This is a genomic window from Gilliamella sp. wkB72 (assembly GCF_001693745.1).
Lineage (GTDB): Bacteria > Pseudomonadota > Gammaproteobacteria > Enterobacterales > Orbaceae > Gilliamella > Gilliamella apicola_E.
This window is the reverse complement of record NZ_LZEI01000006.1, coordinates 346,029-403,699: the sequence shown is the minus strand read 5'-3', so window position 1 is coordinate 403,699 and position 57,671 is coordinate 346,029. Positions and strand designations below refer to the sequence as shown.

The window sequence follows — 57,671 nt, the reverse complement described above, 5'->3', positions numbered from 1 at the left end:
TACGAAAACATACCATGGCTGGTTGAACAATTCGGGGATAAATGGCCGTTTCAGCAGGTAATAGCTGACGAGAGTACAAAATTAAAATCGTTCCGGTTACGTGGCGGTGGCGTTCGGGCGTCGGCGTTACGTGGTGTCGCGTTTAAACATGTGCGCTGTTGGCAAAATCTGACAGGCACACCCGCCCCTAACGGTTTACTGGATCTGTGGGGGCAAAACTGGTTTATAGATGGAGGACAGCGTTTAGGGCGAACCCTGGGCGCGTTTACCGATAGGTGGTTTAACAAAATCCCAATCGGTGATTATTTTAAAATAACGCCAACCGAATTTGCGCAGGAACAAATACAAGAAAAGCTCAAAGATGTTTGCATTACGTTAGAAGCCAAGGATTGGTTTGACATTAATGACCCTATCGTCACGCCCATATATGTTGATCTGCCGGATAAATTACAGCGCCAGTACAAACAGCTTGAACGAGAAATGTTTCTAGAAATCGGCGATAGCGAAATCGAAGCGCTAAATGCTGCATCGAAAACCATTAAATGCCTGCAGTTCGCAAACGGCGCGATTTATACCGACAGCCACAATAATTTTACTGAAGTGCATGACCTAAAAATCCAAGCATTAGAAAGCATAGTAAGTGAAGCTAACGGAATGCCGGTGCTGGTCGCGTACCATTTCGAACACGATAAAGTTAGGTTGTTAAAATCATTTAAGCAAGCCCGTTTACTTGATAACGATCCGAAAACGATAAGGGATTGGAATGCAGGCAAAATACCGATATTACTAGCCCACCCTGACAGTGCAGGGCACGGTTTGAACCTACAAGACGGCGGTAATATTCTTGTCTACTTTGCCCACTGGTGGAATCTAGAAAGCTCAGATCAGATACTTGAACGAATAGGCCCAACCCGCCAAGCGCAATCAGGCTACGACCGCCCCGTATTTGTTTATGAAATTATCACCCGCGGGACTGTCGATGAGGATGTTATCGACCGTAAAAAAACTAAACGTAGTATGCAAGAAATACTACTCGAATCAATGAAAAAGAAGGGGTACTAACGGCCCTATTCAACTTACGAGCGTTAGGGCTCAAGGATTAATTATGGGAAATCGTAAAGCAGTAACAATCAGCGTAACCCCAGACGAATATGACTCTATCTGTACAGCATTCGAAGATTATCTTAGTAAATGTGAAAGCACTGACGATTGTGATTTTATAGAAAACGCTAACAGAGATGGGGATAATTTTGAAACATTTCAAACAAAATATAAAAGAGCTCATCAAAGACAATTGGTAAAAAGCGCTGTTAAAAAAGCACTTGAATATGCAAAAGGAACCGAACATGACTAAATATAGCGAACTATATAAAAATGATATTGAGTTAGGAGAATAATAATGACAAATAAACTAATAGTAGAAAACCCACTATACAATAAGGCGCAAGTTTGTGCGTACATCAGTATAGATGATAGAACATTGGATCGGTGGGTTGCATCGGATAAATTCCCGAAACCAGATCTATATTTGGGGCGACACCCTCGATGGAAACTGTCCACAGTAAACACCTACCTTGAACAGATAAAACAGGAGTTTCAGGAAAAACAGTTATGCGGTTAAACTATCAATGTAATCCGCATACCATTGCATCATCTGACGCCTACCCTCCAAATATTGTGCGTGATTGTAAATACCGCGCACACCCTCCTCCTCGTGATTTAGTTGTTTCTCTATCCAATCACGATTAAAGTTATGCTCATTTAAAACACTCGAAAACTGATGCCTAAATCCGTGCCCTGTTGCACGTTTGGCAAATCCCAACCTTTTTATCAACCCCAAAATAGCACCATTTGACATAGGCGATTGTATGTTATTTCGCCCCGGAAAAACAAAATCACAATTCCCAGTAATTGGGTGTAAAAATCTTAGTATATTTATAGCCTGCTTTGATAACGGGACTATGTGCACCCTGTCTTTTTTTATTAATGTCTCGGGTAGTAAAATGTAACGTTTCTCAAAATTAACATACTCCCATTTACACCGCAACAATTCTACCGTCCGCACCGCAGTTAATATTAATAACTCGGTAGCGTACCTTACAAGGATATTACCCGAATAAGTTTGTAAAGCTTTCATAAACTCCCGCATATCATCTTCAATTAAAAATGCATAATTTTTAGGTGTACGTGTCACCATCGCTGTTGCCAGTTCTCGGGCTGGGTTATTCTCTGCTCGCTCTGTAATAATTGCATATTGAAAAACTTCAGTACACCGCTGCCTCATCTTTTTAGCGATTTCTAAAGCCCCTCGATTTTCAATTTGTTTTAAACAATTTAACATTTCAATTGGTTTTATCTGCGAAATGTCCATCTCTCCAACATAAGGAAATATGTCTTTTTCAAAATAAGTAAGTATGGTTTTCCGAGTGTTTAGTGACCAACTTCGTTTTTTGTTTTCGTACCATTCCATAGCTATTTTGCTGAATGTATTACCCTGTGCCATGTTTGAGAGCAACGCTTTCTTTTTGCGTTCTACTGATGGATCTCGACCGTGCGCTAATAATTGTCTGGCAATATCCTTCTCATTACGGGCATCAGATAAACTGATATACGGATATTTACCGATTGTTAGTGTTTTCCGTTTACCGTTGAAACTATAATCGTACCGCCATGATTTAGTTCCACTAGGTGTAATGTACAAATACAGGCTTTCAAAATCTGGTAACTTATAGGGCTTATCTTTGGGTTTTGCTGAATCAATGGCTTTTATAGTTAGCATAATTACGGTATTTTTTGTTGCGGTATTAAAATATACCGTAAATATACCGTAGAAAGGTTTGCGTTGTCAAACGTAAAAGAGAGTGTAGCTGAGTGAGAAAAACTACCAAAATCCAGTTTTATAAAGGCTTTTGGCGTAAAGGAGAGTAATAATAAGTTTAAGGGAATTTGACCCCAGCAGGAATCGAACCTGCAACTAGCCCTTAGGAGGGGCTCGTTATATCCATTTAACTATGAGGTCATCTCGGGCGGTTATTCTAATAAATTTATCAAGATATTACTATTTAAATAATGAAAAATTTTCTATTTTGAACAAACATGATACAATCTTAACATTCGTCAATTATGATTTATAACATTATGAAAAAAAGAATAATAGGTATGATGTTCTCGGTTTTAGCACTGACAAGTTGTGCCACTTATCAAGCTGAAACCAACAGTTATAGTGACCCATTATCGGGTTTTAACAAAACCATGTTTGATGTTAACTATTATGCCCTTGATCCTTATATTTTACGCCCTGCAGCTGTGGTATGGAAAGATTATGTACCAACACCTGTGCGTAAAGGCGTTGTTAATTTTTCATCTAACCTTTCTGAGCCAGCTTCAGTAGTTAATAGTGCACTACAAGGCGAAGGCCGTGAATCTGGTAAACATTTAGCTCGATTCTTTATCAATACCGTTTTTGGTGTGGCGGGTATATTTGATGTTGCTGGAATGGCGGATCCTCAATTGCAAAAAGGCTCTAAACGTAGTTTTGGTCAAACATTAGGTCACTATGATGTACCTTATGGTCCTTATGTTGTATTACCTTTCTATGGTTCTGCGACACTTCGTCAGGAAGGTGGTGACATCGTTGACACCTTATACCCACCACTTGTTTGGTTAGATTGGGAATGGGCACTAGTTCGTGGCGTTGTTGATGGCGTTGAAGCTCGTGCCGTAGCTATTGAGTATGAAGATCTGCTTAAAAATAGTGATGACCCTTATAACTTTATGCGTAATGCTTACTTCCAACGTAATGACTTTAATGCGTCAGGCGGTAAAGTTGATGAGAAAAAAGAGAAACAACGCCAAGAAAGCATCAACGGTATTATTAGCGATATCGACGCCCAATAGAATTTTCCCTACATTAATAAAAAACGCCGGCTTGTTCGGCGTTTTTTATTTTTGCTGCATTTCAGGTAAGTGTTGCCAAAATCGTCTTGGCATATTTTGTCGTTGTAATTTTGGGTTAATTCTTTCTTTTATCGTTAGTGCATTACAATAACGGTACCACATGGTCTGAAAAAGTTTTTCATCATCAGTTAAATAATCTTGGTTAATTTTGTTATTGACAATCAGATCATCGTTTAACGATATTTTCTCCAATTTTTCTAAATCATAAAAATAACCATACTGGCGTTTTTCATCATAAATAGCCCATTTTTGGTCGGCATAACGATCTTTAAAGAATCGTGTCGTTAATGGTAAAGCATTATAAATGGGACCAATAACCGCAAAATAGATCTTTTCATCACTTGTTGGATTTTTGATAGCATTAAATCGAACAAATTGTTGGATATGGTGTTTTTCTTTATTCACTTTTTTAGCGATATCATGAATGGCTAATACATCTGGATCGCCAAAATCAGTTTCAATTGAATAGTTAGATTTAAATACTTTGCAAATATAACGAAAAATGATTAAATCACTTTCAGGCAGCTCTGATAACCAAGTAAATAAGATCTGATTTAGTGCAATCTTGGATAACTTTTTTTGTAGCGCCGAGTATACCCTTTCATACTTGCTATTACGAAATTCAACATGGTGAGAATCAGATACCAAAAGCGGTACAACATCATCATCCGACAACAAGCATTCCGGCATTTTTTTAAGTTTAAACGCATCAAAAACCGCGCATAACAATCCTTCGAAAGATTTGTCATAATAAAAAGCTAGCATAACTTACCATCCCATCACAAGCTGCTGAGGAATAGGATCTTTTTTAGCTTCAAGTAATGGCGGATCTTGCAGGTTCAGTCGAATATATTCAGCAGATGACTCGAGCAATTTATAGGTACTCATTTCGTGACATACAATAAAAAATTGCGCACGTTTAAGCACAACGCCTATGCGTTTTAACGCTTCAATATTAAGTTTTCGATGTCGCCTTGCCATCACTATTAATTTTGCTGATTTAACACCAATGCCAGGAACTCGCAAAATTTTTCGATAACTATCGCGATTGATATCTACAGGAAAAAACTGCGGATTACGAATTGCCCAAGATAATTTTGGATCGACAGTTAAATCAAGATCGGGATGTTCATCATTAACAATCTCATCGACACTAAAATCATAAAAACGAAGTAACCAATCAGCTTGGTATAAACGATTTTCGCGAACGCGTGGAACTTCTTGCAACACCGGCAATCGCTTGTCATAACTATTGACTGGAATAAACCCCGAATAGTAAACCCGCTTCATACTTGGGCGTTTATAAAGTTTGGCGGTGAGTTGTAATATTTGATTATCGGTTTCATCTGTCGCCCCAATAATAACCTGGGTGCTCTGCCCTGCTGGTACGAATTTTGGAGTAGACTTAATTTTTTTGCGATCTTCAATATTTTCCATCAAATTTTGTTGGATATGACGCATTGGTTGATAGATCGTTTGATGATCTTTATCCGGTGCAAGTAATTTTAAATTACGTTCAGTAGGAATCTCTAGATTGACACTCATTCTATCTACTAATAAACCGGCTTCTTTGATAAGCTCATTACTTGCGCCAGGAATAGCTTTCATATGGATATAACCATTAAAATTGTATTCTTGACGTAGAATTTTGACTACCCGAATCATTTTTTCCATTGTGTGATCAGCACTACGCATAATACCAGAGCTTAAAAAAAGTCCTTCGATATAATTGCGACGGTAAAACTCAATGGTTAAATCGGCTAATTCTTTTGGAGTAAATCCAGCTCGTGGGATATCATTACTTTGGCGATTAATACAGTAAGCACAATCAAACATGCAGTAATTGGTTAGCATAATCTTTAATAACGAGACACATCGACCATCGGCGGTAAAAGAATGACAGATACCACAACGAGAGGCATTACCAATACCTTTATTTTTATTATTGCGCGAGGTACCGCTTGATGCGCACGAAATATCATATTTTGCTGATTCTGCCAATATCTCAAGCTTTGACATCATTTTGTCTTGAATCATAATCACCACCAATGACTGTATATATTTACAGTATTATAGCTATTTTACTTGCATCTGCAAGTAAATTATCAGATCAAAAATAGGAAATATTTGCTCAATAAAACTGCATATAAACTCTACTTTATTAAGAGACTATAAATAAAATGTAAAAAGCGGGAGTATTATTGATTACTTATTCCACTAACCCTATCTTATTTAAAAATTGTGAAATAAAATCAATCATAGGGTATTGTTCAGCTTACAAGTGTACGCTATAATCACACCAATTTTTCATACGAAGCTGGTTAATTTAGGAGTAAAGCATTAGATGAAACGTGTAGTAATCACAGGATTAGGTATTCTTTCAAGTATTGGGAATAATACCAAAGAAGTTTTAGAATCATTGAAAGTGGGCCGAAGTGGTATTACTTTCTCTCAAGAAATGAAAGATAGTGGAATGCGCAGCCATGTATGTGGTAATGTAAAATTAGATACAACTGGGCTTATTGATCGCAAAGTTGTCCGTTTTATGAACGATGCATCTATTTATGGTTATCTGGCTCTACAGCAAGCAATCGAAGATGCAAAATTAACCCCAGAACAAGTATCTAATCCTCGTACAGGTCTAATCGCTGGTTATGGTGGCTCAACCAAAACTCAATATAATGTCGTTGCCGGCATGAAAGAAAAAGGTTTAAGAGGTGTTGGTCCTTACGCAGTAACTAAATCAATGTCATCTGCAATATCTGCATGTTTAGCCACACCATTTAAAATTAAAGGTGTTAGCTACTCAATGACATCTGCTTGTGCAACATCAGTTCACTGTATTGGTCATGCAGCAGAACTTATCCAACTTGGCAAACAAGACATTGTATTTGCTGGTGGAGGAGAAGAACTTTGCTGGGAAATGTCATGTGAATTTGACGCAATGGGCGCATTATCAACCAAATACAACGACACCCCAGAAAAAGCATCACGCGCTTATGATAAAAACCGTGACGGTTTCGTTATCGCTGGCGGTGCTGGAATGGTAGTTGTTGAAGAACTTGAACACGCCCTTGCACGTGGTGCACATATCTATGGTGAACTAGTTGGTTACGGTGCAACATCTGATGGTTATGACATGGTTGCACCATCTGGTGAAGGTGCAATGCGTTGTATGCAACTTGCTATTCAAGATCTTGACGCACCAGTTGATTATATCAACACTCACGGAACTTCAACACCAGTTGGTGACGTAAAAGAATTATGGGCAATCAAACAAGTATTTGGAGATAACATTCCAGCTATCTCTTCGACTAAATCAATGACTGGCCACTCATTGAGTGCAACCGGTGCTCAAGAATTAATCTATTCATTACTTATGCTTGAACACGGCTTTATCACACCTAGTATCAACATCGACGAACTCGCTGATGAAGCAGTTGGAATGAACATTATTACCGAGCCAACTGAACGTGAATTAACAACAGTAATGTCAAATAGCTTTGGTTTTGGTGGCACTAACGCTTCAATTGTCATGAAAAAATATAAAGCTTGAGTCTGATAGTTAATGTTTAATAAAAAACCGCCCTCATTAGTGCGGTTTTTTTATAGCTTAATCAATCAAGTAGATCAATTATAATACTTTACTTAAAAACAGCTGTGTTCTTTCATTTTGAGGATGATTAAAAATTTGCTCAGGTGAACCTTGTTCTTGAATGATGCCCTGATCGATAAAAATAACACGAGTTGACATCTCTCTAGCAAAACCCATCTCATGCGTGACAACCACCATGGTCATCCCCTCTTGAGCAAGTGCCTTCATCACGGCTAAAACTTCACCGACTAACTCAGGATCTAACGCCGAAGTAGGTTCATCAAAAAGCATAACTTTCGGGTCCATCATCAATGATCTAGCAATCGCGACACGTTGTTGTTGACCACCGGATAATTGATTTGGATAAGCATCAATCTTATCAATCAAACCAACCTTAACTAATAAACCTTCAGCCTTATTAATTGCATCATTTTTTGGCATCTTCTTGACATCCATTGGTGCCAAAATTAAATTTTCCAATACCGTCATATGTGGAAAAAGATTAAAACGCTGAAAAACCATGCCAACTGATTCACGGAGTTGATTGATATTGGTTTTAGCATCTGGCAATTTAAACCCATTAACTTCAATCTCGCCTGAAGTAATATCTTCTAATCCATTAATGCAACGTAAAAAGGTGCTTTTACCTGAGCCCGAAGGGCCAATAATAGAAATCACCTCTTTTTCCTGAATATCACAAGAAATACCTCGTAGCACATGAATATCGCCAAATTGTTTTTGTAGATTTTTAATGTGAATCACTTTTGCCTAACCTTTTTTCTAAATATTTTACTAATAATGAAAGCAAGAATGTCATTACCCAATACACAATAGAAATCACAATATAAGGTTCAGTATAAGACCCATATGCAGCTCCAGATGTTCTTGCAGCAAAAGCTAAATCAGCCAGACCGATCGCTGCACCGAGTGACGAATCTTTCAAAATAGCTATTGCATTATTACCCAAAGGTGGAAGCATACGTTTAAAAGCCTGTGGTAAAATTACTTTACGCATGGTACTACCATAGCTCATTCCAAGTGACCTTGCAGCTTCCATTTGTCCTTTATCGATTGATTCAATCCCTGCTCTAAAGATTTCGGAAATATAGGCACCGGCATTTAACGTAATTGCCGTAACACAGGAAATAAACGCCCCATACTCAGTACGCCAATAACGAGCGGTGGACATTGAAATAAGATTATCGGAAACCAATAATCCATCACGAGGGTTTAGAAAATATGGCATTAATACATAATGCACTACCATGATTTGAACAAATAGTGGTGTACCACGAAAAGCACTAACATAAATTTTAACAGGCCATTGTACACCATAGTGAAGCACCCATCTCCAAAAACCAAATTTAGCTGATGCGGTTCGCCCAATACCTAACGTCAATCCCCATAATGTCCCTAAAATGACACAAATAATAGTACATTGAACGGTTAATTTTGCCCCCTCGATAAAGAGGGGCGTATATTCTTCAATAATTTGCCAATTAAATGCCATGACTATTCCACTTTACTCTTTAGAATCTAATGGTAAAGATGGAACATTATTATCGAACCATTTTTTATAAATTGAAGCATAAGTACCGTCTGCAACAATTTTTTTCAGGCCTTCATTGATGCTATTGCGTAATTCAGTATTACCTTTAGCAACGGCAATACCAAAATATTGCGATTCAAAACTATTATCATAAACTAAATTGAAATCTTTACCGGGATGCATTTTAATATAAAACTTAACCACACCAACATCAGCAACAGCTGCACTTATGCCTTCTTCATAAAGCTCTTGTAGCAATAACGGCGTATTATCAAAACGTTTGATTGCAGTGCTATTCTTACCGAGTACTTTAGAAACAACCACATCAGCCGTACTACCATTAACCACTCCAACAGTATGATTGCTTAAATCAGCAATTGACTTAATTTCAGTTGTTTTTTGAGAAACAATAACTTGCTCAGCCGGAAAATACGGTAATGAAAAATCAACAGAGTTTTTACGCTTTTCAGTTATAGTGATACCTGAAATGATAATATCGCGCTCACCATTATCTAAAGTAGCAAAAATGCCTTCCCATGGCGTATTAATTAATTTGATTTTAAAATTTTGAGCTTCAGCAATCGCTTTAATAAGATCAATATCAAAGCCTTCTAACTGCTTATCGCTATTTTCATACTCAAAAGGACGATATGTTCCCCCTGCTCCAACCACATAAGTCTGCTCACTGGCAAAACTAAATGAAGATGTGAATAATAAAAGAGAAGACAAAATTACAGAAAAAAAAGAATTACGCATACAGATTCCTATCTATAAATAAATATTCGAAACATAATAACTTTTAAGCAAAATATTTCAACAGAATATTTAACTTAATTGGTGATTAATTAATGCTTTTATAGAGGCTAAAAACCCCGCTCCTCAACTTTTTTTGCATTTAAAAAATACACTGATTAATAATTAAATTACTCTTAGAATAAACCATTCATCAAAGAAAAAAATACTCAAACCAAGTTTGAGTATTTTCCCAATATATCTCATCATGTAGATTAACTAAATATTCATTTTTTTAATGAAAAAGGTCAATACCGCTGAGCTTATTAACGCGATCACCATAAATAAGAAGGCGTGGTTGTAGCCTCCGTTGGCGTTGTCGATAAGGAAGCCGATAATGAATGGTGATAATACGCCTGCAACTTGTCCACCAAAGTTGACGATACTTGAGGCTTTGCCCATGATTACCGGCGGAATCATATGCATTAGCATTCCCCAAAAGATAGCAAATGCGATAAACATAAAGAGTGCTGATACGCATTGGAAGACTATAGCCGCCTCAAGATTATCGACTTGGAACATTAAGAAAAGAAATATCCCAGAGATAAAAGCGGTTAAACCATATACATATTTTAATTTTTGTTCGAACTTATCAGCAAAATAGCCACCAACTAAAGTTCCTAACGCACCAAATAAGAATGGGATTGCAGCTAAGATACCGGTTTTGGAGAGCGATAATCCTCTTGCCTCAAGTAAATAACTTGGTAACCAAGTGGTGAATCCCCAAAATGTGATATCAAATAAGAACCAAATTAGCGATAACTTCCAGAGTATTGGCATTTTCAATACATCTATTAACGAAGACGAGCTCTCTTCGACTGAGACATTATCGTTGATTATTTCTAATTCTTGCAGTTCATCAGCACCAATCAGACTATTTTCAGATGGATTATTGCGAATAAACTTATAGATAAAAAAGCCTAATATAAAACCAGGAATACTTAAGATGATAAATACATCGCGCCAACCTAACCATTCAATAATGGCAACTGCCACAATTACAGATATTGCTGGTCCTAATGTATTGACGGAAGATTGAATTGCCGTTGCTCGTCCTCGTTCTTTGGCAGGAAAATAAGTAGCGATAGTTTTCCAAGACGAAGCTGGGAAACAACCTTCACCGGCACCAAACATGAAGCGAGTCAGTAACATTAATGGTAATACATAAATTAGACCGGTAAAAAGCGTAAACATCGACCACCAAATAATGGCAAAAGCCATCACTTTACGCGGACCAAATTTATCTGATAAATAACCACCGGGAATTTGGAACAGTGCATAACCAATAAAAAATGCACTAATAATTGAACCTTGTACAGTTTTATCGATACCAAGATCATGGCCAATAAACGGCAATGAGACATTCATTACCATACGATCAAGAAACGAAAGTAACCAACCTGACCATAATAGTAATAAAATGGTATAACGCCCTTTCCATTTTTTTTGATTATACCCAGAGGTAGGAATTTTAGTATTCAATTTATTCATAAAATTTCCTTAAATAATATCATCCCAATTAACTTAAAGTTAACATTTTTGCTACTATTTTAAATTTACTCTATTTTTAGAGTAATTTGTTGACATTTTGACCAACAAATTACTTCGTTCTAAATTAAAAGCTCAAAAATCCAATGGGTATAATTCCGCTCACTTCAGTGAACTTTTATTATTATTTAATTATTAGCTGTTATAAACGTTCCAGGCAGCTTGTAAACCAGCCCCTTGTACTGTTTTAAAACCAACTCGATTTAACACAGCTTCAAACGCGGTTAATGTTTGCATGACACAAGATTTTCTAGCATTATAGCCCATAGTACCAATACGCCATACATTACCTTTAAGCGGACCGAATGAAGCACCGATTTCAATACCAAAATCATTTAACATTAAATTACGAACTTCAAGGTCATTAATATGTTCCGGACGAACCACACCAACGACATTATTCATTTTATGATCGAGATCGCCAAACAACTCAAGTCCCATAGCTTGTAAACCAGCAACCATTGCAGCCCCATTAACGCGATGACGCTCAATCACGTTATCTAAACCTTCTTGTAACACAATTCGAGCACATTCGCGTGCAGCATAAAGCATTGAGGTCGCTTCAGTGTGGTGGTTGATACGTTCAGAACTCCAGTAACGGATAATCATATCGATATCAAAATAGTTAGAATAGATCATCTCATCTCGGCCACCCGCATCATTTTCAGCACGAATACCCAGTTCAACACATTTACGAGCTTGAATAATTTCGACCATTTTTGGACTTAAAGTAAGAGGAGCAACACCTGGAGGTCCACTTAAACATTTTTGTAAACTCACTGAAACGCCATCAAGTTGCCATTTATCAACTTCAAGTGGGTTACCCACAATCGAAGCAGTTGCATCGACATAAGACAACACACCATGGCGACGACAAATTTCACCAATTTTATCCAATGGTTGCAATAATGTGGTTGAAGTGTCACCTTGCACGCAAAGTAATAGTTTGGGTTTGACTTTTTTGATAGCATCTTCAATAACATTAGGATCAAAAACTTCACCCCATGGCACTTCAATAGTATGCACATCAGCACGACAACGGTGGGCAATTTCACAAAGTAATAAACCAAAACGACCAAATACGGGTACTAATACTTTGTCACCCGGTTTAATTGTTGACACAAGAACGGCTTCAATACCGGCTCTTGCAGTACCATCAATAACAAAAGTTTGCTCATTTTTGGTTTTAAAAATATCTCGATAAAGTGACATAGTCTGATTCATATAATCAGTCATAACTGGGTCAAACTGGCCAATTAAAGGTGCCGCCATCGCTCTAGTGACACGAGGATCAGCATTGATTGGACCTGGTCCCATTAATAGTCGCGTAGGCGGATTAATTTGGTCATATTTATCTAGGTCTAACATTATTTTTTCCTTTATTAATATCGAGTTAATTGTTTGAAGATTACACTAACTCATCTTCTCTTATCTATATTTTTCAAAAAATTATTGGCAATGGGATGATGAAACTTAAACAGATTAACAATTTCATTCATCACTTTGCCCATATGCGATTTTTTCCATGCTAATGACAATGGCGATGGCTTACGTTCATTAACCACTTTACAGGCAATCAATTCACCTGAATCTAAATAAGATTGGCAGATTGATTTGGGTAAAAAACCAATACCTAATCCTCTTAAATGGCAAGCCAACTTAGTGGTAATATTTGGCACAATAATCTCAGATTGGCTAGGTAATAACCAAGCCACTCGTTTATTCATATGCACAGAGGTATCTTCAACATTAATTGCCGGATACTTACGTAAAGTATCATTAGATAACGCCCCATCAATTTGGGTGATCGGATGATTTTTGGCTGCCACAAACACCCAACTTACTTCACCAAGAGGTAGTATATTAATCATCGTATCAAGCGATTCAGTGCCTGTTGCGCCAATCGCTAAATGGCACTCACCATGCAATAACGAATCCCACACTCCCATATAAACTTGTCGATTTATATTGAAAGTAGTAAAAGGGAATTTCTCTTTTAAAAACGTCAACAAATCGGCTACCGCCTCAACATCATAGAGCAGATTATTGATGGTAATATTAATTTTTCGCTCAACACCATCACGAATCTGTTGTAACTCATCAGGCATGGTTGATAACCAAAGCAACCATTGGCTACATTGCTCATAAAGATGTTGCCCTGCCAGCGTTAGTGTCACAGTCCGTGTGGTTCGTTCAAAAAGTTGAGTATTAAGATCGGCTTCCAATGATTTAATACGATAACTAATCGCTGCTGGTGTTTTGTAAAGTAGCTTAGCCGCTTTTGAAAAGCTATTGCTCTCAACTACTTTAATAAAGGTCCGCATGGTTTCTGTATCTAGCACGATTTAATCCCTTAAAACAAAACGATCAATACCTAACCATATACCAAGTAAGAGATCGGATCCAGAGGTGTGACCATAATTCGATAAATTTTTTATTGATGAATGGTGATATTTATGTTGTGCAAATGAATTAATCACTTGTAGCACCAACAACGAAAATTTACCTTGCAGTGCATAAGTCAAAAAACTAGCACTAACAGTTGTGGTTAACAAATGTAATGACAAACGCTCAAAGGCGAATTTAAGCTGTCGAATTTGATTGTCAAAACGGCAATCGCTTGAGATAACCGCCAACATCCCCACGATAATATCATCAAAACTTGGCGTTAAACCCGGTCCTAAGCCAATAAACGGCGTAATATCATCTGCTTTACCATTCATCAAATTAGTCATGGTATTACATAATAATTCGAGTTGATATTGACCCGATAAATTGTCACTTAATTTACCAAATAACCCCGTCGGATTTTCTATCTCTTTCAATAGATTAGCAATTTGTGATTTATTAACTAATGAATGTTTTTTTATATTTAACTGACAAACATGCGTATCAAGTGAAATTAAAAAAATCCCGACTTGCAAATCACCCGTTGCCGATTGATAAATGGATAAATCACTACCTAACGACAAAATATAATCAAAATCAGACGATTTAAGTACAATACCCATGGGCGACAAACCGCTATTATAACGATGTATAGTAATTAATTGCTGATCAGCATTGATTAAATTAATCGTTTGCTGATGAGTACTAAAGTGCGACAACTCACCTGCTTTTATCGGAATATCCGCACTAACTAAAAGTGGTTTGATAATATGAGATGCTTGCGACAAACCACGCTCTTGCAAATAATCAAAAGCGGGGATAGTAAGTCGCTGATTATTTAGCGACTTATTTAAGCATTCATCATCTACATACATCAAACTCATAGCCTATATTTCTAATTTTTTTGCTAATGCCTCGAGTGCTTTTTCAAAACAAGCTAACGGTGCTCTAACTGTACCTGCACCAATTTGGCCCACTCCTGCTTGTTTATGGGCAATACCAGTATTAATTAGTGGCGTGATCCCAGTTTCGACAACTAAACGAAGATCTAACCCTAAACAGCATCCTTGGAAATTCCATGTAGGAATTTGGAATAACATATTATGTTCTAGATAGATTTCACTCATCTCTTCAGATACTTCATATGCAACATCCGTGCCACCGGCACCAACAAAGCGAGTTACCCCTGGCGCTGCAACCATAGCCGCCCCGCCTATACCAAAGGTTTCAGTAATAGCACTATCACCTATATCTGGGTTTGCATCTTTTTGAGAATAGCCAGTAAAGAATAGACCTTGCGGAGTATTAACTGGCGCGGTAAACCACTGATCGCCAAGTCCACTGACTTTAATACCAAATTCTTTACCATTACGTGTCATTGCTGTAACGATAGATCCTTCTTTAATTTGCGCTGCGCTATCCATAATTGATTTACAAAATGCCATAGCAACATTTAAGAAGAACTGATCTGTCACGCTTAAAAAGCTAAAGATTTTCTCCATTTCCGCTTTACTACGATCAAGTAAAATTAATTTTGGTGAAAGCGTTCTTAATAATAGTGCTGAAGCGGCAATATTACGTTGATGGAATTCATCACCCATTGTAATAGCTTGTGCCATCAAAGCGGTTAAATCGATACCATTATCAAACAGTTTTAATGCATCATTCAAGGCGGGCCCTAACGACTCTTTCATCCAACGATGACGGTCTAAAACCTCCTTGCCATAAGCACCAAAACGCATCACTTTACCAATACCTTCATTTAAATTGCAGTAAGCACGATTACCATGGGTAATGTTTTCAACCACAATCATTGGCATATTGGCTGACGTAATCCCCCCCATTGGACCAACGGCATTAACAGAATGACAAGGGATAAATTCTACTTGGCCTGACTCTAACAAATGCAAAGCTTGCTTCTCATCTTGAGCCCAGCCTTCAAACAAGCAAGCACCAATACAAGCACCTTGCATTGGCCCAGTCATATCATGCCAAACAATCGGCGGTCCAGCATGAAGTAATTTTTTACCTTGCGCCAAGGTTGGTACAGCTTCTTTAGCGGATATAACGCCTACCCAATGAGGTCTAGCAGCTTTAATTCGTTCAATAATTTTTTGGTTTGCTTCATTTATTGCAGTACGTAACATATCAAAACCTCTTAATTTAATTTTTGCAAAATAGCCGCTAATTTTTTATTACCGCCGGCTATTGGCGCCCATTGATAATGCACAACAGGAATATTCGATGATTGAAGATCTTCAGCAAAACTTCTTAAACCAGCATTAATCACACTAATATGGCTTAATAAAGGATATGGTTTAATGAAATTATTTGATTTAACCGGTGTAATCAGTTTTTTAGCTAACAAAATAGCTTCCGGTAAATTATTCATTACAACAATATTCGCTGATTCTAACGCTTCAATTTGCTTACTACGACATTGCGGATCTTGCTCTGAACCAGTCACGGTTGCGATAGCTATCAATGGATGATTATCACCTCGTTTAGCACAGGCTTTTTGATAACCTGAAATAACTGACTCAGCCGGATTGGCATTTGCGCCATAGCCAATAACCAAATCAACAAGTAATACACCTACGTCGTGATTTTCACCAAGCTGAGCGATTTTATCTTCGCGAATAGAAGGATCAATCATAGGATGAGGTTTACCTACAGTGTAAAAATCATCACCTAAATCAATAATTTTATGCCCCTGTTGATCTAACATAATCCCTTTATCGTGATGATGACTGGTAGTGAGATTTAATTCCTGAGCAAGCAACATCGCCGCTTCTGAAGCTAAGGTACCGCCAGTATATAACCCTGTAATCGTTTTATTGGCTAAATTAGGCAACTTATTCGCTATCGCTTCAACTGGACTTAATAAACAGGCTAATCGAGCTGCTTCATCTAATGTGCGTGCAAAATAGATATTATCGTCTTGAGGTTTATCGATTTTCGAGCCCAAAAATAAAGCCACCACCGGTTTAGGGATTAACTTCATGGCTGAAATCACTTTTTCCCGCACACTGTCTGCTGGCGGTTTAGAAATAAAGGTAATCACTTGTGTATCAGCATCGGCAGCGAGCATATTTAAGGCAGTAAGCGCACTAATCCCCCCGACTTCAAGCGACAAATCACGCCCACCCAAACCGATAGCTTGCGTAATACCTTGATTCAATAGAGCGATTTGTGAAACCACTTCTTGAATACCCGTACCAGACGCCCCAATTACCCCAATATTCCCTTTAGGAATAACATTAGAAAACGCTAAGGGTGCCCCCGCGATAAAGGCCGTCCCACAATCGGGGCCCATCACAATTAAATCTTTTTTAGACGCTTTAGTTTTTAAACGGATTTCATCTTCGATTGACACATTATCAGAAAAAATCATCACGTTTTTATTATCGTCTAAAGCTTGATCGGCTAGCTCAGCAGCGTACTCCCCAGCAATCGAAATTAACACTAAATTAGCATCAGGTAATTTTTTCGTTGCGCTAGCTAAACGCCTTGCTTTAAGTAGTTTTGCACCACCTTGCTGAGCTTGAGCGATATTTTTTAGTGCATCCTCAAGTTGTTGACTAATCAACTCGACAACATCATTAGAGTCATCTTTGGTTTTAATCGCGACACAAATATCATTTGGCGTTGCATCATTAAAACTATCACTCCAAAAACCTGTTGCGGTTAATAAAGATTTATTGGCAGGAGTACCCATCATGACAGATACTTCATCAACCTCATCAAGATTACTCAGTTTTTTTGATATCAACATCAAACTAACAGAATCTTGAAAGCTTCCCTTTTTTATAAAAGATTGAATCATGAGAATAGGCCCCTCAAATATGATAAGTGCTGTTAACTTTGAACCTCATTAAGCTCATTAAAAAAATCTAATAGTTAGATTATATTTATATATTACGGAAAAAATAAACAATAAGCAGGTTATACATCACAAAACATTAACGATATCAAAAATATAATATTATTTAAAATCAGTATCATAAAAGATTGTTAAAAAATTTTTTATAATAATAACTACTTAATTTAATTAAATTTCACAAATATAAAAAAGCTAGTTTGATCACATTATTATTTGATATTAATAGTATGGTAAACAAAAAAAACATTTAAAATGATCCGTAGTATCGACACGATATGTGCGGTTAACATTAAAAGCAAAATGTTAACGATGATGGAGTTTTAAATAGCAGGTAAATATTTATGAATATTTTATATGATGATGTTGCTAATGCAGTTAAATGGATATCGAGCTTTGGTGGTTTAGAACAAGGCGGAACAACTCGATTACTTTATACTGAACAATGGCTTACTGCCCAAAATGCAATTAAAGAAAAACTCTCACAAATTGGCATGAACACCTATTTTGATGATATTGGTAACTTATATGGTCGATTTGAAGGCAGTAAATATAAAGAACAAGTCATCATGTCTGGCTCGCATGTTGATACCGTTGTTAATGGTGGCAAACTTGACGGCCAGCTTGGCATCATTGCAGCTATGCTTGCCATGAAATACCTAAAAGAGAACTACGGCCAACCATTACGCACCTTAGAACTTATCTCCATGGCAGAAGAAGAAGGCAGTCGCTTTCCTTATGTCTTTTGGGGAAGCAAAAACGTATTTGCCATCGCCAACAATGATGATGTTGCCGATATCGAAGACAACAATGGCATTAAATTTGTCGATGCAATGAACAACTGCGGATTTAAATTTAACACCCAAAAAGCACGCACCGATATCAAAGCCTTTTTAGAGTTACACATTGAACAAGGAGGCGTACTTGAGCGGGAAGAAAAAAGCATAGGGGTTGTAACCAGCATCGTTGGACAACGTCGTTACAACATCCGCTTAATAGGTGAAGCAAATCATGCGGGCACCACACCAATGAGTTACCGTAAAGATGCTATCTACGCTTTTAGCCGAATTTGCAACGAATCCATTAACAAAGCAATTAAAGTGGGTGATCCATTAGTATTAACCTTCGGTCATGTTGAACCAAAACCCAATGTGGTTAACGTCGTTCCGGGGGAAGTGATGTTCACAATAGACTGTCGTCACACTAACCAAGAAGAACTTAAAAGCTTTACCGAAGAGATTGAAGCTGACATGATCCGCATCGCCAAAGAACTGGGCCTTGAGATCGAAATAAATCGTTGGATGGATGAAGCCCCAATTCCAATGGATGACAAACTTATAAAAATGCTCGAAAACATCTGCAACCAAGAAAAACTAAGTTATCGCGTAATGCATAGTGGTGCCGGTCACGACTCACAAATTTTTGCACCACGAGTACCGACCGCCATGTTATTTGTACCAAGCATCAAAGGCATCAGCCACAACCCTGCTGAAGATACTAAAACCGAAGACTTAGTTGAAGGAATAAAAGCATTAACTTATGCCCTTTATCAATTGGCTTATCAAGAATAATAAGGAATTAAAATGACAGAAAAAAAAGGTGGCATACAGTACTGGCATAAAATCGTCGCTTTATTATTCCTCGGTTGGTTAGTGATGTGGATTTATCGCCCCGTATTAGCAGCGATTTTTCCTGAAATTCAACAAACTGTAGGACCACAATCAAATACTGAACTGGGCTTAATTGCTAGCTGTTACTTTTTTTCCTACACCTTAATGCAAATTCCAGCTGGGATCTTAGTTGACAAATATGGTAAAAAAGCCGTCGTGATTCCTGGCTTCATACTCTTTACCATTGCCGCTATCATGATTGGTAATGCACACTCAATGATGATGATCTATATTGGTAGCTTACTGGCGGGTCTTGGCTGTGGCTCTTACTATGGTTCGGCTTGGTCACTATCAGCCGAAAACATTCCAGCTGAAAATCGTAGCTTCGCCTCTGCCATTATCAACACTGGCGCGGCGTTAGGTATGGGTGTTTGCTTATTATCCACTAGCTTCCTAGTTAAAGCGTTGGATATGCCATGGCAATATATGCTCTATATTATTGCGGCTCTAACACTCTGCTTAATTGCTGGATTTGCAATTATCATTAAAGAGCCATCGATTAAAAGCGTCATCACCCAAAAACAGAAAACGGAAACGGCGCCGAAAGAAAAACATAACTTTTTTAGTAGCCCAATGGTTGCTTGTTACATTATGTACTTTGCAACATGCTATGGCTATTACATGGTGGTAAGCTGGTTACCCAACTTTCTTGAAACTGAACGAGGCTTTACTGGCGGAAGCATTGGCTCTGCATCATCTTTAGTCGCATTCGCCGCTATTCCTGGCGCACTTGTCATCAGTAAAATCTCGGATAAATTTCGTGCTAAACGACTATTTTTTATTATCGTATTAGAACTGCTTTCAGCCGGAACACTATTCATGGCTGTCCAATCATCCACCATCACCTTATTACTGATGGGATTAATCCTCTATGGATTATTTGGCAAGTTTGTTGTTGAACCGATTCTAATATCTCACGTGGCTGAAATTGCCCCAAAAAGCAGTTACGGCACAGCATTTGGTGTATTTAACTTCTTTGGCATGAGCTCATCAGTGATAGCACCACCATTAACTGGATTATTAGCGGACATAACAGGAACCAAAATTACGGGGTTCTATGTAGCTATTGCAATCTTAGTTATTGCAACAGCATTATTCTTTTTAATTAATTTGCGTAAACACATAACCAACTGATTCACGCAAAAGCATCGACTATTTATCGATATTTGATAAATAGTCGAAAAAAGTAGTACTCACGGCAAACCTTGCCTAAATCTAAAGCATATGTTCCAAGGAGATCATTATGGGATATATCAATAACAACATCGGCTACCCAAAAGACCTATTAGCGTCCCGTGCGATAATCAAACGTCATAATTTTGCCTTAATACCGCCTGATGGCTTAGTTAAAAATATCATTCCCGGTTTTGAAAATTGTGACATCACCATCTTAGCCACACCTAAACTAGGGGCATCGTTTGTCGATTACCTTGTTACCATGCACCAAGGTGGTCAAAACTTACAAGGATTTGGGGATGATGATATTGAAGTATTTGCCTATGTGATAGAGGGTGACGTCAACGCAAAAGCCAATGACCAATCACACCGTTTACAAACTGGTGGCTACATCTACTGCCCCGCTGGGGTTAAACTCTATTTACAAAATATGACCACTTCATCACGTTTATTCCTGTACAAACGTCGCTACAACCCTATTTCAGGTTATCAAACACGTGTGATTGCCAATCATATTCAACAACTAGAGCGCATGAATTATGAAAATATGGATAACGTATTTATACAAGACCTTCTACCCAAAGAACTCGGTTTTGATATGAACTTCCATATTCTTACCTTCCTACCGGGTGCAAGTCATGGCTATATCGAAACCCATGTACAAGAACATGGCGCCTACTTACTTAGTGGTGAAGGTATGTACCTACTTGATAACCACTGGATACCGGTTAAAAAAGACGACTACATCTTTATGGGAGCCTATGCCCTACAAGCGTGTTACGCTGTTGGCCAACAACCACTGAGTTATATCTACTCAAAAGATTGTCATCGGGATGTGGACATCTAAACAAAAATAAAGGACACCGTATGGAACTAATAGTTATTGCATTAGGTGGTAATGCGATTTCAAAACGAAATGAATTACTCTCTATTGACAACCAATACCAAAACATCAACAGCACGACCCAATTTATTGCCAAATTAGCCAATAAATATCGACTTGTTATTGTTCACGGCAATGGACCACAAGTTGGATTACTTGCCCTACAAAATGCCAGCTACCCAAGCGTACCCGCCTACCCGCTCGATGTCCTTGTTGCTCAAACACAAGGCATGTTAGGGTATATGATACAGCGAAGCTTACAGCAATATGTCAACCAAGTTACCTGCGTATTAACACAAGTCGAAGTAGACAGCAACGACCCATCATTCAAAGATCCAACCAAATTTATAGGTCCGGTATATCAACCTGAAGAACAACAAAAACTACAAGCCCAATATGGTTGGCAATTTAAACAAGATGGCAAATACCTAAGACGCGTTGTTGCATCCCCAAAACCGAAAAAAATTATCGAACTTAATACCATCAAAGAGCTAATTAACCAAGATACCATCGTCATCTGCAATGGTGGGGGCGGAATTCCCGTAATAAAAGATAAATCGGGTTATCAAGGTATCGAGGCGGTTATCGACAAAGATCATAGCGCTGCCCAACTGGCAATCGAACTAAAGGCTGACCACTTGATGATATTAACCGATACTGACGCCGTATATGAAAACTGGGGCACACCTGAGCAAACCGCTCTAGGCAAAGTTGATACCAAACGAATACAACCAATGGCAATCGATGATGGTGCTATGGGACCAAAAATCAAATCCGTTATTGAATTTGTCGAACAAACTGGCAATACCGCCTATATTGGCAACTTAACAGATATCGAATCGCTATTAGCACAAACAAAAGGCACTATCATCACCAAATAGCGACTATAGATAGGAGTGATAAAATGAGACTAGACAGACAAACACTACACAACTTAATTGCCAAAAAACTACATAAAGCTGGATTAACTCAAGAGCACGCCGATATTGCTGCCGATACGCTTTCATTTGCCGATGCACGAGGCATCCACTCGCATGGCGCCGTACGAGTTGAATATTATGCTGAACGCATTGCAAAAGGAGGCATGACTCACTCCCCCAATGTCACCTATAAAGAAACCGGTCCATCATCAGCAATATTAGATTTTGATAACGGATGCGGATTAGTTGCCGCTAAAGTTGGTATGGACAAAGCCATAGAAATGGCGAAGAAAAATGGCGTTGCCGTAGTCGGAATTCGTCGAATGTCACATAGTGGCTCGCTTTGTTACTTTACCGAAATGGCAGCTAAACAAAACTTAGTCGCCATATCCATGTGCCAATCTGACCCAATGGCGGTTCCATATGGTGGCGCGGAAGAATTTTTTGGAACCAACCCAATCGCATTTGCAGCACCAACGAACGACGAACGGATTGTCTCATTTGACATGGCAACCACTGTCCAAGCTTGGGGAAAAGTCTTATACGCCAGATCAAAAGGCGCCTCCATTCCACCAACATGGGCGGTTGATGAACATGGTGAACCAACAACCGATCCCCACAAAGTAAATGCCCTACTACCAATAGCCGATGCCAAAGGTTATGGTCTAATGATGATGGTCGATGTACTTTCAGGCATATTACTTGGCTTACCATTTGGTAAAAACGTTTCATCAATGTATGCGGATCTATCCCAAGGTCGCAACCTTGGTCATCTGCATATTGTAATCAACCCACAATACTTTGTTGGACTCGATATCTTTAAACAAACCATGTCAGCTATGCTTGACCAACTAAAACAAACCAAACCAGCCAAAGGCAATAGTGAAATCTTCTTTCCAGGCGAAAGAAGCAAAAAACGTGAAGCCGATTACTTAAAAAATGGCATAGAGATAGTTGATGATATCTATAATTATTTAATTAGTGATGATATTCATTACAATCGTTATGATCATAAAAATAAATTTGCCGAATAATATCAAGGTTTCAAAAACCCCGCTCCTCAACTTTTTTAAACATCTTAAAAAATCCGCCTCAAATGAGGCGGATGTCTTATCGCTTTAAAATAACAATATTTCTTTTATAGCCACAGTAATAATTTGAACCCAAAATTTTTAGGGAATAAATGCTATTTTTCTATATATATTCTCAAAATAAGAACAAAAAGCTAAGGTTTTGAAGAGCAAAGCCCATAGCGTCTTTTGTCGTTGTTTGAACTCACACTCCCAAAGTCCGATGACACGATAAACGGATAGCTACCATTTAAGTCGCCAGTCCAGTACCAGTAGTTTATAAAGCCAACGTTTAAGTACTTGTCCATATAGCCCCATTCCGTAAAAAAACCTGCCCCAATTTGACGCTGGTAACTATTATTAGATGATGAAGGGGTAGCACCGACTGAACCTTGACAGGCTGTGCCAGAACTACTACCTTGGCAAGATGCATTGGTTAAATCTTTTACCTTAGGCATATCATAACCAATATTATTACACCAAGATAATGTATTAGGATAAGTTGCAAACACATCACCACGGTTGACGAACCACTGTTTTAAAACGAATCCATATTTAACAACGACGTTACCATTATTGCCTCTACCTACTAATTCAAAGGTTTGAGGTAAATTAGGTTTAGAAATACGGCCAGGATTGTCAGAACTATGCTGAGATAAACTTGCGGCTGGACCAGTTAATGTAACACGAACGCCTTTCCTTGATGAGTTTGTCATTGTCGCAGTTATACCACCATGAGAAACTGTCGCCCATGACAATACCTCTTGAATACCTCTAACATCTAAATCAAAGTACAAACCATGAGCACCTGTAGTCGGAAAATTTAAATGGTAAGATGATGAAACAAATGACTGAGGAATAAATCCCCCTGATAATGTGTTTTTATCCCATATAGAATCTGGACCAGCAAAAGTTGTACTTCCGCTCAGGTTAGGTCTAGCAAAACAAACCACAGAAAATGAAGCCTTAGGCTTAACGAAATACTCGACATAACTCTTTTGAAAAGTACGACGATTAGGAACCCCATAGCGTGTTGCTAATTGACCACCAGTACTGCTTAATTTAATTCGATAAGGCGCCTTACAAATATCAAGCACAGTATCACGTGATACTTGTTTATCATTTTTATCATAAATAGATAACATTAAATAACCATGAGCAGAAATATCACCATCACCATCATCATCGCCCCAATAATTATAAGGCGGAGAAATAAGTTCCTTGAAGGCAATTGAACTACTACCAGTTGGCACTAGCATGTTAATATCAGCAAAACTTTGACCTGCAATAGGTAGCTCTATTGACGTAGTCGATGAAGTATTGGTTAAAGGGGTAAATTGAGTCCCATCAGATAAAGATATCCCAAACAGACCTTCACTATCAATAATACGAGTGAGACCACCGTCGAAAGAAAAATACGGCGCACTACCATTGATAGCATTAGACGTTTTAGATGTTAATGCATGGCTAGAGAAAGAAATAGGAAATAAAAGAACCACTGTTAACTCTAAAAAGATCTGCTGGGATAAATTGGATCGAAATAAGGATCGAAAAAAAGATTGCGTGAAAATTCGCAGAATTCTGGATAATTGTGTGAAAAAATAAGACCTACTGTAAGATAAATGCTGGAAACTAAACTTAGGCGAATTTAAATTATAGGTTGGCCAAGTTGCCTGTTGCCTGTTGCCTGTTGGAAATTATAATACATATTCGACAATCCTGTCAAGTAATTTTTTGATTTATTTACATTTTTACACTTATTGCCAAATTTTAGCCTTATAGCTAAAACCTTTTAAAAGTATAGTGATTGGAAAAACACGATGCAACACTTTTTTTCGCTCATTTACGTTAACTTTTGTAAATAGGATCTAAAAAGGATCTAAATTATAACTGATTAACTATTGTTTTAATTAAATATATTATAATTACAAATCTTTAAAATTAGAGCAATTGATCCTGAAAATTTTATTTTAGGGCTTAAAACAAGAATTTTGATCATTTAATAATTTTTAAGTGAAATTTAGAACCCCAAAAACCCCGCTCCTCAACTTTTTTTGCGATAGAAACTGCAAAAATAAACCCGCGGGTAATTCAAGCGTCGCTTAGCCACAAAATCGCTTTTTTTATGGCTAAACGACATTGACTCTTAGCTTACTTTTAATCACTTAATACTATTTTTCCTCACCCCCAACCCCGACCTAAGGATTAAGGACGAAGAAATAAATACTAAGGATAAACACAAAGCCCAGGTTCGTTGCCGCCTTCGTAGTTATTATTTATATCACCGCCTTCTGCGCGCACGACAAACCTGCGACTATAATAATCATACAGATTACTAGTCCAGTACCAATAGCGGCTGTTGAAGCCAGCGCCTGAGTAATCGGTCATACGACCCCACTCAGTTAAAAAGCCAGAACCTATATGACGCCTATAATGATTACGAAGTGAGGCAGGTTCGGCGCCGATTGAACCACGACAGTTATTATAGTTGGCGTCTGACGGACAAGATGCATTGGTTAAATCCTTTATCTTAGGAAGACGATAACCAATACTATTACACCAAGATAATGTATTAGAATAAGTGTAATAGTTAGTACCTCGGTGGACGAACCACTGCTTCAAAGTAAAACCATATTTAACAACTGGATTACCATTATTATCACGGCCGACCAACTCGAAAGTCTGAGGCAAAGTAGGTTTAGAAATAGGACTAGGACTGTCTGAATTATGCTGGGATTCGGCAGCATAAGGACCAGTTAAAGTAACGCGTACGCTTGTAGCAGTAGAATTAGACATTGTGACTGTGATACCACCCAGAGAAACTGGAGACCAAAACAATGGCTGACTACTACCACTAATATCTAAATCAAAGTACAATCCATTAGCGCCAGTTGTAGGAAAGTTTCTACCGTAAAGTGACGGATCAGTTGACTGAGGGATAAAACCCTTAGCAGGGTCCCACATCGAAGGCCAACCAGCATAATCACCTCCACCAAGATTTAAAGCCGGTCTAGTAAATTTGACACAAACTGAGGAACCAGGCTTTGGATTGACGTAATAAGTCACATTACGGGCACTGAAAGTACTACGATTAGGAAAACCGTAACGAGTTGCTAATGTGCCATTGGTACTGGATAATGTTACACGATAGGGTGCAGAATCATTACATGTTGTTAACACAGTATCACGTGACACTGGTTGTCCTCTTCTATTGACGATAGATAAACTTAAAGAACCAGTAGCAGTAACGTCAGCATCACCATCATCATCTCCCCAATAATTATTAGGAGGACCGATAAGAGAACTCAAAGCGACTGAATTTGTATTAGTTGGGACGAACATACGAATATCAGCAAAACTCTGACCCTCAACCGGCAAGGTGATAGGTCTTGAAGAAGATGAAGTATTGGTTGAAGGTGTATATGTAGTTCCGTTAGATAGCGTAATCCCAAGCAGACCGTTAGCATCGACCGCACGTGTACGACCACCGTCGAAAGTCAGATAAGGCGGAGTACCCTGTATCTGATTTGCTGTTGTCTGTGATGTCAATGCGTGACCAGAAAAAGGAAGGAAAAAGGCCACGAAAAAAACAATCTGCCGGGATAATTTGGGAAATGATCGAAAACAGGATCTGAAAGAGGATCCGGAAAACGACCGGAAAAAGGATCGGAAAAAAGATCGAGAAGAGGATCGCGGAAGCGATCGCGCGAAAATTCGCAGAATTTCACTTGATTGCGTGAAAAAATAAGTTTTAGTGAAAAATTTAAACTGAGTGCTGGACTTAGACGAATTTAAAAGATAGGTTGGCCAGGTTGCCTGTTGCCTGTTGCCTGTTGAAAATTATAATGCATTTTGGACTACCCTGTCAAGTAATTTTTTGATTTATTTGTAATTTTATACTTTTATATCAAATTTTAGCCTTGTAACTAAAACCGTGTAAAAAGTATAGTGATTGGAAAAACACGATGCAACACTTTTTTTCACTCATTTACGTTAGCTTTTGTAAATAGGATCTAAAAATGATCTAACCGACATTTGATTAACTTATGTTTTAATTAAAGATATTGCAATTACAAATCTTTGAAATTATAGCGATTGATCCTCAAAAATTTTATTTTAGGGCTTTGAATTAGAAATTTAGTGATTTGGATCATTTAATAATTTTTAAGTGAAATTTAGAACTTCAAAAACCCCGCTCCTCAACTTTTTTTGCGATAAAATCGCCTCAAAAATAAACCCGCCGAGGCGGGTAATTCAAACATCGCTTAGCCGCAAAATCGCTTTTTATGGCTAAACGACGTTGACTCGTTGAGTCAGCTTACTTTTAATCACTTAATACTATTTTTTATCACTCCAACCCCCGCCCTAAGGATTAAGGACGAAGGAATAAAAACTAAGAGGAGCAAAGTGTGGAGTTTTCGTAGAAGTTCCAACGCACGTAACCGTCTTTTATGCCCACGGAAAAGTGTTCATCACCACGCAGGTCACTAGTCCAGTACCAAACGTAGTAGTTGTTGAAGCCAGCGCCTGAATAATCAGGCATACGACCCCACTCAGCTAAAAAACCAGAACCTATATGACGCATAAAATAATTACCCCGTGAGGAAGGGGTGGCACTAGGTACGACTGCATCTGTACGAACTGCATTGGTTAAATCCTCTACGCGAGGCAGACGATGACCAATACTATTACACCAAGATAAAGCAGAAGAATAATTTCTCCTCGCAGGACTGTTGAAGAACCACTGCTTCAAAGTAAAACCATATTTGACGACAGGAGCACCATTAGTATCACGACCGACCAACTCGAAAGTCTGAGGCAAAGAAAGACTAGCGCTAGGACCAGTTAAAGTAACACGAACGTTTGTAGCTGTAGGATTAGACATTGTGACTGTGATACCACCCAGAGAAACAGGAGACCAAGACAATGGCTGACTTACACCTCTAATGAGTAAATCAAAGTACAGCCCATTAGCGCCAGTTGTAGGAAAGTTTTGACCGTAATAGCGAGGGTCTGTTTTTTGTGTGAGAAAACCATTAACATGGTGCCACATTGAAGACGAACTCGAAGTCGACCTGGCCAAACTACCTGGTTTTGCAAAACAAACAGCAGGACCAGTCGGATTTACGTAATAAGTCACACTACTTTCACGGAAAGTACTACGATTAGGAAATCCGTAACGAGTAGATAATGTACCGTCAGTACTGGATAACGTAACCTTATAAGGTGCCTTACAAATCTCTGGCACGGTACTACGTGATACCGTTTGACCGCTTTTATCGACGATAGATAAACTTAAAGAACCAGTAACAGTAACGTCACTATCACCATCATCATCCCCCCAATAATTATTAGGAGGACCAATAAGAGAACTCAAAGCGACTGAATTAGTATTAGTTGGGACGAACATACGAATATCAGCAAAACTCTGACCCTCAACCGGCAAGACGATTGGGGTTGTAGATGAAGTATTATTAGAAGGCGTGTAATTAGCTCCGTTAGATAGCGTAATCCCAAGCAGACCGTTAGCATCGACCGCACGTGTACGACCACCGTCGAAAGTCAGATAAGGTGCACTACCCTGTATCGCATTCCTAGTTGTCTGTGAAGTTAATGCATGACTGGAAAAAGGAAGGAAAAGAGCCACAAAAAAAACAATCTGCCGGGATAATTTGGGAAAGGATCGAAAACAGGATCCGAAAAAGGATCGCGGAAGCGATCGCGCGAAATTTCGCAGAATTTCACTTGATTGCGTGGAAAAATAAGTTTTAGTGAAAAATTTAAACTGGGTGCTGGACTTAGACGAATTTAAAAGATAGGTTTGGCAGGTTGGCTGTTGGCTGTTGGCTGTTGAAAATTATAATGCATTTTAGACTATCCTGTCAAGTAATTTTTTGATTAATTTACAATTTTATACTTTTCTGTCAAATTTTAGCCTATTAGCTAAAACCGTGTAAAAAGTATAGTGATTGGAAAAACACGATGCAACACTTTTTTTCGCTCATTTACGTTAACTTTTGTAAATAAGATCTAAAAATGATCTAAGCTATAACTGATTAACTATTGTTTTAATTGAATATATCGCAGTTACAAATCTTTGAAATTAGAGCAATTGATCCTCAAAAATTTTATTTTAGGGCTTTGGATTAGAAATTTAGTGATTTTGATATTTTAATAATTTTTTAAGTGAAATTGAGAACCTCAAAAACTCCGTTCCTCAACTTTTTTGATGGAAAAACACGATAACTAAAGAGTGCCATATTTAGAGCGGAATTATTTATTTGAGGCAACATTGCAAAACAAAATTTTGAATCCCAAAAACCCCGCTCCTCAACTTTTTTTGCGATAAAATCGCCTCAAAAATAAACCCGCCGAGGCGGGTAATTCAAACATCGCTTAGCCGCAAAATCGCTTTTTATGGCTAAACGACGTTGACTCCTTGAGTCAGCTTACTTTTAATCACCTAATACTATTTTTTATCACTCCCACCCCCGGCCTAAGGATTAAGGACGAAGAAATAAAAACTAAGGATGGGAGCAAAGGCAGTAGTAGCCGTAGTTGCGCTGGGGAAAACTCACGTCACCGTTGTATGTTCTCACGAGAGCCGAGCCTCTAACATCCGTGCGACTAGCCCAGTACCAACCGAAGATATTGCTTCCAGACATTCTACCCCACTCAGTGAAAAAGCCTGAACCAATTCTACGCTGGTAATAATTACCACGTGAGAACGGGGTAGCGCCTAAACGACGATAATTTGAATTTGTTAAATCGTTTACGCGAGGCATTCGATAACCAATACTATTACACCAAGATAAAATATCAGAAGGATCGTTAGTGAAATAACTATTTCGGTTGACGAACCACTGCTTCAAAGTAAAACCATATTTAACAATTGGATTACCATTATTGTCACGACCGACCAACTCGAATGTCTGAGGCAAAGTAGGTTTAGAAATAGGACCAGGACTGTCTGAACTATGCTGGGATAGGGTAGCGTAAGGACCACTTAAAGTAACGCGTACGCTTGTAGCAGTAGGATTAGACATAGTAGCAGTGATACCTCCATGGGAAACAGGAGACCAAGACAATGGCTGACTAACACCTCTAATATCTAAGTCAAAGTACAATCCATTAGCACCAGTTGTAGGGAAGTTTCTACCGTAAGATGATGGGGCAGTTGACTGAGGAATAAAACCATTATCCGGGTCCCACATCGAAGCTGGGCCAGCATATTGACCTGAAGCGTAAGTCAAATCAGGTCTGGCAAAACAAACCACAGGCGAAGCCTTAGGATTGACGTAATAAGTCACATTACTAGCATTGAAAGTACTACGATTAGGAACGCCATAACGAGTAGATAATGTACCGTTAGTACTAGATAACTTAATCCTATAAGGTGCCTTACAAATCTCTGGCACGGTACTACGTGATACCGTTTGACCGCTTTTATCGACGATAGATAAACTTAAAGAACCTGTAGCAGTAACGTCACTATCACCATCATCATCCCCCCAATAATTATTAGGAGGACCGATAAGTGTACTTAAAGAAACTGAATTAGTAACAGTAGGAACGAACATACTTATATCAACAAAACTCTGACCCTCAACGGGCAAGGAGATTGGGGTTGTAGATGAAGTATTATTAGAAGGCGTGTAATTAGCTCCGTTAGATAGTGTAATCCCAAGCAGACCATTAGTATCAACTGCACGTGTACGACCACCGTCGAAAGTCAGATAAGGTGGAGTACCCTGTATCTGATTTGCTGTTGTCTGTGATGTCAATGCGTGACCAGAAAAAGGAAGGAAAAAGACCACGAAAAAAACAATCTGCCGGGATAATTCGGAAAAGGATCGAAAACTGGATCCGGAAAACGATCGAAAAAAAGATCGAGAAGAGGATCGCGGAAGCGATCGCGCGAAAATTCGCAGAATTTCACTTGATTGCGTGGAAAAATAAGTTTCAGTGAAAAATTTAAACTGGGTGCTGGACTTAGACGAATTTAAAAGATAGGTTGGCCAGGTTGCCTGTTGCCTGTTGCCTGTTGAAAATTATAATGCATTTTGGACTACCTTGTCAAGTAATTTTTTGATTTATTTGTAATTTTATACTTTTATATCAAATTTTAGCCTCGTAGCTAAAACCGTGTAAAAAGTATAGTGATTGGAAAAACACGATGCAACACTTTTTTTCGCTCATTTGTGTTAACTTTTGTAAATTGGATCTAAAAATAATCTAAGTTGCAATTGGTTATCTATTGTTTTAATTAAGTATATCATCATTACAAATCTTTATAATCAGAGCGATTGATCCTGAAAATTTTATTTTAGGGCTTAAAACAGGAATTTTAATCATTTAATAATTTTTAAGTGACATTTAAAACCTCAAAAACCCCGCTCCTCAACTTTTTTGACGGAAAGAAGAGTTTCTAAAAATCACCATAGTTAGAGCGGAATTATTTATCTGAGGCAACATTGCAAAGCAGAATTTAGAACCCCAAAAACCCCGCTCCTCAACTTTTTTTGCGATAGAAACCTCAAAAATAAACCCGCGGGTAATTCAAACGTCGCTAAGCCGCTTAATCGCTTATTATGATTTCTTCGACTATTTAATTTTTAAATACATATCCTCTCCCTTTACGAAAGGATTTTATGCAATAACTTATTTGATCATATTTCATCCATTCGTAAGTCTGAATTTTTTCTATATGATAGTTATGATCTCTTACTACATTTCTATTTTAATTAGTTTTTAATAGTTTTATAATCAATCCCCTCAACTTCTTACAATCTTCGATTTTTTAATAAAAACAATGTTTTAATTAAGAGTAAATTTTCAACGCTAGGGAGTATTAACATGAATGATGGGTTAAAACTAGAAAAAATAAAAGCCTTATTTGAAAAACTTGAATTACCCGATTTTAATAGCTCATCAATAATTTATGGTTCTATCCACCCAAAACTTTGGAGATTTGCACTTTTTCAGGGCGCAGCCGCTTTTGATATTAAACACTACCTTATTTATTTTAATTCCGATGAAATTATTTTAATTGGCTTAACTCTCGGTGCAGATTTAACGAATGATGTTATTCGAATACCAATGACGTCAATTTCAAATTTCAAGTTCAAAAAAGGCTGGATTACCAGTAAATTTGAATTTACTATGGCTGGAAACAAAAGATATCCATTTATAGTACCTAATTTTGTGTTCATCGCAAAATGGCAAAAGCCAAATTTAACCCATATTGTTTCCACCTATTTTAATCAATAATTAACTCAATTATCTTTTACCTATATGATGAAACATAATTACCTAATATATTGTATTATTGGGTAATTTAATTTCATTTTTTACGTTTAATGTGTGATGCAGTCCTTGCCCGCATCGGAAATCCGTGAATTTGATTATAGTGCTTAGCGTTTTATAAAAAGTCCGTATATGTTCTAACTTGCATATTTCTGTTTTCTAGTTTAATTTATCGTCACTAACCCATTCACTTTTTGAGATGAGACATGACGATATCATTTAAAGAGCAGCAACAACGGATCAATTTTGTTAAACAATTTTTTGCTGAGCAATTAGCTAATAATTTATCACTAATTGAAGTTCAAGCCCCACTTTTAAGTCAAATTGGTGATGGTGTTCAGGATAATTTATCTGGGACTGAGAAGGCGGTACAGGTTAATATTAAGAGTATTCCTGATGCACAATTTGAAGTGGTTCATTCACTCGCTAAATGGAAACGCAAAATCTTGAGCCAACATAATTTTCCAGTTGGTGAAGGTATTTATACCAATATGAAAGCGCTTCGCCCTGATGAAGATAAGCTCTCCCCTATTCACTCTGTTTATGTCGATCAATGGGATTGGGAAAAAGTGATTCGTCCTGAAGATCGCAATCTTGCTTATTTAAAACAGACGGTAGAGAAGATTTATAGTGCTATTAAGGCTACAGAAAAAGTGGTTTCAGAAAAATATCATCTTTCTTGTTTTTTACCAGAGTCGATCACTTTTATGGATAGTGAGCAGTTATTGAAACGTTATCCTAATTTGTCACCAAAAGAGCGCGAAAACGCGATTACTAAGGAGTTAGGCGCAGTATTTTTAATCGGTATTGGTGGTGATTTGTCAAATAAAGAAAAACACGATGTGCGCGCCCCTGATTATGATGATTGGAGTAGCGATAATGAGATGGGTTCTAAAGGATTAAATGGTGATATTTTAGTTTGGAATCCAGTTTTAAATAGTGGTTTTGAAATTTCGTCAATGGGTATTCGCGTCGATCCTGAGACGTTAAAGCGTCAATTAAAATTAACCAATAATGAAGATCGTCTGCAATATGCTTGGCATAAGGCATTAGCTAATGGTGATTTTTTACAGACAATTGGTGGCGGGATTGGACAATCTCGACTAACTATGTTGCTTTTACAACAACATCATATTGGGCAAGTCCAAGCAAGTGTTTGGGATGATGTAACCAAGCAAAACTATCAACAACTTTTATAATTCATGCTCAGCATGTTTTATCTAAACTGGTAAAACATGCTGTTTACTAGTCACTTTTATCCAATGCCATTTGCCAAAAATTTATTTCCAATTGCGTCGCTTGCTTAAATATTTGGCTTAATTGTTTAAATCGGTTTTCACTAATATTAAGTAATTGTTGTTCTATCCAAGCAATTTCTTTTTGTACTGCTTGTTGGAACTCCTTACTGGCATACATCTCAATCCAAGAGCGATATGGGTTGTTTTCGTCCCAACCTTGAATCCAATTGGCAATCATGCCATACCCAATTAAACAGGGTGCCATTGCTATGTGTATATCTAATATATCGCCGTGTAATCCTATATCAAGCACATAACGTGTATAATCGCTATTGGCTTTGGCTTCCTTTAATGTGCTTAGTTCATATTCAGATATGTGCCATTTTTTGCAATATTCAATATGCAGATCGAGTTCAACTTCAACAATGGTTTTTAAACTCTCTAATGATTGCCGAATTTGAGCAATGTCGTGACTTTTATATACTGCAAGTCCCCAAGCTCGGGAAAAGTTGATTAAAAAAAGATAATCTTGTTTAAGGTAGTTTTGAAAGCAGGTTAAGTCTAATGTGCCTTTTCCTAATTGTTGAACAAAATCATGTTGAATATAGTGTTTCCACTCGCTTGATTCAATCAGTGAGTTAAATGATGGCATAATGACTCCTTTTTTGACAAATTCGCTATAAGGAGTTAAACAGATTTCTATAATAGACGTGTTTTAAACTCCCTTCGTCGGTATTAACCGAATCAGGTTCAACGGGTATAATCTCAGCCTATAGCACCCCGGTTAAACAAATTATAAAATTTATAAAATGGTTACTTAAATTTCTCTTTATTCTGCTTTTTGTTCAGTTTCCTGAGATTCTGTAGAAGTCGGCTCTGGAGTTTGAACTTTTTCTACTGGTGCCGAAGCTGGCGTTTGAACTGGAGCGTTACTAGGGCTGTCGCTCTCGACAGGTTGTGGTGTGATTTCAACAGGTGTTTCAGGCTCATCTTTAACTGATTTTGATGATGGTGTACGAATATAAACAATGCTTTGTTTACCTCGATCACATGATCCAACGATTTTACCTTCAATATTTTGTTCATCTTGAGGAACAAGTTTTAATTGGAAGCTATTTTCATTAACACCGTTATTTTTAATTTTTTCGGCGATATTTGCACTAATTTCGTCACAATTGGACGCAGATGCAATAACTGGGAGACCTAATAATAAAACTACTGCTAACTTTTTCATGATCTTTCCTTAAGATTATCGAGTAACTGATGCATTATAAAACGATTGTTTAAACTGTCCATATCGTTTTGAATAACGCTGCAAATAAATTTTATCAATAGATTTGAAAAAGCTAGCTTAGTATAGATTTTTTAGTTAATTCTGCTCTTGGTGTTGGTTTTCGAGTAATTTTAATTTATCTAGAACCCATGAGCGAATATCGGATAATTCGGCTTCAGATAATTGATTTACAAAGTCTCTTTTTGCGTGGAGTTGTTTGCGATCTTCTTCAGTCAAAACCACACCTTTTAAATTTAATAATACCTCTTTACGGTACATTGAGTAGATAAAATCTTTTATCAAATCATCGGAAAGATTAATATCAGCCATGGTGATTTCCTTATTTTATAAAACTCATTTGTTAATCATCAAATTTAGTTAATCTTTATATAAATAACATTCTGATAGATTTTAAAGATGAATCCAGCCTAAAAAATAGGCTGACTTTTACTATAGTCTAATCACTATTAGATAACAATAGTAAATCGATAAATTAGATTAATCGATTAAATTATTCACTTTATTATTTGATAAGTATTTAACAAACCTGTTGATAACTCAATAACAATATAATAATTAATAAGTTATATGCAAGGTTAATTTTTAATCTTCTCTGATTTCTCAATTTTTGAGTAACCATTATCTAGCCTATTTCACAAAAATTGTGATTATAAAAAAATACAGCATATATTATGCTGTATAAAGAAAATATAAGGGAGTTAAAACAAGAATTTATAAAGCAGTAATAAACGCGGTTAAACCAAATAATACCCCTGGAAAATTAGCTATTGCAATTGGCCAATCCTTTTTTTGTCGTAATAAGCCATAACAGACCCATAATGAGCAGTTAATTGCTGCCGCTAAAGGTTGAGTTGGATTAGCTTTAAATCCATGAAGATTGTCGATAATTTGTGGGATATACGATACGTACATTCCTAATGATGCAAGTGTTGCGATAACACCCAAATAGTGAAAAGCTTTTGGAGAAAGATTCAAAATCAGCCTACCTGCTTATATATGAAAGGAGCAAATAATCTAACATATATAACAAGTGAGTTAAATATTGGTGTACCGTGGTTTCAGATAATATTTTGTAAATAAAATGATAAGATTTTTTATGTGAATCTATTTTAAGTAATCGGATATGGTTTTTAATAATAAATGTTATTGCTACGAATGCCTTATATCAAACGCAAATTGTTATATCATATAATGTAGCTAATAAGGCGTAAAAACCGTGATTTTTTGATAGTTTTGTGATTATTTAGCTGAGATTCAATCCAATAATGAGATTTGAAGTTTACCGATTAACCCTGCCTTGTTTGTCTAGCAGTTATGATCTATTTATTAACGCCAAATACCTGTTAGAACAATCAATAAAAAGTTAGTTCGCTTTATCTCATCAAATCTTTTGCAAAATGACCATAACTTAAACGTATAGCGCCAACTCGATCCCCAAAGTCAGTGCCTTGTGACACTATTATATGCTTTGCTAGTAATTGATTTAAAATAGCCAACTCCTGCGCCTGACTGCTAACGGGCAAATGGGCATATAGATGAAAACCGCCTGTGGGTATCTGGTAATTGATGTCACCTTTAAAATAGTCATCAAGCCAATCTATTAGTTGGTTAGCCTTCTGTTCTAATTGCTGGCGTAACCATTCTTGATGGGATTGGTAGTGATGAGTCAAATATTCTTCAGCTAAAAGTTGCGGTAATATACTTAATCCTGAGTCAATGTGATGCCTTATATTGGCTAGTTTTTCGATAATTTCTTTCGGTGCAATCATCCAACCAATACGTATGTTGCGACCAATATATTTGGATAATGATCCTAAATAGATAACTTGATTACTAGTATCATATTTTTTTATCGGGTCGATATGACTCTTTTGATCAAAAGCTAACCCACTATAAGCATCATCCTCAACAATACCAATACACTGCTTTCGACAAAATGCCAATATCTGTTTTTTTCGATGATTACTCATCACACATCCCGTTGGATTTTGAAATATTGGATTTAGAAATAACCATTTAATTTGCCGTTCTAAACTGACTTTTTGTAAACTCTCTAAGGTTATCCCTTCGGCATCACACTCAATACCATATAACCGCAAACCTGCTGCTTGAAATAGTGGTAATGAATAGAAATATGAAGGTGATTCAATACCTATTGCATCGCCAGGTTTTAATAATCCTTGAGTAATTAAAAAGAGGGATTGCTGCGTTCCTGAGGTTATTAAAATTTGATCGGTATCAACCATCATGCCAAATTGGTTCAACATATAATTGGCGATCTGCACTTTGAGTGTAGGTAGACCCAATTGCAACGTGTCGCTTTGCTTTTCATAAGCAACCATTTCATGAGAGGTGATATTGGGTAACATTAATTTGGGCATCATATGAGTTGGTAAATCGCCATTAGCCAAATCACAGATGTTCGCCATTTGCTGACGAGTCTGAAATACTTTTTGTTGATATACACTTTTGCGATTTTGATAGAAATGGGCTGGTAGTCGCCAGTTAATGGTGGAGTAAGCTTGAAGCCCCCATTTTTGATCATTAATAAAGGTTCCACTACCCTGCTTACGAACCAATATATTTCGTTCAGTTAAGATATCTAGCGCATGGACAATAGTTGAGCGGTTAACGTGCAGATTTTTAGCTAACTCTCGCTCTGATGGCAATCTCTCACCCGCTATTAATACCCCTTGTTCAATGTAGTTTTCAATCAACTGGACCACTTTTTTAAATAGTGCTCCGTCAAAAGCCGCTAATTTTTGTTTATTCCACATCGTCTATCAGTTTTTTGATTTATGCATAATTGGATGGGTTAATTATAGTCCAATTGGCTGTTTATTGAAGCAATTTTATTTTGAATAATACTTTATTTAATTAGGAGCAATCATGAAAACAGGTACACAAACAGTAAAACGTGGCATGGCACAGATGCAAAAAGGCGGTGTGATTATGGATGTAGTTAATGCCGAACAAGCAAAAATTGCTGAGCAAGCAGGTGCAGTGGCTGTAATGGCTTTAGAACGTGTTCCCTCTGATATACGCGCTGCTGGAGGCGTAGCACGAATGGCTGATCCAACAATCGTTGAAGAAGTGATGAAAGCAGTTACCATACCTGTTATGGCAAAAGCGCGAATCGGTCATATCGTTGAGGCACGCATTTTGGAGTCCATGGGCGTCGATTATATTGATGAAAGCGAAGTGCTGACACCAGCGGATGAACAATATCATTTATTGAAAGATGAATTTACCGTACCTTTTGTTTGTGGTTGTCGTGACTTAGGCGAAGCACTGCGTCGAATTGGTGAAGGTGCTTCGATGCTACGCACCAAAGGTGAACCAGGAACAGGTAATATTGTAGAAGCAGTAAGGCATATGCGCCGAGTAAATGAACAAATTCGTTTAGTTGTTGGTAAATCAAAAGATGAGTTGATGACATTTGCTAAAGAGATTGGTGCACCTTATGAGTTGATATTACAAATCAAACAACTGGGTAAACTACCGGTTGTTAATTTTGCTGCTGGTGGCATTGCTACGCCTGCTGATGCTGCATTGATGATGCAACTTGGCGCCGATGGTGTGTTTGTTGGTTCAGGTATTTTTAAATCGCAAAATCCGGAAAAATTCGCTAAAGCAATCGTTCAAGCAACAACTTATTTTGACGATTATCCAAGATTAGCTGAACTTTCAAAAGGATTAGGTGAAGCGATGAAAGGTATCGAAATCAGTAAATTAAGCGAATCTGAAAGAATGCAGGAGCGAGGTTGGTAATGAGCTCAAAAGCAAGTAAAACCATTGGTGTGCTTAATTTACAAGGCGCAGTGACTGAACATTTAAATATGCTTGCAACTATTGATTTAGTCATCCCAATTACAGTAAAAAAGCCCGAGCAATTGCGTCAAGTTGATGGTTTAATTATTCCGGGTGGTGAATCAACAGCAATAAGTCGTTTAATTCGGCAAAATGGCTTATTTGAACCAATCCAAGAGTTTGCCAAGCAAGGTAAAGGGATTTTGGGTACCTGCGCGGGTTTGGTGCTTTGCGGTAATGAAACAAGCCATAGCGAAGTTGAACAACTGGGGTTGATGGATATTGTGGTTGAACGTAATGGATTTGGTCGGCAAATTGCTAGCTTTGAGACGATGTTAGATATTGCACCTATTGGCCAGCAAGTTCCAGCTGTTTTTATCCGAGCGCCCTATATTGCTAGGGCGGGCAAGCAAGTCACACAACTTGCTTTTATTGATAATCATTGCGTAATGGCAGAGCAAGATAATATTTTAGTCTGCTCATTCCATCCCGAACTAACGACCGATAATCGCATAATGCGCTATTTTATTGAAAAATGCTGACTGTTTTTCTCTTATATAAAAAGATATTCGATTATAGGCACTAATTATTGGTGCCTTTTTCTCCTCAAAAACCCCGTTCCTCAACTTTTTTCTATTTTTTAAATTGCTTGCAACTTATTTTTATCTGTCTTTATAATGTGTTAACAAATGATAAATAAAAAAGGTAAATAAATTATGATGACAGGAAGTTGTTTATGTGGCGAAGTTGTCTATCAACTAAATAATGAGATTAAAACAATTGTGTATTGTCATTGCTCGCGTTGTCGCAAACAAACAGGTTCGGCTTTTAATGCTGCAACAGCCATTAACAAGGAAGATTTAACTTTTATTAAGGGCGAAGAAAAGATAAAAATTTTTTCATGCTCAGGCGTTAATCGCCATTTTTGTGGTCAATGTGGTTCACACCTTTTTTCTAGTCGTGATAATGATAATAATAGTTATCGATTACGTATTGGCCTAATTAATGAATCAATTAATGCGGAAAAACGTATTCATATTTATACGGGTTCAAAAGCGAATTGGGATATTATTTGTGATGGTTATCCTGAATTCGAAGAAGGAATCCCCCCAAAACCCTAATAATTTGGTACTAATTTCATTAGCTGGATAAAGTTTATTTTCAAACGCTAAGTCTGCTTTTAAAGGTCTTCATTACGTTGCCAATGGGTTTTATGCGCAAAACCCATTAGGTTATTTGTCATCTTGATTTGTTGCAATTGAATAGACCAAATCGGTGCTTTCATCACTCTAGCAAAAGGAAAGGCATGATAATAAAGTTTATAAGCATGACTTGCTTGATTTTCAGCAAGCAATTGAGCGTTGCCCGTAAATTGTATCCCCTGAATTTTGGCAATCGATTTTGGACTGATGCTAATCGTGCCAGCAACATTAGGATTTTTTAGCATTGCTTGTGCGTGTTGGGTTTTCAATTCTGATAAGAAATATAAACACCAATTGACTTCATCAAATACATAAAATGCGTTGCATGACCATGGTTGGTTTTCTGCTAATATTAGGCTCAAACTTAACACATGTTGCTGTTTAATAAATTGCACGATTTTATGGTCAGATGATTTCATTATTTTATTCAGATTTTTGATTAAGACTCATATCCTCACCCCAGCGCGGTAAACTAGGTACATCAATATCAAACAGATCAAGCGCTCTGGCAACACTATGAGTGATAATATCATCGACACTTTCAATATGTTGATATAACGCAGGAACAGGTGGAAAAATAATTCCTCCCATCAATGTCACCGCTTCCATATTTTTAATGTGTCCTAGATGTAATGGGGCTTCTCGTGTCATTAACACTAAGCGACGACGCTCTTTTAAAACGACATCAGCAGCGCGTGTTAATAAATTATCAGATAGACCATGAGCTATTGCTGCCAGTGTTCGCATCGAGCAAGGTGCAACTAACATGCCCATTGTTTTATATGACCCACTAGCAATTGCAGCGCCAATATTGTCAATCGAATAGACCATATCGGCTAAAGATTCTAATTGTGCTAACTGGGATTTAGAATGTTCGTAATTACCGGTTATTTTGGCCGCTTTTGATATGACAAGATGGGTTTGAATGTCCATTGGTTTTAGGAGTTCTAAAGCTTTTATACCATAAGCAAAGCCTGTTGCGCCACTTATACCAACTATCATTCTTCTCATATTGATTCCTACAGTCAAATTTCTGAATTTATTTTAACTTAGATTAGTGCGTTAAGGTATGGGAATTTGTTTAATCGTGGAGTGAAAGTCACCGCTAACCTTTTTGTTAGCGGTGGAATTTGATATAACTTATTCTTTAGCCATTGGTTGTTCAACGACTTTTGTAGTTTGTTTACCTTGGATGGTTTTAATTTTGTCACCATAAGTTTTTACGGCTTCTTTATTTGATAATAAGCTATATGTTAGCTTAAAGTCAGCGCTTTTACCTGGTTCTAATTGAGGAACACGTTTTTGTTCACGTTCAATAGTAACAGGATAGGCAAAGCTTGTACCTGGCTCAATACCAGTCACGTAACCTTGTTTAAGCGTATCGGTGTTTTTCCATAATGTAAGCACTGGTAACTGTTTAGTATTAAATGAAATACCAACCCCTTTATCACCTGCTTTGTTAGCCAACATCACTTGAGTTTGATTTTTTGAATCCGCATAAGGGAAGATGTTATAAACCATTTCGTCAAAGTTTTTTGTTGGTCCTAAATAGGTTTGCCAATTTTTAAGGCCGGTAGCCGCATAATCATTGAATGGTGAAACTTCTTTAACAGGTGCAACAAATTTTGCCCCTTCTTCAAGGATTGGTGTACCAAAATTGCTGTGATAGATAATTTGATAATCACGCGGGTAATCACCTTGGTTAGTCACAGTATCGTGAACAGTAAATTCTTTAGTTCCTGGTACATGAGAAATTCTAACCCAAGTTTCTAAATTGCTCTTTTTGAAAGCTTTTTCTTTGATAAGACCACTAACGGTAATGGTGTATGGTGCTTCGTCTTCAATATCAACAAACAGTTTTGAAACAGGTGTATTTTGCGCGCGCCCATGAAGGGTGTACATCATTCCATCAGCTTGTACCGCATGACCTGTCCATTCAAAGCCACAACGAACCATCATTTCATTAAAACCATCTAACCAACCATTACCACCACGGCTTTCTAAGTTGATATTATTAGGATGAACGATTTCTTCAACCGGGGAATCCCAACCTAAGCGCACTCCATCACCTTCAACTGAAAGGATACCTAGACCACGAGTTGGGCTTAATTTAATAGTCAGTCCATCACTTATAAGAGTTAAGACTTCAACATCTTCTTGAAGCCCACCTCTAAGTACACTATTTTGCATACTAAAAGTTGGTGCACCCTTTGCATGTTCGACATTTGTTAGATACCAGCCACCTTTTCTAACTTGAATATCGGTGTCAGTAATAATGTAATGTGTAGCATTGGCAGAATAGGAGATTACTCCAAGCGCGACAGCTAACGTAAGATTTCTAATTTTCATGAGATTAATTCCTTATAATTATAATTAAAATATATATCCATCATGAGCAAGGATATGCGTTAATTGGGTCTAACCTGCCCTGCTTTCCAGTGTTTTCGACAAACTGAATGGTATTCACTATCACCAAGATGAATTGAATTACCAAATTTAACGATTTGTCCGTTTTCACCTTCTAACAGAATCATTGTCGCTTTTTTACCGCACCAGCATACGGTTTTAAGTTCTCTATAATTATCAGCAATTTCTAATAATGTTTTCGAACCTTCAAACAAATGTCCCATATAATCGGTCTTTAATCCAAAAAACATCATCGGAACGCCAAACTCATCACATACGTCTGACAACTTCCATATGGTATTGGACGATAAAAATTGACTTTCATCAATCAAAATACACGCATAGTTATTTTGTTTGATCTGTTCAATAATACCATCAACAGTATTATCATCAAGTTGTAATGCTTTTTTACGTAATCCAAGTCGAGATACAATCTCAACTGCGGAGTCGCGAGTATCGACCGATGATTTAAGTAATAATGTCTGCATATTATTACTTAAATAGTTATGATCTATTTGTAGTAATTCTGTGGATTTTCCGGCGTTCATTACGCCATAAATATAGTAAATTTTAGACAAAATTTGCGTCTCAAAAAGTTAGATAGTAATTATCAGTAACACTAAAAGTAAAAGGTAAGTCTCTCGACTTACCTTTTTGATGAATAAATTATTTGGCTTTACCTTGGTTTGCTACCGCTGCTTGTTTAGCTGCGATTTCATCAGCATTACCTAAGTAGTAATGTTTAACAACTTTCATGTTGTCATCAAATTCATAAACTAATGGTACGCCAGTTGGAATGTTAACATCAATAATGTCATCATCACTGATATTGTCTAAATGCTTAACTAGAGCACGAAGAGAGTTACCGTGAGCTGCAATAATAACACGTTCACCTTTTGCAACACGTGGTGCAATAGTTGATTCCCAGTAAGGAAGTACACGTTTAATTGTTAATGCTAAGCTTTCAGTTAATGGTAATTCTGATTCTGGTAATTTGCTGTATCGTGAATCGTGACCAGGGAAGCGCTCATCTGATTTTTCAAGTGCAGGAGGAGTGATAGCAAAACCACGACGCCATAATTTAACTTGATCATCACCATATTTAGCAGCAGTTTCTGCTTTATTTAAACCTTGTAACGCACCATAATGACGTTCGTTTAATTTCCAGTTCTTTTCAACCGGTAACCATGCTTGATCAACTTCATCAAGGATGTGCCATAATGTATGAATAGCACGTTTTAAAACTGAAGTATATGCATAGTCAAATGTAAAGCCTTCTTGTTTTAGTAATTTACCTGCTTCAGCAGCTTCTTTGTTACCTTTGTCAGATAAATCAACATCAGTCCAACCACAAAAACGGTTTTCTTGATTCCAAACGCTTTCTCCGTGACGAATAAGAACTAATTTTTTTACTGCCATGAATATAACTCCTTAGTTACGTAAAATAAAATGGTTAAATGAATTGGACTTTCGTTAAAAATGCACGTTTGATTCAGTGCATTTTTAACGTTTTAATCTTTTTAAACACTTATTATTTAGATAAGTATTTTAATGGATCGACTGATTGCGCTTTATAACGAATTTCAAAGTGTAGTCGTACTGATGAAGTTCCCGTTGCGCCCATTGTCGCAATTTGTTCACCAGCTCGAACATTTTGTTGTTCTTTAACCAAAATAGTTTGGTTATGCGCATACGCCGTTAAATAGTCATCATTGTGTTTTACAATGATTAAGTTACCATAACCTGGTAATGCATTACCAGAATAAACCACTCGACCATCCGCTGCTGCAACGACTTTAGCGCCTAATGAACCAGCAATATCTATACCTTTAGTGGCATTAGAGAATTTTTCAATGATCTTACCTTGTGCCGGCCATTGCCATGTAATATTGGCAACATTCGATGTTGAGCTAGATGGCGATGTGGTTGAAGCCGGTTCAGTTACAGTTTCAGTAGTTTCAACTGTATTGGTTGGTTTATTAGTACCAGATGTAGTAGTTGTTGTAGTAGTTACTGTTGTTACAACTGGTTTTGTTGAACTAGTCTGAGCAGGAGTATTCGTTGATGTGGTTTTTTTAGTTTCAACGATCGTTGTGCCACCGCTAACATCAAGCACTTGACCTACACTTACAGCAAAAGGTTCTTTGATATTATTTTTAGCAGCTAATGCTCGATAATCATTACCGGTTACCCAAGCGATATAAAACAGTGTATCGCCTCGTTTGACGGTGTAAGTATCACCTTGATAGCCACCTTTTGGAATATCATTATAATCACGATTATAGACAATACGTTCATTTGATGTCACAACACCTTGACTAGTTGAACCGCTAGTCGAATTACGAGATGCTGGCGCCGATGGTGTATAAGTTGATGTAGATGATGGCGCTCGATTACCTTTGGAAATAATTTCAGGCGGTTTTGTGTAAACCGAGGAGGTAGAAGATCTCGAAGAATCAGATATATCTTCGATATCAGCTGGATTTGTCTGCGTACAAGCAGAAATCATCAAACTTAAACAACTTAATGTGAGAATTTTTTTCACAATAACACCTTTCATTTATATATAGTTTTAATACGAACATTTTATCGTTTTTATAACAAAAAGCTATTATATTAATTACCAGCAAGCTAAATCAATAAAATCACAGCTAAAATAGCATTTTTATTGCTTAAAAACTGTAAATTCGGCAAATTTTACAGTTTATATTGCTTATTGTAAGTTATTTAGGCGATTTTTAGATGAAATCTGTCACCAGTATAAAATGATTGCTAAAATTTGGTTTAATAAATGCCCTATTATCCGTCTATGTTTTATTGATTAAGACTTTTTTCGGCACTAGGAGTATGTACATTAAATTTGATATAGTATATTTAAGACTTAAAAATTTACAGTGATCCCAAAATAATGACTTTATATATTGTAGCAACACCTATTGGTAATTTAGATGATATTACCCTTCGCGCGATTAATACACTTAAGCAAGTTGACTTAATTGCGGCTGAAGATACCCGTCATAGTGGACTGCTTTTGCAACATTTGGGGATTAAAGCCAAATTGTTCGCCTTACATGATCATAATGAGCAAGATAAATCACAACTATTAATTGAAAAACTTAAATCAGGATTATCAATAGCGTTAATATCTGATGCAGGCACACCATTAATTAATGACCCCGGTTATCATTTAGTGAAAGCTTGCCGTGAAAATAATATTAATGTAGTACCCATCCCTGGTGCATGTGCGGCCATTGCGGCACTCTCAGTGGCTGGATTACCTTCGGATAGATTTAGTTATGAGGGATTTTTACCGGCTAAAACAAAAGCACGACAAGATTATCTTACTACGTTAATTGATGAACCACGAACTATGATTTTTTACGAATCAACGCATCGACTTTTAGATACCTTGCATGATATGCAAACCATTTGGGGAAGCGATAGACAGATTGTGTTAGCTAAAGAGCTGACCAAAACATGGGAAACCATCGTCCATTTTTCCATAAAAGATCTTATTGAATGGTTAGAAGAAGATAGTAACCGACAAAAAGGCGAATTCGTTTTGATTGCCGAAGGTATGAATAAAACGGATGATGTGATTGATGCAAAAGCAATTAATACACTAAAACTGTTATTAAATGAGCTACCTTTAAAAAAAGCCGCAGCGATAACTGCTGAAATTTATGGGCTGAAAAAAAATCAATTATATCAACTCGGATTAACCTTTCAAAATTAGCTAACAATTATATTGTTAATAAAACTATGTTGAGATTAAGCAGAGTATCGTTTTAAGTGTTGATTTCGATGATCTTATATCATCAGCATTAGCACAATTAGTGCAATTTAGTATATAATCAACGTTTAAGATTTTTATAACACAAGGTAATAAACAATATGGGATTTAAATGTGGAATTGTCGGTCTACCAAATGTGGGCAAGTCAACGCTTTTTAATGCACTAACTAAAGCTGGGATTGAAGCGGCTAACTTTCCGTTTTGTACTATCGAACCTAATACAGGCGTAGTGCCAATGCCCGATCCGCGTTTAGATCAATTAGCGGAAATTGTTAAGCCGCAACGAACATTACCAACGACCATGGAATTTGTTGATATCGCAGGTTTAGTAAAAGGTGCATCTAAAGGTGAAGGACTTGGTAACCAATTCTTAGCTAATATTCGTGAAACCGAAGCAATTGGCCATGTTGTTCGTTGTTTTGAAAACGAAAACATTGTTCATGTTGCAGGTAAAATCGATCCAGCTGAAGATATCGAAATTATTAACACAGAACTTGCGTTAGCCGATCTTGAAGCCTGTGAACGCGCTATTACCCGTTTACAAAAACGAGCTAAAGGTGGTGATAAAGACGCTAAATATGAACTTGAGATTCTTGAAAAGTGCCTTCCTCACCTTGAACAAGGTAAAAAATTATTACTTTTAGATTTAAGTAAAGAAGAACTAGATGCGATTAAATATCTTAGTTTCTTAACGTTAAAACCAACTATGTACATCGCGAATGTCAATGAAGATGGTTTTGAAAACAATCCGTTTTTAGATAAAGTGAAAGCCATCGCTGAACAAGAAAAAGCAGTCGTAGTACCAGTTTGTGCAGCTATTGAGGCAGAACTTGCTGAGCTTGATGATGCTGATCGTGATGAGTTTATGCAAGATCTTGGTTTAACCGAACCGGGTCTAAATAGAGTTATCCGCGCGGGTTATAGTTTACTTAACTTACAAACTTATTTTACTGCTGGCGTTAAGGAAGTTCGTGCTTGGACTATCTCTGTTGGTGATACTGCACCTCAAGCAGCGGGGAAAATTCACACCGATTTTGAAAAAGGATTTATCCGTGCACAAACCATTGCCTTTGATGATTTTATCAAATATGGTGGTGAACAAGGTGCTAAAGAAGCAGGAAAAATGCGTTCAGAAGGAAAAGATTATGTCGTGCAAGATGGCGATATTATGAATTTCTTATTTAATGTATAATCAAGTTTTAATGGGTGCAGTTTAATACCGCACCCTATTTATTTCAATTTTGTAAAATTAATAACTCGCCAATATCACTCTTCCCTGAATGGATAATCAATTATAAGGAGCTTCATTTATGTTATTAACCTTTGAGCAAGCTAAAAAAAATATACTTGAAGCATCATCATTATACAATCAACTTTCAAGTGAAAAAGTTGCATTATTTGACGCCTTAGATTGTGTTACTGCCGAACCGGTTATTTCTCCAATTAATGTACCAAGTTTTAACAATTCGGCTATGGATGGTTATGCGGTAAGGTTAGCTGATATCAATCAATCGAAATTGTTACCTTTAGCCGGTACTATTTTTGCTGGAGATGATATCTCTAATCTGAATTGGCCATTAGGGAGTTGCTTACGCATTATGACTGGCGCGCCTGTTCCTGAACAAGCTGATGCTGTGGTGATGCAAGAAGAGACAGAGCAAACAGAGTCAGGTATTAATTTTTTAGGTGATATTAAATTAGGTAGCAATATTCGTTGTATCGGCGAAGATGTTAAACAAGATTCGGTGGTGGTGACTAAAGGTACACGTTTAACCATTCCAACACTATCAAGTTTAGCCACGCTTGGTATAACTGAATTAGTCGTCTATAAAAAAATAAAAGTCGCTATCTTTTCAACCGGAAATGAATTAACCGATATTGGTGATCCGCTAACAAACAAAAGTGCAATTTATGATAGTAATCGATTTACGCTAAAATTATTATTATCTAAATTAAATTGCCAAATTATCGATTTAGGTATTATTGCCGATGATCCGAACCGAATTAAGCAGTCACTTGAAACAGCGTCTAAACTTGCTGATTTAGTGATTACAAGCGGTGGGGTTTCTGTTGGTGATGCAGATTATACAAAAACAGCTTTAGAAGCACTGGGTAAAATTAATTTCTGGAAAATTGCTATAAAACCCGGTAAGCCGTTTGCGTTTGGAAAGATAGGTGATGCGTTATTTTGTGGATTACCTGGCAATCCTGTTTCGACATTGGTCACTTTCTATCAGTTAGTTCAGCCTTTGATTTTAGCACTGTCAGGAGAGCATTTAACCTCTAACAATCTGTCATTTGAAGTGAAAGCAGCAACGAATCTTAAAAAAAGTGTTGGCCGATTAGATTTTCAACGTGGTGTATTGCAAGTTAATTCTGAAGGTGAGTTAGAAGTTGCTTCAACGGGTCAACAAGGCTCACATCTAACTCAGTCGTTTAATCACGCCAACTGCTTTATCATCCTTGAGCAAGAAAGAGGCAATGTTGCTAAAGGTGAATATGTGACAGTTGAGCTGTTTAATAATTTATTAAAATAGCGCAACTAAAACAGCACCTGCAGCAATCATGGCAACACCAATGGCTGAAAGAAATGAAATTTTTTCGCCAAAGATAATAACAGCAAAAATGACGGCAAAAACAACGCTAAGTTTATCAATCGGGGCAACTTGCGAGACTTTACCTTCTTTAATTGCCATGAAGTAGAATAACCAAGATAATGCCCCAGCGACTCCACTCAATGCGATAATAAGTAATGCTTTCTTATCGTTAAAGAACGTGTTAATTAGATTTAGCTTTCCTTGCACGGCAACCACGCCAACTAAAAAAATCGCCATAACAATAGCCCGTATTGCGGTTGCAGTATTGGCATCAAGGTGTTGTAAACCAATTTTACCTAAAATTGCAACACATGCAGCGGTAATTGCCGATAGCAAAGCATAAACAAGCCAAGCGCTCATATTAATACCTATCTATTTGAAATAAATACTGTTGATTGTTTGAATTCTTTTGGCATTGTTCTGATTTATTCATCACTCCTCGGCAATCTTCAAGCACACCGTGAGCTTTTGACCAATGGTACTGTTTGCCTTCATCATTTTTACCACCACAAGCTGTTAAACTTAAACTTAGTGTCAGGCAAGTTAGTGCGATAATTACTGGTTTCATCATATCCCCTCGCAAATATTTAGTTATCTTATAATTTATTCGTTATTCTAATGCATTATTAAACTGATTGATAGCAAAGCTATCACCAATTTTTACTACGTGAAAAGCACGATCTTTCTTCAATGAATTTAATAAAAACGGTGGCTCATCTAACGATTCATCCGCTAATTCAAAAGCTCCCCAATGAATGGCAATCGCTGATTGGCAATTTAATTCATCAAACAGTTGCAATGCTTGTTGAGGGTCGATGTGCTGTGATTGCATAAACCAACGCGGTGCATATGCGCCGATGGGGATCAAGGCTAGATCGATTTGCTTAAACCTTTCGCCAATTTTCTTTAAACTGGTTGAATAGCCGGTATCCCCCATAAAGTAGATATTTTTCGATAACGACGAGTCATCATTCTGCATTACCCAACCACACCATAATGATTTGTTGACATCAAAAGCACTTCGATTACTCCAATGCTTTGCTGGTGTCGCAGTAAACGTTATTCCACCAATATTAGAAGATTGCCACCAGTCCAACTCAATAACTTGCTTCGCTCCCCATTTTAATAGTTTGGTTTTGAGCCCTAGGGGAACTAAAATAGTCATTTGTGGAAAACGTTTTACCAGTTGTTTTATACTATTAAAATCAAGATGGTCATAATGGCTATGCGATATCAAAACTACATCAATGGTTGGTAATTTATCGATAATAATAGCGGGTTTGGTTCGTCGTTTAGGACCAATAAATTGAAACGGCGAAACTCGGTTGGAAAAAACCGGATCGGTTAATATCCATTTATTATTAAGTCTTATTAACGTAGTTGAATGCCCTATCCACCAAACTCGATCACCTTCTAAATTTAAATCAATTGAGCTACACCAAATTTGGTTAAATACTTGATATCCTGCTTTGGGTGGTAAGACTTTACGTTTAAGGCGCCAACGTAGCGCGTCAGTCAATTTAATTGAAAAAGGCTCACTATTTTTAAAAGCTCTATGATGTAAATTATCACTTCGCTCATTAAGGGCTTTATCTAGCGTTTCGTTTTTTTTATTCATTAATTTGTTGAGTTAATTGATACTTCGTTCAATAATCACAGCAACATTGCCTGCATTAGCAATCGCATCTGGTTTTGAGACTTTGATTTTTAACCATTGAACAGAAAATTGTTCAATAACTAACTGTGCAACACGTTCAGCTACTGTTTCAATAAGCTCAAATTTATTTGCTTCAATAAATGATGTTATTGATTGTGAAACAACGAAATAGTCTAAACAAAATTCTACATTATCACTTTTTCCTGCTGGCTTATTATCCCAAGCCATTTCTAAATCAAGGACTAACTTCTGTTTGATGTTTTTTTCCCAATCATAAACACCAATTGTGGTATAAACTGTTAGAGATTCAATTAATACTCTATCTTTAATCGTTAATGTCATATTCAATTCCAAGCATTGATATTGTTTAAAATAGAGATTACCGAATCTTATTAAATTACGCTATAATTTATTTCAAATAATAGTGAATAAAAGATGATATGACTCGAATTTTTCAACCCTACACCATCAATCAAAACAGCCTAATTACCTTGGACGACAATGCTTTTAATCACCTGATCCGTGTATTAAGAATGAAGCCTGGCGAATCAGTGACGTTGTTTGACGGCTCTAACCAAATTACGCCAGCAGTGATCCATGAAGTAAACAAAAAAAACGTTGTTGTAAAAACAGCAACAACTGTTTTTGATGATCGAGAATCACCATTAAACATTCATTTAGGCCAAGTTATTTCTCGTGGCGATAAAATGGAGTTTACTATTCAAAAATCAGTTGAATTAGGTGTGAGTATCATTACCCCACTACTTTCTGAACGCTGTGGCGTAAAGCTCGATCAAGAAAGGCTTGAAAAGAAGGTTCAACAATGGCAAAAAATTGTTATTTCTGCCTGTGAACAATGTGGGCGTAACATCATTCCTACCATAAATTCGGTAATGAAATTAGAAACTTGGTGTGCAAGTTTAACTGATAGCCTAAAACTCAACTTACATCCAAAAGCAGAAAAAGGCATAAATCAACTGTCGTCTGAGAATAAAAACATTAGTTTATTAATTGGACCAGAGGGTGGGCTATCTAACGAAGAAATTCAGATGACGCATCAATATCAGTTTACCGATATTTTACTCGGTCCACGAGTTTTACGAACTGAAACAGCTGCACTAACAGCAATAACTGCCCTTCAAGTTCGTTTAGGTGATTTAGGTTAATCACCCAAAATGAATGAGTTAACAATTGATTGCTTTGCTTATTAATCGGTAACGAGTATGATAGTTCAAAACTTGATTTTTATTGCTAAAACCATGCTCTACCTTGATTTCAAATAAGTGATTTTAAATAGGTAGAAAAGCGTGCAAGTCATCAACAGCAAATTCAATGCAATCAGATAAAATCAGTAAGGAGTCAACATGATTAAACTTGGTATTGTTATGGATCCCATCAGCCATATCAAATTAAAAAAAGATACCAGCTTTGCTATGCTGCTTGAAGCACAAAAGCGAGGTTATCAACTCTATTATATGGAGATGAATGATCTGTTTTTACGTAATGGTGAAGCAAGTGCAACCACTCGTATACTAACAGTTCATAACAATAGTGAACATTGGTTTGATTTTGGTGACGAACAAACAATAGCATTAAGTGAACTCGATGTGATACTAATGCGTAAAGATCCGCCTTTTGATACCGAATTTATCTATGCGACTTATATTTTAGAACGCGCTGAAGATAAAGGCGTATTAGTAGTTAATAAGCCACAAAGTTTACGTGATTGTAATGAAAAATTATTTACTGCTTGGTTTGCTGATTTTACGCCGGAAACTTTAGTTACTCGCCAAACATCACAAATTAAGGCTTTCCATCAACAATTTCATGACATTATTTTAAAACCACTTGATGGTATGGGTGGTTCGTCAATTTTTAGAATCAAACAAGATGATCCCAATGTGTCTGTGATAATTGAAACACTTACCGAGCATAATACTCGTTACTGTATGGCGCAAAATTTTATCCCGGCAATAAAAGATGGTGATAAACGTATTTTAGTTGTCGATGGTGTTCCGGTTCCTTATTGTTTGGCGCGGATACCTCAAAAAGGTGAAACACGTGGAAACTTAGCCGCTGGCGGACATGGTGAAGTAAGAGCTTTAAATGATAGTGATTGGAAAATTGCCAACAGTATTGGACCAACATTAAAACAAAAAGGACTTTTATTTGTAGGACTTGATGTAATTGGGGATAAATTAACTGAAATTAACGTCACTAGTCCAACTTGTGTACGAGAAATTGAAACTGCCCATCCAGATTTATCAATCACAGGGCTTTTAATGGACGCGATTGAATCAAGATTAAATAAAAAGAGTTAAAAAATGATTAGAGAATACCAACCAAAAGATTTAGATGCCATTATGAAGATATGGCTACAAGGTAATGAACAAGCTCACAACTTTATTGATCTTGAATTTTTTAAACAGAACTACGATATAGTTAAAATGTTGATTCCAATGTCAACTATCTATGTCCAAGATCTTAATGGCGTAGTAGGTTTTATAGGTTTAACTGAGAATTATATTTCTGGACTCTTTGTTGAAGAAGGTTTTCGTCATCAAGGAACCGGAGCTGCGCTAGTTGAAAAAGCAAAACAGCGTCACAATGAATTATTGGTACATGTGTATAAACAAAATAGTGATGCGATTAACTTTTACTTATCGCAGGATTTTGAAATTATTGGTGAATCAATTAATGAAGAAACCAATCATCCAGAAGTATTAATGCGTTGTAATGTAGAACATAAAGTCAAAATTGGTAAATGTGCATTATAATTTAACAACAATGTGAGCGTATGAATTTAAAAAATCATTTTATTATTGCAATGCCAACACTACATGATTCAGTATTTAGTCGTTCTGTGGTGTATATCTGTGAACATAATCGTGATGGTGCAATGGGTATTATTTTGAATAAGCCTATTATAGATCTCAATGTTGAAACCGTATTGTCCCGTCTTGAAATCACTGCCTCAAAAAGTTGTGCTGAACTTGAGCATCCAGTATTTTGTGGTGGACCACTTGCCGAGGAGCAAGGTTTTATTTTACACACGCCTCATAAGGGGTTTGCATCAAGTATACAGATTTCTGATGATGTGATGATAACCACATCACTTGACGCATTGAAATCGATTGGCTCTCCAGAACAACCAAAAGATATCTTTCTAGCACTGGGTTACTCAAGTTGGCAATCATTACAACTTGAAAGTGAAGTTGCCAAAAATGACTGGTTAGTTACCGAAGCTGATCCACAAATTATTTTTGAAGTGGCTATTGAGGATCGTTGGAAAAAAGCGGCTGAATCATTGGGCATTAATATCAGTACTATTTCTCACCAAATGGGTAATGCATAGACAATGGCAACTATTATTGCATTTGATTTTGGTACTGCAAGTATTGGTGCAGCTATTGGTCAGGACATCACAAAAACAGCTAACCCACTTTGTTCATTTAAAGCTCGTGATGGCATACCTAATTGGCAAGCGATTGAAAAAGTACTTAATGAATGGAAACCCGATTATTTAGTGGTTGGACTACCGCTAAATATGGATGGCACAGAACAACCTTTAACCGCTAGAGCTCGCAAATTTGCTAACCGTTTGCATGGTATGTTTGGTTATCAAGTACATCTACAAGATGAACGATTATCCACAGTTGAGGCTAAATCACATATTTTTGCTTCACGTGGTTATCGGGCGCTTGAAAAAGGTCATGTTGATGCAACTTCTGCCATTATTATTTTAGAGAGTTGGTTTGAGAACAATGAATCTCTTTAATTAATAAGTTATTTTATCAATAATTAGTCGCCAATAAATTTCATCCTTGCTAAAATATCAAACAATTTTTCTACTGTAAGGACTGCTCCCGTGTCAAATAACAAATCTCTTAGCTATAAAGATGCCGGTGTCGATATCGATGCAGGCAATGAACTGGTAAATCGCATTAAATCTGTTGTAAAAGAGACCAAACGTCCTGAAGTTATGGGTGGACTAGGTGGTTTTGGTGCATTATGTGCAATTCCGCAAAAATATAAGCAACCTATTTTAGTATCAGGTACTGATGGTGTTGGCACAAAATTACGTCTGGCAATGGATTTAAACCGCCATGAATCAATTGGTATTGATTTAGTTGCAATGTGCGTTAATGATTTGATTGTTCAAGGTGCGGAGCCGTTATTCTTCCTAGATTACTATGCAACAGGTAAACTTAATGTTGATGTTGCAGCAACAGTCGTTACAGGTATCGCTGAAGGTTGTAAACAATCAGGCTGTGCTTTAGTTGGCGGTGAAACAGCCGAAATGCCGGGTATGTATCACGGTGATGATTATGACTTAGCCGGCTTTTGTGTTGGCGTAGTTGAAAAAGCAGAAATGATTGATGGAAGTAAAGTACAAGATGGTGACGCCTTAATTGCTCTTGCATCAAGTGGTGCCCACTCTAATGGGTACTCTTTGGTTCGAAAAATAATCGAAGTGAGTGGTGTAAATCCAGCTACAGAACAATTAGATGGAAAACCATTAGCTGATCATCTACTTGCTCCAACCAAAATTTATGTCAAATCTGTCCTAGATTTAATTTCCAAAATCGACGTTCATGCAATTGCCCATATTACTGGTGGTGGTTTTTGGGAAAACATTCCTCGTGTTTTACCGGATAACACTCAAGCAATTATTAATGAATCAAGCTGGCAATGGCCGTCAATCTTCAATTGGTTACAACAAGCTGGTAATGTCAGTCGTCATGAAATGTATCGTACTTTCAACTGTGGCGTTGGTTTGATCATCGCTTTACCAAAACAGTTAGCTGACCAAGCCATCAATTTGCTTAATGAGCATGGTGAAAAAGCTTGGCTACTAGGTGAAATAAAAACATCATCATCAACTGAGCGTGTAATTATTAAATAATACTATTCGTTTATATTATCCAACCATTTGGATAATATAAACTTTTTATCCAATCAATGCTATTGATACTACTCATTGGTAAACTTTCAAAAAAACTTCAACTTAAATAACTTGTTAAGTTAGCTTAATCATCAACTTTTGCAATTCGATTTACCAATAATAATTCGCTTGGTAATGATTAAAAACAGATAGTCATAACGGAAAAAATTAACACAAAAATAACTAAAAGCTATCTTACTTTCTGGTACAATAGTCAAAAAATATAATAACTAAGTAATGTCATAAAACGATAAAATACAAGGTTTTTTAATGATCATATCAGATGCTAATAGTGCGGTGTCATCTGTCGCATATCGTGCAAACGAAGTCATTGCTATTTATCCCATTACACCGAGTTCATCAATGGCTGAGCAAGCCAGCACATGGGCAGAATTTAATAAACCCAATGTATTTGGTGATACCCCAAAAGTAGTTGAGATGCAATCCGAAGCTGGCGCAATCTCGACCGTGCATGGCGCATTAATGACTGGTGCACTAGCAACATCATTTACCTCATCACAAGGTTTACTATTAATGATTCCATCGCTATACAAAATAGCGGGAGAATTAACACCATTTGTTTTACACGTTGCTGCTCGTACCGTTGCAACTCATGCATTATCTATTTTTGGTGACCATTCAGATGTCATGTCAATCAGGCAAACTGGTTTCGCCATGCTTTGTTCTAGCTCAGTACAAGAAGCTCAAGATTTAGCGTTAATTTCACAAATAGCAACACTCAATAGTCGTATACCATTTGTCCACTTTTTTGATGGATTTAGAACCTCACATGAGGTCAATAAAATTTACCCAATCAGTGATGAACAAATTCGTAACTTACTACCTAATCAAGCTATTGAAGCTTTTCGTGCTCGCGCATTAACACCAGATAAGCCGGTAATACGCGGAACATCAGCTAATCCTGATACCTACTTCCAATGTCGTGAAGCCATTAATCCCTATTATGAAAATGCTTACAACCATGTTGTTGATGCGATGCAGGCATTTGAAAAAGAGACAGGTAGAAAATACCAGCCTTTCGAATATTATGGCGCAGAAGATGCGCAACGTATTATTGTTATTATGGGGTCGGGGGTCAGTACCACCAAAGAAGTGGTTGATCATCTAATCAAAAATGATGAAAAAGTTGGCGTAGTCATCGTCAGATTATACCGCCCTTTTTCAGCAAAACATCTACTTGATATTATCCCTAAAACCGTGAAAAAAATCGCGGTGATGGATCGCACCAAAGAACCAGGCGCTCAAGCAGAACCACTTTATTTAGATGTAATGACAGCATTTGCTGAAAGTTTTTCTCGCGGTGAACGTAGTTATTTACCACAAATTATTGGTGGTCGTTATGGTCTATCTTCGAAAGAGTTCGATCCTCGCTCGGTATTAGCTATTTTTAATGAATTAGCAACTGAGAAGCCAAAACCTCGATTTACTGTTGGTATTTACGATGACATAACTGGATTATCATTACCATTACCAGAACAATCAATACCACAAAAATCGGCACTTGAAGCATTATTTTATGGTTTGGGAAGTGATGGAACCGTATCTGCAACAAAAAATAATATTAAAATTATTGGTGATAACTCACCATTTTATGTTCAAGGTTATTTTGTTTATGACTCGAAAAAGGCAGGCGGTTTAACCACCTCTCATCTTAGAGTCAACCTTGAGCCTATTGATTCACCTTATTTAATCACCAGTGCTCATTTTATTGGTTGTCATCAAGATCAGTTTATTGACAAGTATCAGATCGTTGAAAGATTGAAAGACGATGGAATCTTTTTGCTTAATACGCCTTATAGTAAGGATGAAGTCTGGCATAGATTACCTAAAGAAGTGCAAGTTCAATTAATCAAGAAAAGAGCGCACTTTTATATTATTAACGCGGCTAAAATTGCTCGAGAATGTAACTTAGGGGCAAGAATAAACACCGTAATGCAAGCCGCTTTCTTCCATTTATCTGAAATATTTAAAAA

Annotated in this window: 55 protein-coding genes, 1 tRNA gene and 1 riboswitch (2 of these 57 cut by a window edge); of the genes, 24 read left to right on the top strand and 32 right to left on the bottom strand. The window is 37.1% G+C overall.

Annotated features, from left to right (window positions below; translation table 11 throughout):
* Positions 1 to 1,062, top strand: the 3' portion of a protein-coding gene (locus tag A9G07_RS03165; RefSeq protein ID WP_065733987.1) for an SNF2-related protein. The gene continues 324 nt to the left of window position 1, outside the view; 1,062 of the gene's 1,386 nt are visible here — the last part of the coding sequence; its start codon lies beyond the left edge, outside the window; it ends in the stop codon at positions 1,060 to 1,062.
* 43 nt (positions 1,063 to 1,105) lie between these two features.
* Positions 1,106 to 1,354, top strand: coding sequence for a hypothetical protein (locus A9G07_RS03160; RefSeq protein ID WP_065733986.1), 249 nt, complete (start codon positions 1,106 to 1,108; stop codon positions 1,352 to 1,354).
* Between the two features lie 255 nt (positions 1,355 to 1,609).
* Here the strand turns inward: A9G07_RS03160 and A9G07_RS03150 are convergent, their stop codons facing one another.
* Positions 1,610 to 2,779 (bottom strand): tyrosine-type recombinase/integrase, encoded by a 1,170-nt coding sequence (locus A9G07_RS03150; protein ID WP_081303330.1) that lies wholly within the window; start codon positions 2,777 to 2,779, stop codon positions 1,610 to 1,612.
* A gap of 168 nt (positions 2,780 to 2,947) precedes the next feature.
* Positions 2,948 to 3,019: transfer RNA gene (locus A9G07_RS03145), tRNA-Arg, on the bottom strand.
* A 119-nt stretch (positions 3,020 to 3,138) separates the two neighbouring features.
* Between A9G07_RS03145 and A9G07_RS03140 the strand changes: the two genes are divergently transcribed.
* Entirely contained in the window at positions 3,139 to 3,897 is a 759-nt protein-coding gene (locus A9G07_RS03140; protein WP_065562984.1) for an MlaA family lipoprotein, read from the top strand.
* Between the two features lie 45 nt (positions 3,898 to 3,942).
* Here A9G07_RS03140 and A9G07_RS03135 read toward each other — a convergent pair whose 3' ends face one another.
* A complete protein-coding gene (locus A9G07_RS03135; protein WP_065733983.1) occupies positions 3,943 to 4,722 on the bottom strand; it encodes a TIGR03915 family putative DNA repair protein in 780 nt (259 codons plus the stop codon).
* Positions 4,723 to 4,725: 3 nt separating this feature from the next.
* Positions 4,726 to 5,991 (bottom strand): putative DNA modification/repair radical SAM protein, encoded by a 1,266-nt coding sequence (locus A9G07_RS03130; protein ID WP_065734169.1) that lies wholly within the window; start codon positions 5,989 to 5,991, stop codon positions 4,726 to 4,728.
* Positions 5,992 to 6,301: 310 nt separating this feature from the next.
* On the opposite strand from A9G07_RS03130, the gene fabB reads away from it, so the two are divergent.
* Complete coding sequence (gene fabB / locus A9G07_RS03125; protein ID WP_065733982.1) at positions 6,302 to 7,513, top strand: beta-ketoacyl-ACP synthase I; 1,212 nt, start codon at positions 6,302 to 6,304, stop codon at positions 7,511 to 7,513.
* Between the two features lie 78 nt (positions 7,514 to 7,591).
* On the opposite strand, the gene A9G07_RS03120 is transcribed toward fabB, so the two are convergent.
* From A9G07_RS03120 to fdrA, 9 genes are all read right to left on the bottom strand, one after another.
* Complete coding sequence (locus A9G07_RS03120; protein ID WP_065562981.1) at positions 7,592 to 8,314, bottom strand: amino acid ABC transporter ATP-binding protein; 723 nt, start codon at positions 8,312 to 8,314, stop codon at positions 7,592 to 7,594.
* Positions 8,301 to 9,062, bottom strand: a complete 762-nt coding sequence (locus A9G07_RS03115) for an amino acid ABC transporter permease (protein ID WP_065733981.1) — start codon at positions 9,060 to 9,062, stop codon at positions 8,301 to 8,303. The genes A9G07_RS03120 and A9G07_RS03115 overlap by 14 nt, the downstream gene beginning before the upstream one ends.
* Before the next feature lie 12 nt (positions 9,063 to 9,074).
* Complete coding sequence (locus A9G07_RS03110) at positions 9,075 to 9,857, bottom strand: basic amino acid ABC transporter substrate-binding protein (protein ID WP_065733980.1); 783 nt, start codon at positions 9,855 to 9,857, stop codon at positions 9,075 to 9,077.
* A gap of 255 nt (positions 9,858 to 10,112) precedes the next feature.
* The gene (locus tag A9G07_RS03105; RefSeq protein WP_065733979.1) at positions 10,113 to 11,384 is read right to left on the bottom strand and encodes an MFS transporter; all 1,272 of its coding nucleotides are present in this window, start codon (positions 11,382 to 11,384) and stop codon (positions 10,113 to 10,115) included.
* Between the two features lie 192 nt (positions 11,385 to 11,576).
* Complete coding sequence (locus A9G07_RS03100) at positions 11,577 to 12,809, bottom strand: pyridoxal-phosphate-dependent aminotransferase family protein (protein WP_065562977.1); 1,233 nt, start codon at positions 12,807 to 12,809, stop codon at positions 11,577 to 11,579.
* Positions 12,810 to 12,859: 50 nt separating this feature from the next.
* Entirely contained in the window at positions 12,860 to 13,783 is a 924-nt protein-coding gene (gene allS, locus A9G07_RS03095) for an HTH-type transcriptional activator AllS (protein WP_065562976.1), read from the bottom strand.
* 3 nt (positions 13,784 to 13,786) lie between these two features.
* Positions 13,787 to 14,713: a DUF2877 domain-containing protein gene (locus A9G07_RS03090; protein WP_081303329.1), complete on the bottom strand. Its 927-nt coding sequence runs from the start codon at positions 14,711 to 14,713 to the stop codon at positions 13,787 to 13,789.
* A gap of 3 nt (positions 14,714 to 14,716) precedes the next feature.
* Entirely contained in the window at positions 14,717 to 15,976 is a 1,260-nt protein-coding gene (locus A9G07_RS03085; RefSeq protein WP_065733977.1) for a DUF1116 domain-containing protein, read from the bottom strand.
* 11 nt (positions 15,977 to 15,987) lie between these two features.
* The gene (gene fdrA / locus A9G07_RS03080) at positions 15,988 to 17,655 is read right to left on the bottom strand and encodes an acyl-CoA synthetase FdrA (protein ID WP_065562973.1); all 1,668 of its coding nucleotides are present in this window, start codon (positions 17,653 to 17,655) and stop codon (positions 15,988 to 15,990) included.
* A gap of 398 nt (positions 17,656 to 18,053) precedes the next feature.
* Between fdrA and allC the strand changes: the two genes are divergently transcribed.
* The 5 genes from allC to allD all read left to right on the top strand — a co-directional run bounded on the left by allC (position 18,054) and on the right by allD (position 23,392).
* Positions 18,054 to 19,280, top strand: coding sequence for an allantoate deiminase (allC, locus tag A9G07_RS03075; protein WP_065562616.1), 1,227 nt, complete (start codon positions 18,054 to 18,056; stop codon positions 19,278 to 19,280).
* A gap of 12 nt (positions 19,281 to 19,292) precedes the next feature.
* Positions 19,293 to 20,513: an MFS transporter gene (locus tag A9G07_RS03070; RefSeq protein WP_065733976.1), complete on the top strand. Its 1,221-nt coding sequence runs from the start codon at positions 19,293 to 19,295 to the stop codon at positions 20,511 to 20,513.
* A gap of 109 nt (positions 20,514 to 20,622) precedes the next feature.
* A complete protein-coding gene (gene allE / locus A9G07_RS03065) occupies positions 20,623 to 21,402 on the top strand; it encodes a (S)-ureidoglycine aminohydrolase (protein WP_065733975.1) in 780 nt (259 codons plus the stop codon).
* A 20-nt stretch (positions 21,403 to 21,422) separates the two neighbouring features.
* On the top strand, positions 21,423 to 22,319 hold the full coding sequence (locus tag A9G07_RS03060) for a carbamate kinase (RefSeq protein ID WP_065733974.1): 897 nt from the start codon (positions 21,423 to 21,425) through the stop codon (positions 22,317 to 22,319).
* A 23-nt stretch (positions 22,320 to 22,342) separates the two neighbouring features.
* On the top strand, positions 22,343 to 23,392 hold the full coding sequence (gene allD / locus A9G07_RS03055; RefSeq protein ID WP_065733973.1) for an ureidoglycolate dehydrogenase: 1,050 nt from the start codon (positions 22,343 to 22,345) through the stop codon (positions 23,390 to 23,392).
* A gap of 191 nt (positions 23,393 to 23,583) precedes the next feature.
* Here allD and A9G07_RS03050 read toward each other — a convergent pair whose 3' ends face one another.
* From A9G07_RS03050 to A9G07_RS03035, 4 genes are all read right to left on the bottom strand, one after another.
* On the bottom strand, positions 23,584 to 24,927 hold the full coding sequence (locus A9G07_RS03050; protein WP_065733972.1) for a hypothetical protein: 1,344 nt from the start codon (positions 24,925 to 24,927) through the stop codon (positions 23,584 to 23,586).
* A gap of 727 nt (positions 24,928 to 25,654) precedes the next feature.
* Positions 25,655 to 27,010: a hypothetical protein gene (locus A9G07_RS03045; protein ID WP_065733971.1), complete on the bottom strand. Its 1,356-nt coding sequence runs from the start codon at positions 27,008 to 27,010 to the stop codon at positions 25,655 to 25,657.
* Between the two features lie 811 nt (positions 27,011 to 27,821).
* A complete protein-coding gene (locus A9G07_RS03040; protein WP_065733970.1) occupies positions 27,822 to 29,075 on the bottom strand; it encodes a hypothetical protein in 1,254 nt (417 codons plus the stop codon).
* Positions 29,076 to 29,952: 877 nt separating this feature from the next.
* Complete coding sequence (locus A9G07_RS03035) at positions 29,953 to 31,245, bottom strand: hypothetical protein (protein ID WP_141677461.1); 1,293 nt, start codon at positions 31,243 to 31,245, stop codon at positions 29,953 to 29,955.
* 1,039 nt (positions 31,246 to 32,284) lie between these two features.
* On the opposite strand from A9G07_RS03035, the gene A9G07_RS03025 reads away from it, so the two are divergent.
* Entirely contained in the window at positions 32,285 to 32,698 is a 414-nt protein-coding gene (locus A9G07_RS03025; protein WP_065733967.1) for a hypothetical protein, read from the top strand.
* Between the two features lie 242 nt (positions 32,699 to 32,940).
* On the top strand, positions 32,941 to 33,933 hold the full coding sequence (asnA, locus tag A9G07_RS03020) for an aspartate--ammonia ligase (RefSeq protein ID WP_065562623.1): 993 nt from the start codon (positions 32,941 to 32,943) through the stop codon (positions 33,931 to 33,933).
* A gap of 46 nt (positions 33,934 to 33,979) precedes the next feature.
* Here the strand turns inward: asnA and tenA are convergent, their stop codons facing one another.
* The 5 genes from tenA to A9G07_RS02995 all read right to left on the bottom strand — a co-directional run bounded on the left by tenA (position 33,980) and on the right by A9G07_RS02995 (position 38,043).
* Positions 33,980 to 34,624 (bottom strand): thiaminase II, encoded by a 645-nt coding sequence (gene tenA / locus A9G07_RS03015; protein ID WP_065733966.1) that lies wholly within the window; start codon positions 34,622 to 34,624, stop codon positions 33,980 to 33,982.
* Between the two features lie 52 nt (positions 34,625 to 34,676).
* Positions 34,677 to 34,765, bottom strand: a riboswitch (TPP riboswitch).
* A gap of 36 nt (positions 34,766 to 34,801) precedes the next feature.
* Positions 34,802 to 35,206 carry a DUF1161 domain-containing protein gene (locus tag A9G07_RS03010; protein ID WP_065733965.1) on the bottom strand — a complete coding sequence of 135 codons (405 nt, stop codon included), beginning with the start codon at positions 35,204 to 35,206 and terminating at the stop codon, positions 34,802 to 34,804.
* Positions 35,207 to 35,341: 135 nt separating this feature from the next.
* On the bottom strand, positions 35,342 to 35,575 hold the full coding sequence (locus A9G07_RS03005; RefSeq protein WP_065562626.1) for a hypothetical protein: 234 nt from the start codon (positions 35,573 to 35,575) through the stop codon (positions 35,342 to 35,344).
* Between the two features lie 402 nt (positions 35,576 to 35,977).
* Entirely contained in the window at positions 35,978 to 36,241 is a 264-nt protein-coding gene (locus tag A9G07_RS03000; protein ID WP_081299490.1) for a SemiSWEET family transporter, read from the bottom strand.
* Positions 36,242 to 36,639: 398 nt separating this feature from the next.
* On the bottom strand, positions 36,640 to 38,043 hold the full coding sequence (locus A9G07_RS02995) for an aminotransferase-like domain-containing protein (RefSeq protein ID WP_065733964.1): 1,404 nt from the start codon (positions 38,041 to 38,043) through the stop codon (positions 36,640 to 36,642).
* Between the two features lie 109 nt (positions 38,044 to 38,152).
* Here A9G07_RS02995 and pdxS point away from each other — a divergent pair, with 109 nt between their 5' ends.
* From pdxS to A9G07_RS02980, 3 genes are all read left to right on the top strand, one after another.
* Positions 38,153 to 39,037, top strand: coding sequence for a pyridoxal 5'-phosphate synthase lyase subunit PdxS (gene pdxS, locus A9G07_RS02990; protein ID WP_176713947.1), 885 nt, complete (start codon positions 38,153 to 38,155; stop codon positions 39,035 to 39,037).
* A complete protein-coding gene (gene pdxT, locus A9G07_RS02985; protein ID WP_065733962.1) occupies positions 39,037 to 39,618 on the top strand; it encodes a pyridoxal 5'-phosphate synthase glutaminase subunit PdxT in 582 nt (193 codons plus the stop codon). The genes pdxS and pdxT overlap by 1 nt, the downstream gene beginning before the upstream one ends.
* A 174-nt stretch (positions 39,619 to 39,792) precedes the next feature.
* The gene (locus A9G07_RS02980; RefSeq protein ID WP_081303328.1) at positions 39,793 to 40,197 is read left to right on the top strand and encodes a GFA family protein; all 405 of its coding nucleotides are present in this window, start codon (positions 39,793 to 39,795) and stop codon (positions 40,195 to 40,197) included.
* Positions 40,198 to 40,256: 59 nt separating this feature from the next.
* Here A9G07_RS02980 and A9G07_RS02975 read toward each other — a convergent pair whose 3' ends face one another.
* The 6 genes from A9G07_RS02975 to nlpD all read right to left on the bottom strand — a co-directional run bounded on the left by A9G07_RS02975 (position 40,257) and on the right by nlpD (position 45,229).
* Positions 40,257 to 40,697 carry a pyridoxamine 5'-phosphate oxidase family protein gene (locus A9G07_RS02975; RefSeq protein WP_065733961.1) on the bottom strand — a complete coding sequence of 147 codons (441 nt, stop codon included), beginning with the start codon at positions 40,695 to 40,697 and terminating at the stop codon, positions 40,257 to 40,259.
* Positions 40,698 to 40,701: 4 nt separating this feature from the next.
* A complete protein-coding gene (locus A9G07_RS02970) occupies positions 40,702 to 41,289 on the bottom strand; it encodes a UbiX family flavin prenyltransferase (RefSeq protein WP_065733960.1) in 588 nt (195 codons plus the stop codon).
* Between the two features lie 129 nt (positions 41,290 to 41,418).
* Positions 41,419 to 42,627 carry an aldose 1-epimerase family protein gene (locus A9G07_RS02965; RefSeq protein WP_065733959.1) on the bottom strand — a complete coding sequence of 403 codons (1,209 nt, stop codon included), beginning with the start codon at positions 42,625 to 42,627 and terminating at the stop codon, positions 41,419 to 41,421.
* A gap of 59 nt (positions 42,628 to 42,686) precedes the next feature.
* Positions 42,687 to 43,262: a thymidine kinase gene (locus A9G07_RS02960; RefSeq protein ID WP_065733958.1), complete on the bottom strand. Its 576-nt coding sequence runs from the start codon at positions 43,260 to 43,262 to the stop codon at positions 42,687 to 42,689.
* Between the two features lie 88 nt (positions 43,263 to 43,350).
* Positions 43,351 to 44,103, bottom strand: a complete 753-nt coding sequence (gene gpmA, locus A9G07_RS02955) for a 2,3-diphosphoglycerate-dependent phosphoglycerate mutase (protein ID WP_065562634.1) — start codon at positions 44,101 to 44,103, stop codon at positions 43,351 to 43,353.
* Between the two features lie 112 nt (positions 44,104 to 44,215).
* Entirely contained in the window at positions 44,216 to 45,229 is a 1,014-nt protein-coding gene (nlpD, locus tag A9G07_RS02950; protein ID WP_256122072.1) for a murein hydrolase activator NlpD, read from the bottom strand.
* 363 nt (positions 45,230 to 45,592) lie between these two features.
* On the opposite strand from nlpD, the gene rsmI reads away from it, so the two are divergent.
* From rsmI to moeA, 3 genes are all read left to right on the top strand, one after another.
* Positions 45,593 to 46,420, top strand: a complete 828-nt coding sequence (gene rsmI, locus A9G07_RS02945; protein WP_065733956.1) for a 16S rRNA (cytidine(1402)-2'-O)-methyltransferase — start codon at positions 45,593 to 45,595, stop codon at positions 46,418 to 46,420.
* A 158-nt stretch (positions 46,421 to 46,578) separates the two neighbouring features.
* Positions 46,579 to 47,670 carry a redox-regulated ATPase YchF gene (ychF, locus tag A9G07_RS02940; protein WP_065562637.1) on the top strand — a complete coding sequence of 364 codons (1,092 nt, stop codon included), beginning with the start codon at positions 46,579 to 46,581 and terminating at the stop codon, positions 47,668 to 47,670.
* Positions 47,671 to 47,788: 118 nt separating this feature from the next.
* Positions 47,789 to 49,015, top strand: coding sequence for a molybdopterin molybdotransferase MoeA (gene moeA / locus A9G07_RS02935; protein WP_065733955.1), 1,227 nt, complete (start codon positions 47,789 to 47,791; stop codon positions 49,013 to 49,015).
* Here the strand turns inward: moeA and A9G07_RS02930 are convergent.
* From A9G07_RS02930 to folB, 4 genes are read right to left on the bottom strand one after another with little or no spacing between them, the layout of a single operon-like run.
* On the bottom strand, positions 49,007 to 49,435 hold the full coding sequence (locus tag A9G07_RS02930; RefSeq protein ID WP_065562639.1) for an EamA family transporter: 429 nt from the start codon (positions 49,433 to 49,435) through the stop codon (positions 49,007 to 49,009). The two genes, moeA and A9G07_RS02930, sit on opposite strands and share 9 nt — an antisense overlap.
* Position 49,436: 1 nt before the next feature.
* Entirely contained in the window at positions 49,437 to 49,646 is a 210-nt protein-coding gene (locus tag A9G07_RS02925; protein ID WP_141673930.1) for a hypothetical protein, read from the bottom strand.
* 39 nt (positions 49,647 to 49,685) lie between these two features.
* Positions 49,686 to 50,693 carry an MBL fold metallo-hydrolase gene (locus tag A9G07_RS02920; protein WP_065733954.1) on the bottom strand — a complete coding sequence of 336 codons (1,008 nt, stop codon included), beginning with the start codon at positions 50,691 to 50,693 and terminating at the stop codon, positions 49,686 to 49,688.
* 12 nt (positions 50,694 to 50,705) lie between these two features.
* Positions 50,706 to 51,074 (bottom strand): dihydroneopterin aldolase, encoded by a 369-nt coding sequence (folB, locus tag A9G07_RS02915; RefSeq protein ID WP_065562642.1) that lies wholly within the window; start codon positions 51,072 to 51,074, stop codon positions 50,706 to 50,708.
* Positions 51,075 to 51,172: 98 nt separating this feature from the next.
* Between folB and rsmE the strand changes: the two genes are divergently transcribed.
* The 7 genes from rsmE to nifJ all read left to right on the top strand — a co-directional run.
* Positions 51,173 to 51,898, top strand: coding sequence for a 16S rRNA (uracil(1498)-N(3))-methyltransferase (rsmE, locus tag A9G07_RS02910; protein ID WP_065733953.1), 726 nt, complete (start codon positions 51,173 to 51,175; stop codon positions 51,896 to 51,898).
* A gap of 198 nt (positions 51,899 to 52,096) precedes the next feature.
* Entirely contained in the window at positions 52,097 to 53,053 is a 957-nt protein-coding gene (gshB, locus tag A9G07_RS02905) for a glutathione synthase (RefSeq protein WP_065733952.1), read from the top strand.
* A 3-nt stretch (positions 53,054 to 53,056) separates the two neighbouring features.
* Positions 53,057 to 53,509 (top strand): GNAT family N-acetyltransferase, encoded by a 453-nt coding sequence (locus A9G07_RS02900; RefSeq protein ID WP_065733951.1) that lies wholly within the window; start codon positions 53,057 to 53,059, stop codon positions 53,507 to 53,509.
* Between the two features lie 20 nt (positions 53,510 to 53,529).
* Positions 53,530 to 54,087 carry a YqgE/AlgH family protein gene (locus A9G07_RS02895; protein ID WP_065562646.1) on the top strand — a complete coding sequence of 186 codons (558 nt, stop codon included), beginning with the start codon at positions 53,530 to 53,532 and terminating at the stop codon, positions 54,085 to 54,087.
* Positions 54,088 to 54,090: 3 nt separating this feature from the next.
* Positions 54,091 to 54,510: a Holliday junction resolvase RuvX gene (gene ruvX / locus A9G07_RS02890; protein ID WP_065562647.1), complete on the top strand. Its 420-nt coding sequence runs from the start codon at positions 54,091 to 54,093 to the stop codon at positions 54,508 to 54,510.
* 90 nt (positions 54,511 to 54,600) lie between these two features.
* On the top strand, positions 54,601 to 55,638 hold the full coding sequence (gene purM, locus A9G07_RS02885; RefSeq protein WP_065733950.1) for a phosphoribosylformylglycinamidine cyclo-ligase: 1,038 nt from the start codon (positions 54,601 to 54,603) through the stop codon (positions 55,636 to 55,638).
* Positions 55,639 to 55,947: 309 nt separating this feature from the next.
* Positions 55,948 to 57,671, top strand: partial view of a pyruvate:ferredoxin (flavodoxin) oxidoreductase gene (gene nifJ, locus A9G07_RS02880; protein WP_065733949.1) — the beginning only. It continues 1,813 nt past the right edge of the window; 1,724 of the gene's 3,537 nt are visible here — the first part of the coding sequence; it begins with the start codon at positions 55,948 to 55,950; its stop codon lies off the right edge, out of view.

Coding starts and splice junctions, on each gene's coding strand:
- A9G07_RS03160 (WP_065733986.1), top strand. CDS start 1,106: ATGGGAAATCGTAAAGCAGTAACAATCAGCGTAACCCCAGACGAATAT.
- A9G07_RS03150 (WP_081303330.1), bottom strand. CDS start 2,779: ATGCTAACTATAAAAGCCATTGATTCAGCAAAACCCAAAGATAAGCCC.
- A9G07_RS03140 (WP_065562984.1), top strand. CDS start 3,139: ATGAAAAAAAGAATAATAGGTATGATGTTCTCGGTTTTAGCACTGACA.
- A9G07_RS03135 (WP_065733983.1), bottom strand. CDS start 4,722: ATGCTAGCTTTTTATTATGACAAATCTTTCGAAGGATTGTTATGCGCG.
- fabB (WP_065733982.1), top strand. CDS start 6,302: ATGAAACGTGTAGTAATCACAGGATTAGGTATTCTTTCAAGTATTGGG.
- A9G07_RS03115 (WP_065733981.1), bottom strand. CDS start 9,062: ATGGCATTTAATTGGCAAATTATTGAAGAATATACGCCCCTCTTTATC.
- A9G07_RS03110 (WP_065733980.1), bottom strand. CDS start 9,857: ATGCGTAATTCTTTTTTTTCTGTAATTTTGTCTTCTCTTTTATTATTC.
- A9G07_RS03105 (WP_065733979.1), bottom strand. CDS start 11,384: ATGAATAAATTGAATACTAAAATTCCTACCTCTGGGTATAATCAAAAA.
- A9G07_RS03100 (WP_065562977.1), bottom strand. CDS start 12,809: ATGTTAGACCTAGATAAATATGACCAAATTAATCCGCCTACGCGACTA.
- A9G07_RS03090 (WP_081303329.1), bottom strand. CDS start 14,713: ATGAGTTTGATGTATGTAGATGATGAATGCTTAAATAAGTCGCTAAAT.
- A9G07_RS03085 (WP_065733977.1), bottom strand. CDS start 15,976: ATGTTACGTACTGCAATAAATGAAGCAAACCAAAAAATTATTGAACGA.
- fdrA (WP_065562973.1), bottom strand. CDS start 17,655: ATGATTCAATCTTTTATAAAAAAGGGAAGCTTTCAAGATTCTGTTAGT.
- allC (WP_065562616.1), top strand. CDS start 18,054: ATGAATATTTTATATGATGATGTTGCTAATGCAGTTAAATGGATATCG.
- A9G07_RS03070 (WP_065733976.1), top strand. CDS start 19,293: ATGACAGAAAAAAAAGGTGGCATACAGTACTGGCATAAAATCGTCGCT.
- allE (WP_065733975.1), top strand. CDS start 20,623: ATGGGATATATCAATAACAACATCGGCTACCCAAAAGACCTATTAGCG.
- A9G07_RS03060 (WP_065733974.1), top strand. CDS start 21,423: ATGGAACTAATAGTTATTGCATTAGGTGGTAATGCGATTTCAAAACGA.
- allD (WP_065733973.1), top strand. CDS start 22,343: ATGAGACTAGACAGACAAACACTACACAACTTAATTGCCAAAAAACTA.
- A9G07_RS03025 (WP_065733967.1), top strand. CDS start 32,285: ATGAATGATGGGTTAAAACTAGAAAAAATAAAAGCCTTATTTGAAAAA.
- asnA (WP_065562623.1), top strand. CDS start 32,941: ATGACGATATCATTTAAAGAGCAGCAACAACGGATCAATTTTGTTAAA.
- tenA (WP_065733966.1), bottom strand. CDS start 34,624: ATGCCATCATTTAACTCACTGATTGAATCAAGCGAGTGGAAACACTAT.
- A9G07_RS03010 (WP_065733965.1), bottom strand. CDS start 35,206: ATGAAAAAGTTAGCAGTAGTTTTATTATTAGGTCTCCCAGTTATTGCA.
- A9G07_RS03005 (WP_065562626.1), bottom strand. CDS start 35,575: ATGGCTGATATTAATCTTTCCGATGATTTGATAAAAGATTTTATCTAC.
- A9G07_RS02995 (WP_065733964.1), bottom strand. CDS start 38,043: ATGTGGAATAAACAAAAATTAGCGGCTTTTGACGGAGCACTATTTAAA.
- pdxT (WP_065733962.1), top strand. CDS start 39,037: ATGAGCTCAAAAGCAAGTAAAACCATTGGTGTGCTTAATTTACAAGGC.
- A9G07_RS02980 (WP_081303328.1), top strand. CDS start 39,793: ATGATGACAGGAAGTTGTTTATGTGGCGAAGTTGTCTATCAACTAAAT.
- A9G07_RS02975 (WP_065733961.1), bottom strand. CDS start 40,697: ATGAAATCATCTGACCATAAAATCGTGCAATTTATTAAACAGCAACAT.
- A9G07_RS02970 (WP_065733960.1), bottom strand. CDS start 41,289: ATGAGAAGAATGATAGTTGGTATAAGTGGCGCAACAGGCTTTGCTTAT.
- A9G07_RS02965 (WP_065733959.1), bottom strand. CDS start 42,627: ATGAAAATTAGAAATCTTACGTTAGCTGTCGCGCTTGGAGTAATCTCC.
- gpmA (WP_065562634.1), bottom strand. CDS start 44,103: ATGGCAGTAAAAAAATTAGTTCTTATTCGTCACGGAGAAAGCGTTTGG.
- rsmI (WP_065733956.1), top strand. CDS start 45,593: ATGACTTTATATATTGTAGCAACACCTATTGGTAATTTAGATGATATT.
- ychF (WP_065562637.1), top strand. CDS start 46,579: ATGGGATTTAAATGTGGAATTGTCGGTCTACCAAATGTGGGCAAGTCA.
- moeA (WP_065733955.1), top strand. CDS start 47,789: ATGTTATTAACCTTTGAGCAAGCTAAAAAAAATATACTTGAAGCATCA.
- A9G07_RS02930 (WP_065562639.1), bottom strand. CDS start 49,435: ATGAGCGCTTGGCTTGTTTATGCTTTGCTATCGGCAATTACCGCTGCA.
- A9G07_RS02925 (WP_141673930.1), bottom strand. CDS start 49,646: ATGATGAAACCAGTAATTATCGCACTAACTTGCCTGACACTAAGTTTA.
- A9G07_RS02920 (WP_065733954.1), bottom strand. CDS start 50,693: ATGAATAAAAAAAACGAAACGCTAGATAAAGCCCTTAATGAGCGAAGT.
- folB (WP_065562642.1), bottom strand. CDS start 51,074: ATGACATTAACGATTAAAGATAGAGTATTAATTGAATCTCTAACAGTT.
- rsmE (WP_065733953.1), top strand. CDS start 51,173: ATGACTCGAATTTTTCAACCCTACACCATCAATCAAAACAGCCTAATT.
- gshB (WP_065733952.1), top strand. CDS start 52,097: ATGATTAAACTTGGTATTGTTATGGATCCCATCAGCCATATCAAATTA.
- A9G07_RS02900 (WP_065733951.1), top strand. CDS start 53,057: ATGATTAGAGAATACCAACCAAAAGATTTAGATGCCATTATGAAGATA.
- A9G07_RS02895 (WP_065562646.1), top strand. CDS start 53,530: ATGAATTTAAAAAATCATTTTATTATTGCAATGCCAACACTACATGAT.
- ruvX (WP_065562647.1), top strand. CDS start 54,091: ATGGCAACTATTATTGCATTTGATTTTGGTACTGCAAGTATTGGTGCA.